Origin of the sequence: Butyrivibrio sp. AD3002 (assembly GCF_000420905.1) — a bacterium.
Taxonomy (GTDB): domain Bacteria; phylum Bacillota; class Clostridia; order Lachnospirales; family Lachnospiraceae; genus Butyrivibrio.
On sequence record NZ_ATVV01000001.1, the window covers coordinates 57,672 to 115,342 of the forward strand.

39 protein-coding genes (2 of these 39 cut by a window edge) are annotated in these 57,671 nt (G+C 41.3%); 35 read left to right on the top strand and 4 right to left on the bottom strand.

All coding sequences use genetic code 11. The features are described from left to right. Nucleotides 1-235: the start of a helix-turn-helix transcriptional regulator gene (locus G596_RS0100270; RefSeq protein ID WP_022759819.1), read on the bottom strand. 632 nt of this gene lie to the left of the window's left edge; 235 of the gene's 867 nt are visible here — the first part of the coding sequence; it begins with the start codon at nt 233-235; its stop codon lies beyond the left edge, outside the window. A gap of 331 nt (nt 236-566) precedes the next feature. Between G596_RS0100270 and G596_RS0100275 the strand changes: the two genes are divergently transcribed. Then, complete coding sequence (locus G596_RS0100275; RefSeq protein ID WP_022759820.1) at nt 567-2,984, top strand: glycoside hydrolase family 3 N-terminal domain-containing protein; 2,418 nt, start codon at nt 567-569, stop codon at nt 2,982-2,984. A 22-nt stretch (nt 2,985-3,006) separates the two neighbouring features. Continuing rightward, nucleotides 3,007-4,365 carry an MATE family efflux transporter gene (locus tag G596_RS0100280; protein WP_022759821.1) on the top strand — a complete coding sequence of 453 codons (1,359 nt, stop codon included), beginning with the start codon at nt 3,007-3,009 and terminating at the stop codon, nt 4,363-4,365. A 34-nt stretch (nt 4,366-4,399) separates the two neighbouring features. Here G596_RS0100280 and G596_RS0100285 read toward each other — a convergent pair whose 3' ends face one another. After that, on the bottom strand, nt 4,400-5,653 hold the full coding sequence (locus G596_RS0100285; protein ID WP_022759822.1) for an AraC family transcriptional regulator: 1,254 nt from the start codon (nt 5,651-5,653) through the stop codon (nt 4,400-4,402). Nucleotides 5,654-5,940: 287 nt separating this feature from the next. Here G596_RS0100285 and G596_RS0100290 point away from each other — a divergent pair, with 287 nt between their 5' ends. The 25 genes from G596_RS0100290 to G596_RS0100410 all read left to right on the top strand — a co-directional run bounded on the left by G596_RS0100290 (nt 5,941) and on the right by G596_RS0100410 (nt 44,611). After that, nucleotides 5,941-7,893, top strand: a complete 1,953-nt coding sequence (locus G596_RS0100290) for an ABC transporter substrate-binding protein (protein WP_022759823.1) — start codon at nt 5,941-5,943, stop codon at nt 7,891-7,893. 138 nt (nt 7,894-8,031) lie between these two features. After that, nucleotides 8,032-9,036 (top strand): ABC transporter permease, encoded by a 1,005-nt coding sequence (locus G596_RS0100295; protein ID WP_022759824.1) that lies wholly within the window; start codon nt 8,032-8,034, stop codon nt 9,034-9,036. A 14-nt stretch (nt 9,037-9,050) separates the two neighbouring features. After that, complete coding sequence (locus G596_RS0100300; RefSeq protein WP_022759825.1) at nt 9,051-10,292, top strand: ABC transporter permease; 1,242 nt, start codon at nt 9,051-9,053, stop codon at nt 10,290-10,292. A 61-nt stretch (nt 10,293-10,353) separates the two neighbouring features. After that, entirely contained in the window at nt 10,354-11,397 is a 1,044-nt protein-coding gene (locus G596_RS20335) for an ABC transporter ATP-binding protein (RefSeq protein WP_022759826.1), read from the top strand. Further along, nucleotides 11,354-12,220, top strand: coding sequence for an ABC transporter ATP-binding protein (locus G596_RS20340; protein ID WP_022759827.1), 867 nt, complete (start codon nt 11,354-11,356; stop codon nt 12,218-12,220). Before G596_RS20335 ends, G596_RS20340 begins: the two co-directional genes overlap by 44 nt. 276 nt (nt 12,221-12,496) lie before the next feature. Further along, nucleotides 12,497-13,993, top strand: a complete 1,497-nt coding sequence (locus G596_RS0100315) for an aminopeptidase (RefSeq protein ID WP_022759828.1) — start codon at nt 12,497-12,499, stop codon at nt 13,991-13,993. Between the two features lie 56 nt (nt 13,994-14,049). Further along, on the top strand, nt 14,050-15,126 hold the full coding sequence (gene queA, locus G596_RS0100320) for a tRNA preQ1(34) S-adenosylmethionine ribosyltransferase-isomerase QueA (protein ID WP_022759829.1): 1,077 nt from the start codon (nt 14,050-14,052) through the stop codon (nt 15,124-15,126). Between the two features lie 37 nt (nt 15,127-15,163). Next, nucleotides 15,164-15,508, top strand: a complete 345-nt coding sequence (locus G596_RS0100325; RefSeq protein ID WP_022759830.1) for a PilZ domain-containing protein — start codon at nt 15,164-15,166, stop codon at nt 15,506-15,508. A gap of 11 nt (nt 15,509-15,519) precedes the next feature. Next, nucleotides 15,520-16,770, top strand: coding sequence for a nucleotide sugar dehydrogenase (locus G596_RS0100330; RefSeq protein WP_022759831.1), 1,251 nt, complete (start codon nt 15,520-15,522; stop codon nt 16,768-16,770). A 210-nt stretch (nt 16,771-16,980) separates the two neighbouring features. Further along, the gene (locus tag G596_RS0100335) at nt 16,981-18,081 is read left to right on the top strand and encodes a prephenate dehydrogenase/arogenate dehydrogenase family protein (RefSeq protein ID WP_022759832.1); all 1,101 of its coding nucleotides are present in this window, start codon (nt 16,981-16,983) and stop codon (nt 18,079-18,081) included. A gap of 47 nt (nt 18,082-18,128) precedes the next feature. After that, nucleotides 18,129-19,460, top strand: a complete 1,332-nt coding sequence (aroA, locus tag G596_RS0100340) for a 3-phosphoshikimate 1-carboxyvinyltransferase (RefSeq protein ID WP_022759833.1) — start codon at nt 18,129-18,131, stop codon at nt 19,458-19,460. Nucleotides 19,461-19,837: 377 nt separating this feature from the next. Beyond that, nucleotides 19,838-21,928 carry an elongation factor G gene (locus G596_RS0100345; RefSeq protein ID WP_022759834.1) on the top strand — a complete coding sequence of 697 codons (2,091 nt, stop codon included), beginning with the start codon at nt 19,838-19,840 and terminating at the stop codon, nt 21,926-21,928. A gap of 191 nt (nt 21,929-22,119) precedes the next feature. Then, nucleotides 22,120-24,066, top strand: a complete 1,947-nt coding sequence (locus G596_RS0100350) for an EAL domain-containing protein (RefSeq protein WP_022759835.1) — start codon at nt 22,120-22,122, stop codon at nt 24,064-24,066. Between the two features lie 95 nt (nt 24,067-24,161). Next, the gene (gene leuS / locus G596_RS0100355) at nt 24,162-26,579 is read left to right on the top strand and encodes a leucine--tRNA ligase (RefSeq protein WP_022759836.1); all 2,418 of its coding nucleotides are present in this window, start codon (nt 24,162-24,164) and stop codon (nt 26,577-26,579) included. 18 nt (nt 26,580-26,597) lie between these two features. After that, on the top strand, nt 26,598-27,299 hold the full coding sequence (locus G596_RS0100360) for a fibronectin type III domain-containing protein (protein WP_022759837.1): 702 nt from the start codon (nt 26,598-26,600) through the stop codon (nt 27,297-27,299). A gap of 204 nt (nt 27,300-27,503) precedes the next feature. Continuing rightward, complete coding sequence (locus G596_RS20345; RefSeq protein WP_022759838.1) at nt 27,504-29,216, top strand: methyl-accepting chemotaxis protein; 1,713 nt, start codon at nt 27,504-27,506, stop codon at nt 29,214-29,216. Between the two features lie 166 nt (nt 29,217-29,382). Next, complete coding sequence (locus tag G596_RS0100370) at nt 29,383-30,804, top strand: 2-isopropylmalate synthase (RefSeq protein WP_022759839.1); 1,422 nt, start codon at nt 29,383-29,385, stop codon at nt 30,802-30,804. Nucleotides 30,805-30,860: 56 nt separating this feature from the next. Further along, the gene (locus G596_RS0100375) at nt 30,861-31,541 is read left to right on the top strand and encodes a GntR family transcriptional regulator (RefSeq protein ID WP_026497581.1); all 681 of its coding nucleotides are present in this window, start codon (nt 30,861-30,863) and stop codon (nt 31,539-31,541) included. A gap of 14 nt (nt 31,542-31,555) precedes the next feature. Continuing rightward, nucleotides 31,556-32,761, top strand: a complete 1,206-nt coding sequence (locus G596_RS0100380; RefSeq protein WP_022759841.1) for an NADP-dependent isocitrate dehydrogenase — start codon at nt 31,556-31,558, stop codon at nt 32,759-32,761. 86 nt (nt 32,762-32,847) lie between these two features. Then, the gene (locus G596_RS20350) at nt 32,848-35,067 is read left to right on the top strand and encodes a glycoside hydrolase family 3 N-terminal domain-containing protein (RefSeq protein WP_022759842.1); all 2,220 of its coding nucleotides are present in this window, start codon (nt 32,848-32,850) and stop codon (nt 35,065-35,067) included. 147 nt (nt 35,068-35,214) lie between these two features. Further along, nucleotides 35,215-38,139, top strand: coding sequence for a response regulator (locus tag G596_RS20355; RefSeq protein WP_022759843.1), 2,925 nt, complete (start codon nt 35,215-35,217; stop codon nt 38,137-38,139). A gap of 18 nt (nt 38,140-38,157) precedes the next feature. Next, complete coding sequence (locus tag G596_RS0100395; RefSeq protein ID WP_022759844.1) at nt 38,158-38,925, top strand: response regulator; 768 nt, start codon at nt 38,158-38,160, stop codon at nt 38,923-38,925. Between the two features lie 7 nt (nt 38,926-38,932). Then, nucleotides 38,933-39,628 (top strand): metallophosphoesterase, encoded by a 696-nt coding sequence (locus G596_RS0100400; RefSeq protein ID WP_022759845.1) that lies wholly within the window; start codon nt 38,933-38,935, stop codon nt 39,626-39,628. A 211-nt stretch (nt 39,629-39,839) separates the two neighbouring features. Beyond that, nucleotides 39,840-42,614 (top strand): FAD-dependent oxidoreductase, encoded by a 2,775-nt coding sequence (locus tag G596_RS0100405; RefSeq protein ID WP_044927637.1) that lies wholly within the window; start codon nt 39,840-39,842, stop codon nt 42,612-42,614. Nucleotides 42,615-42,616: 2 nt separating this feature from the next. Next, complete coding sequence (locus tag G596_RS0100410) at nt 42,617-44,611, top strand: ABC-F family ATP-binding cassette domain-containing protein (RefSeq protein WP_022759847.1); 1,995 nt, start codon at nt 42,617-42,619, stop codon at nt 44,609-44,611. Nucleotides 44,612-44,680: 69 nt separating this feature from the next. Here G596_RS0100410 and G596_RS0100415 read toward each other — a convergent pair whose 3' ends face one another. Then, nucleotides 44,681-45,016 carry a hypothetical protein gene (locus G596_RS0100415; RefSeq protein ID WP_022759848.1) on the bottom strand — a complete coding sequence of 112 codons (336 nt, stop codon included), beginning with the start codon at nt 45,014-45,016 and terminating at the stop codon, nt 44,681-44,683. Nucleotides 45,017-45,318: 302 nt separating this feature from the next. Here G596_RS0100415 and G596_RS20360 point away from each other — a divergent pair, with 302 nt between their 5' ends. The 4 genes from G596_RS20360 to alr are packed head-to-tail and all read left to right on the top strand — an operon-like array spanning nt 45,319 to nt 49,560. Further along, entirely contained in the window at nt 45,319-45,969 is a 651-nt protein-coding gene (locus G596_RS20360) for a redox-sensing transcriptional repressor Rex (RefSeq protein WP_022759849.1), read from the top strand. A 32-nt stretch (nt 45,970-46,001) separates the two neighbouring features. Continuing rightward, nucleotides 46,002-46,685, top strand: coding sequence for a hypothetical protein (locus tag G596_RS20365; protein ID WP_022759850.1), 684 nt, complete (start codon nt 46,002-46,004; stop codon nt 46,683-46,685). Continuing rightward, nucleotides 46,663-48,306, top strand: coding sequence for a bifunctional ADP-dependent NAD(P)H-hydrate dehydratase/NAD(P)H-hydrate epimerase (locus G596_RS0100430; RefSeq protein ID WP_022759851.1), 1,644 nt, complete (start codon nt 46,663-46,665; stop codon nt 48,304-48,306). Before G596_RS20365 ends, G596_RS0100430 begins: the two co-directional genes overlap by 23 nt. 48 nt (nt 48,307-48,354) lie before the next feature. Then, nucleotides 48,355-49,560 carry an alanine racemase gene (alr, locus tag G596_RS0100435; protein WP_022759852.1) on the top strand — a complete coding sequence of 402 codons (1,206 nt, stop codon included), beginning with the start codon at nt 48,355-48,357 and terminating at the stop codon, nt 49,558-49,560. A 158-nt stretch (nt 49,561-49,718) separates the two neighbouring features. On the opposite strand, the gene G596_RS23320 is transcribed toward alr, so the two are convergent. Beyond that, complete coding sequence (locus G596_RS23320) at nt 49,719-50,522, bottom strand: hypothetical protein (protein WP_196805168.1); 804 nt, start codon at nt 50,520-50,522, stop codon at nt 49,719-49,721. A gap of 300 nt (nt 50,523-50,822) precedes the next feature. Between G596_RS23320 and G596_RS0100445 the strand changes: the two genes are divergently transcribed. From G596_RS0100445 to G596_RS0100460, 4 genes are all read left to right on the top strand, one after another. Beyond that, nucleotides 50,823-52,229 (top strand): hemolysin family protein, encoded by a 1,407-nt coding sequence (locus G596_RS0100445; protein ID WP_022759854.1) that lies wholly within the window; start codon nt 50,823-50,825, stop codon nt 52,227-52,229. 19 nt (nt 52,230-52,248) lie between these two features. Beyond that, entirely contained in the window at nt 52,249-52,989 is a 741-nt protein-coding gene (locus tag G596_RS0100450) for a YebC/PmpR family DNA-binding transcriptional regulator (protein WP_022759855.1), read from the top strand. A gap of 118 nt (nt 52,990-53,107) precedes the next feature. Next, nucleotides 53,108-54,754 carry a hypothetical protein gene (locus G596_RS0100455; protein WP_022759856.1) on the top strand — a complete coding sequence of 549 codons (1,647 nt, stop codon included), beginning with the start codon at nt 53,108-53,110 and terminating at the stop codon, nt 54,752-54,754. 16 nt (nt 54,755-54,770) lie between these two features. Beyond that, nucleotides 54,771-57,671, top strand: partial view of an insulinase family protein gene (locus G596_RS0100460; RefSeq protein ID WP_022759857.1) — the 5' portion only. Its footprint extends 48 nt past the window's final position; the window shows 2,901 of its 2,949 coding nt (coding positions 1-2,901); its start codon is at nt 54,771-54,773; its stop codon lies beyond the right edge, outside the window.

The window sequence follows — 57,671 nt, forward strand, 5'->3', positions numbered from 1 at the left end:
TGGTGAGATTACCTGTTGAAATATAGTACATGATTGTTTTTTCCGTTGCTCTCTTGTAGGAGATAGGATCTCCCTCGCCTTCCGTCTCGAAAAATACCTGCTCCTTGAAGCCCTTGAGGATGGTGTTTCTTATTTTTGAAACAGACTTGTCCGGTGTGAAGCTCTTTACTTCCGGTGCGAGTTCATCATCGAGAAGGAGACGATATAGATCTTGGGAGGTGGTAGCCTTTTTCATAGTGTATACTCCTGTGTCCCCTCATCCGGCACTTCGTGCCACCTTCCCCCAGAGGGGGAAGGCAGAATAATATAAAGCCTTCCCCTAGGGGGCGCTCGACGTCCGGGGGACGTCGGTCCAGCGCGGACCGAAGCGGAGCGTAGACAGGAGCCCGAAGGGCGGATGAGGGGAATTAATAATATATATCATATAAAATAAATCGATTTCATATACATCCATTCTACAAAAATGCTATTCTGAATTCAATGAGATAAAAACTTAAAGATTCTTTTTTAGGGTAAGGAAGCTTTAAGGGTAAGCAAAAACTACATCATTTATAGGAGAGATTACAATGGAAAAATACGAACAGGAACACTTGGAACTCGTAAGAAATACAGCCGCTGAGGGCACACTTTTTCTTAAAAAGGATGAGTCCTTCCCGCTTGCAGGTCCTTGCAAAATAGCGGCATTCGGAAACGGAATCCGTCACACGATTAAGGGCGGTACAGGTTCCGGTGAAGTTAACAGCAGATTTTCTGTTAACGTTGAAGAAGGTCTTAAGGATGCGGGTTTCACTATTACATCAGGTGAGTGGCTTGATGCTTTTGACGGCGTTCTTGCACAGACACATGAGAAATTCCTTGCAAAGATCAGAAAGGATGCAGAAGCTGTAGGAGCAAATCCTGTTATGTTTGCATTCGGTATGGTTCAGCCTGAACCCGAGCATGACCTTGAACTTACAGGTGACGGTGATGCTGCAATTTACGTTCTTTCAAGAAATTCAGGAGAAGGAAATGACAGAAAGCCTGAAAAGGGTGACGTTCTTCTTACGGATACAGAGGTAAGAGATATCCTCGCGCTCAACAAAAAGTTTGATAAATTCATGCTTGTTCTTAATGTAGGCGGCCCTGTTGATTTATCACCCGTTATGGAAGTTAGAAACATTCTTCTTCTTTCACAGCTTGGTGTTGTTACCGGTAACGTGCTTGCAGATATCCTTCTTGGCAAGGCTAATCCTTCAGGAAAACTTGCTACAACCTGGGCTAAGTGGGAGGATTACAGCACTCTCGGAGATTTCGGTGACAATGATGATGTTCACTACAATGAGGGAATTTATGTAGGTTACAGATATTTTGATACACAGAATGTAACTCCGCTGTTCCCGTTTGGATTTGGTAAGTCATACACTGAATTCACTGTTGAACCTGAAGCTGTTTCTAACAGTAAAGAGGAAATCACTGTTTCAGCTAAGGTTACAAACACCGGTAAGGTAGCAGGAAAAGAGGTTGTTCAGGTTTATGTATCATGTCCTTTCGGAAAACTGGATAAGCCTGTAAAGGACCTCGTAGCATTTGTAAAGACTTCCGAACTTGGAGCAGGACAAAGCGAGACAGTAAAAGCTACTTTCAAGCTTTCTGATAGCGCATCCTACGATGAGGAGGGACAGGCTTACATCCTTGATAAGGGTAATTATGTGATCTATGTAGGTAACTGCTCAAAAGACGTTAAGAAGGCAGGAGCTGTTGTTCTGGCTGATACAGTTACAACCATGAAGACAAGAAACTGCCTCGGAACTCCCGGATTTAAGGATTTTGTTCCCACATCCGCAAAGGAAGAGTCAGTAGAGGACCTTACCACAATAGAGCTTTCAGCTTCCGATTTTGATACACAGACAGTAACCTACGACGTTGATTATCCTGTGGATGATATTATTGCAGGTCTTTCTGATGAAGAACTTGCTTATATCAACACCGGTGCTTTTGATCCCAAGAACTCAGGTCTTCAGGTTATCGGTAATGCATCTTTTGCTGTTGCAGGTGCCGCAGGTGAGACCACAACAAGATATAAGGATAAAGGCATTAAGAGTATGGTTATGGCTGACGGCCCTGCGGGCCTTCGCCTTACCAAGGAATATTTTGAGGACGAGACCGGTGTTCACGGTATCGGTTCAGCACTTGGCAGCATGATGGAGCTTATGAGCGATGAGGAGAAGGCAGCAATCGCAGAGCTTGCCAAGGCTAATGCGCCTAAGCCCGGAACAGAGATTAAAGAGCAGTATGCTACAGCAATTCCGATTGGAACTGCTATTGCACAGACCTTCAACTATGATCTTGCTTATTCTTACGGCGATATCGTAGGAAAAGAGATGGAGAGATTCCATGTACAGCTTTGGCTTGCACCTGCTCTTAATATTCACAGAAGTATTCTCTGCGGAAGAAACTTTGAGTATTATTCAGAAGATCCGTTAGTAGCAGGACTTTTCGCAGCTGCTATAACAAACGGTGTTCAGAAGCATAAGGGCTGTGGTACTACAATCAAGCACTATGCAGCAAATAATGCTGAGACAAACAGATACAATAACAACAGCCATGTTTCCGAGAGAGCAATGAGAGAGATTTATCTCCGCGGTTTTGGAATCTGTGTAAGAAAGTCACAGCCTAAGGCAGTTATGACATCTTACAACCTTCTTAATGGCCAGCACACTTCAGAGCACAGAGGACTTATCGAAGATATCCTTCGCTGTGAGTATGGCTTTAAGGGTATCGTAATGACTGACTGGGTTGTTGAGATGCTCACAGTATCAAGCAAAAATAAGCACAGAGGTGCTCTTGCAAATGAAGTTGTAAAGGCTGGCGGAGATCTGTTCATGCCAGGAACTCAGGGTGATTTCGATAGAATCCTTGCAGACATTAAGTCCGGTGCAATCTCAAGAAAACAGATTGAGCAGAATGCTACAAGAGTATACAGAATGGCAAATGAACTTTCATGAATTTGATTCATAAAAGGTGATTATGAAAAATCTATTTGCAGATAAAGAATTTTATAACAAACTGGTGAGGCTCACTCTTCCAATTGCATTTCAGAGTCTGATGCTTGCTGCTGTTGCAGCAGCGGATGCCGTAATGCTTGGAAGAATAGAGCAGAACCAGATGGCGGCGGTTTCACTTGCTACGCAAGTGCAGTTTATTCAGAACATGGTTCTGAGTGCTGCGACAGCTGCGGGATCGATTCTTGGAGCCCAGTACTATGGTAAACAGGATACCGATACCATAAATAAAATTTTTGCGATGATGATGCGCTGTGTCGGCATTGTTTCCATAGTATTTGCAGGAGCATGTCTTCTTGTTCCGGAACTTCTTATGATGATATTTGCTCATGATCCGGAACTTATAAGAATTGGCGCGTCTTACCTTAGAATTGCAGGCTGGTCATATCTTCTTACAGGAATATCCGAATGTTATCTTACGATTATGAAGATAACGGATCATGTAAAGAGAGGAGCCCTGATCAGTTCCGGTACGGTTGTTATAAACATTATTCTGAATAGTATTTTTATCTTTGGCTTATTCGGAATCACTGCTATGGGAGCAAACGGAGCAGCACTTGCAACGCTGCTTTCCAGAATCATCGAAGTTATATGGGCAGTTAGCTCAAGTTACCAGAAAGGATTTCTTCGTCCGCGGTTCGGTTATCTTTTGAAAAGCTTTCCGGGACTTAGAACCGATTTTATTAAAGTGTCGCTTCCATTACTCGGCGGTGGCCTTTTCTGGGGAGTAGGATTTACATCCTACACCGCGATTATGGGCCACCTTGGAAGCGATGCGGCAGCTGCCAATTCTGTTGCAGCGGTGGTGCGTGATCTGTTCTGCTGTATGTGTAACGGTATCAGCAGTGCCGGTGGCATCATGGTTGGTAACGAACTTGGTGCAGGAAAACTTCAAAAAGGAAAGCAGTATGGAATACGCCTTGCAAAGATTTCTTACGTTATCGGATTTCTTTGCACAGCACTGGTACTTGCCGTAACAGTACCGGTGGTGAATTTTATGAAGCTTACGGATATTGCACGAAGCCATCTGATGGGGATGATGGTTGTCATGGCGATTTATATGATAGGGAGATGCGTAAACACGATTATCATCAACGGCATATTCGGAGCAGGGGGAGATACACTTTTCGATGTCTACAGCCTGGCTGTTTGCATGTGGTGTCTCGCAATACCGACTGCACTCCTAGGGGCCTTCGTATTTCACTGGCCGGTGGTGGCAGTATATGCCTGCACCTGTCTGGATGAAGTCGGGAAGATACCGTGGGTGATGTACCATTTTCAGAAGTATAAGTGGGTGAAGGACCTTACGAGGGAAGTTGTATAAAAAAGAACCGCGTGATGCGGTTCTTTTTTATGCCTTATTGTGAACTCATAACGAGCTCATCACGTTTTTCTCTGTATTCTTTAGGCGTCATGCCTTCCTTTTTCTTGAACAGGTTATTGAAGTAACTCTGGGAGCAGAAGTTCAGCATATTACTGATCTCCGAATAACTAAGATCCGTATTTCGAAGAAGGCGCTTAGCTTCATTGATTCTGATATTCTGCATAAAGTCAGATATTGAAGTTCCGGTCTCTTTATTGAAGAGAGCAGATAAGTATTTTGCTGAAATATGCAGTTCAGATGCAAGATCATCAAGAGTAATCTTATCAGGAAGCTTCTCAATGATGCGTTTAATGCACTTGTTGGTCATAGGAGAGTAGTTCTCACTTGTATGTGCATTAACCTCATGTGAACTCTTGGCAAACTCAAGTGTTCCGTTTCTAAGTACCGATACGATCTTTTCATAGCTCTTGCAGACCTTAAGCTCCTGTACAAACTTCTCAAACCTTGCCTGGCAGACCTTCTTGTCGGTCCCGCTCTCTATGGAGGCGATTTTTGCAATAGTTAACAGCTCAATTGAACGTATGCCGCAGTCTCTGTATGAAGTCTTGTCAGGGAACAGAACATCCATGATTTTTTCATCATCAAAAAGAGAGAAGAGCTTGTAAACACTTCCGTTTACAACGAATACATTGAATAATTCCTCGATTCTGCTGATCTCGTCATAGGCACGGGCATCCTCTGCAGATAACTCCGCGTCGAATGCTGCGATATCAGAAGACTGGGATTTCTTTTTTGCTGTATTAAGAAAATTTTCGGAATGAGCACTGAAATCCGGAGGCGTTTCTTCAAGAACTTCATTAAAGAAGTTTGTTATATGTAAAAGGAACTCTTCTTTGTTAATAACCGGAAGAGCATTGGAAAGAATTCTCTTTTGCTCAACGAACAGATTCTCGCCGAAAGTAAGATTAGGCCAGACGTTTCCGCTTGGCTTAACAGTCATGACGGGACCTATGACAACTGTATAGAACTGATGCTTTCCGCCGTCGGAGTTAAAGGAATAGTACATCTCATAAGGATTATCCAGATCGAGGTAGGATCCTTCAATAGAATGAGATATACGGAAATTCCTTGCCTTCTGCAACATTTCCTCCATGATATTAAGGATAGCGGAAGTGGTGAAGTTGGTAAAAACAAGGCTGTTATTCTGTTCGAAAACCCATACAGGAATTCGCGTTTTCTTGTAATACTCTTCAAATCGCCATGCAATGACTTTAAGATTAGTTTGCATATCATTTTCCTTACAATTATCAAATATTGCCTACACGAAAATTTTACATTAAATTCATAGAAAGTTCAAACTTATTATGCAAATAGACAACTGAAAACATGCGGATTTGGCAATAAAAGACAATCAAAATAGAAAAAAGAGAGTAAAAGTGTACAAATTGTATAAATGCGGAAATTTTTATATACATGTGGATATTTTTATATATAAAGCAATTTTTGATAAGTAAAATATTAACATGTTGTGGGTTATAAAACCCGAAAAAACACTTTTAGAAAGGGAGGTAAGTTATGAAGAAGAACTTACAGAAGGTTATGTCACTTCTGTGCGTATCAGCTATGTCACTTTCGATGATAGCTGGATGCGGCGGCGGTAACAACGGTGGCACAACTACAACTGAGACTCCTGCAGCTACAGAGGAAACTTCTGTTGAAGAGACCACAGCAGCTGAGGAGACCACAGAGGAAACCGCAGAAGAGACAACCGAAGAGACAGCTGAGGAAGAGACTACTGAGGAAGCTACTGAAGATACAGCAGCAGCTGACGGCGAGTCAACACCCAGAAACGAGACTCTGTATGAGGCTGGTCAGCAGTGGGGAACAATCAATGACTGGAACCCTATGTCAGCTAACTCAAACAATGGTCTTGCACTTTCAGCTAATGAGTCAGCACGTGAACTTGTTTATGAGACATTGTTCATGTTCAACGCTCTTGATGGCAAGCTCTATCCTCTTCTTGGATCAGAGTACAGCTGGAACGATGATCAGACAGAGCTTACTGTAACTCTTAACGGCGATGCTAAGTGGAGCGATGGCTCAGCTTTCACAGCTGAAGACGTAGCTTATACTTACGACACACATGTTAAGTATCAGTCTTCACAGGGTGCTGATTTCTCAACTTATGTTGATTCTGTAGAAGCTGTTGATGATTCAACAGTTCTCATCAAGGCTAAGGTTGAAAACGGCGTTGCTGTTAACCCTCTTAAGGTTACTTCAATCCTCAACACAATGTACATGATGCAGAAGGCTTATCTGCAGACTGTAGAGGAGAGAAACGGTGAGGATGCTGATAAGGTTAAACAGGATACTATGGAAGATCTTGTTCACACAGGCCCTTATGCTCCTTACATTTCTAACGACCAGAAGGCAGTTCTTCAGAGAGATGACAACTATTGGGGACAGGCAAGCTCCATGTGGGGTAAGCTTCCCGTTCCGAAGTACATCGCTCACACAATCTATAAGGACAATGCAGCAGGTCAGGTTGCGCTTTCTCAGGGCGAAGTTGATGTCTGCCAGCAGTTCATTACAGATGTACAGAACCTGTGGCTCGAAGATGATCTTCCGATTTCCACATGGCTCGATGATGCACCTTATGGCGCATGCGAAGTTATGCCTTCAATGTTCTTCAACGTAGAGAGAGAAGGACTTGATCAGAAGGAAGTTCGTCGTGCAATCGCTATGGCAGTTGACTATGAGCAGATCATTGCATCCGCTATGTCAGGCCAGTCACCTACATTTGCTGAGTATCCGAGATCAGTTGTTGGACCTACAGACGGCGAGAGAAAGTATGTAGACTTCGACGCTATCGCAGATCTTCAGTGGGATAACGCAGACGTTGATGGCGCTAACAAGCTCCTTGACGATGCAGGAATCGTTGACAGCGACGGCGATGGAATCCGTGAGTACAATGGCAAGAACCTTTCCTTCAAGGCTGAGTGTCCTACAGGATGGTCAGACTGGAATGCATCAATGGAAATCGTTGCTGCAGCAGGCGAGAAGATTGGTATTGATATCCAGACATATTTCCCTGAAGCATCTTCATTCTATGATGACATGACAACCTGTAACTTCGATATCTGCATGTGGTCAACACCCGGCGCAGGCGTTATGAACCCTTACTCAAAGGGAATGTTCTACTTCTCAGAAGAGTATGCAAAGCTTGCATCTAACTGGAGTGGTAACTTTGGTCACTACATGAACGATGATGCTGAGAAGATCCTCGAGGCTCTTCCTTCAGAGACAGACGAAGCTAAGCTCAAAGAGTACTACACAGAGCTTTCAAGAATCCTTCTTGATGAGTGCCCTGCAGTTGCTCTTATGTATCGTCCTACATTGTTCTACGCAGTAAACGAGTCTGTATGGACAAACTATCCTGCAGCTGATGACGGAAGAAATATTCCTCCGACAGACTGCACAGACGGTTATGGTATTGCAGCACTTTACGAGCTTGAGCTTGTTGAGTAATTTGTAACAAAATAACTTTTAGGTAAATTTGGGGGCTGCCGTGGGGCATGATCGCCAACGCGGCGACAAAACCACGCGGCAGTCCCTTAAATTACGCAAAAATTCGGCGTTCGTTAGAAGAAGGGAGGTATTCTTAAATTGAAAGGCTATAAAAAATACTATGGTCAGAAATTGTTCTGGTATTTTCTGACACTCATTTTCGCCGTAATCCTCAACTTTATTCTGCCGCGCCTGATGCCCGGAAATCCTGTTTCCGCTATAGCATCAAAGGCAGTAAGCGGTATGACGGATTCAACGGCTATCCAGAAAGTTTTAAATGATTACGCTACAAAGTTCGGTATCAACGAACCTATGTACAAACAGTTCTTTATGTGGCTCGGAAATGCATTAAAGGGTGACTTTGGTGTTTCCTTCAGCCAGTATCCGAGACCTGTTTCCGACATTATTGCCAATGCGGTATGGTGGACAGTATGTCTGCAGCTCCCCGCAATTTTAGTTGGATGGATTCTCGGTAATATCTTAGGTGCGATTGCCGCTTATATCAAAGGCGCTTTTGATAAGGTAATCCTTCCTATCTTCCTTTTCATAGGAAACATCCCGGCATTTGGTATGGCAACAGTTCTTCTTTATCTGTTCGCAATAAGACTTAAAATCGCTCCTTCTTCAGGAGGATACGGTTATGATCTTATACCTAATATGAGCTGGACATTCATGAAGTCGATTATCGCGCATTACCAGCTTCCTTTCTGGTCAATCGTTCTTATCACGATCGGCGGTCAGGCAATCGGTATGCGATCAATGTCAATATATGAGTTGAATGCAGATTATGTAAAATACTCAAGATTCCTTGGAATCAAGGATAGCAAGATCGTAGGCTATGTGTTCAGAAACGCTATGCTTCCTCAGATCACAGGTCTTGCACTTTCACTTGGAACTATGATGGGTGGTGCTCTCGTTGCAGAGATGGTATTCTCTTATCCCGGACTTGGCATGACACTTCTTTCAGCTGTAAACGGTCAGGATTATCCGCTTCTTTCAGCTTGTACACTCATCATCACAATCATGGTACTTATCGCCAACCTTGCGGTCGAACTCCTTTATGGTGTTATTGATCCTCGAGTTAAGGCTAATCAGCAGGATTAAGGAGGGAATGAAAAATGAAAAATACAATAAAACAAGTTTTCCATTCCGGAAAATTCCTGTTCGGATTTGTAATCTTTATGTTTATACTGCTTACAGTTATTATCTATCCTTTATTTGTAACGGCTGATCCGCTGCAGATGATAGGACAGGGTAACTTCTTCAAACCCGGTACATACGTATCCGTTGAGGAATCAACGCTGGAAAAATCTTACACCTTACAGATTCCCAAGCAGTTCTCAAAGCTCGAGATGGTTCTTGATGTAGATACAAGAGCAAAGATTCAGGAATTCCTTATTAAGCAGGGAGTTGCTGAAGCAGATATCGATGTAACTGATGCAGAAGGTCTTGTGGCACTCTGGAAAGCAAATTATGATCCCAATACAAAGTATAAGGGATATACAACTGCCAAGAGAAAAGCGCTAAAGAGACTTGATAATCAGATTACAGCAGCTATGAAGGATTCAGGAGTTATCGTTGCTGAAAAGGACGAAGAGGGTAATCTTCAGCAGAGCAAGGTGATTAAGGATACAGATTATGTAAATATTAAGGATGTATCTAAGAAAACCTTCCTCCTTGGAACCGATAACTTTGGACGTGATGTCCTTACGGAGCTTGTTGCAGCAACAAAATCTTCACTGAAGATCGGTCTTCTTGCAGGACTTATTGCAACAGCTATCGGACTTTTGCTTGGTCTTCTTGCAGGTTATATGGGCGGACTTGCTGATAACATCATCATTTTCATCACAAACCTGTTTACAGTTATTCCCTCCTTCGTAATCCTTATCCTCATTTCTTATTCAGTAGGAGATAAGGCAAGAGGTATTGCAATGGTTGGTATCATCATCGGTCTGACATCATGGCCCTGGACGACACGTTCCGTTCGTTCACAGGTTATATCACTCAGAAACCGTGATCACGTTAATTTGTCAAAACTGTCAGGACACAGCATGTTCAGGATCATCTTCACAGATATCCTTCCTTACATCGCATCCTACGTTGTTATGGCTATGATCCTGCAGATTTCATCAGGAATCCTTGCAGAAGCACAGCTGTCAATGATCGGACTTGGTCCTGCAACAACAAAGACAGCAACTCTGGGACTTATGATGCAGTGGGCAATGCAGTATTCTGCACACCTCAATGGTTCTTGGTGGGCATATTTCCCGGTAGTAATACTCATCGCACTTATTTCGTTCTCACTGAACCTTATGAATACAGGAATGGATCAGGTATTCAACCCGCAGCTGCGTGACTGATCGTAATCCGGAACAAAAGGTAACTGTGAATCTCACTTAAAAGAAAAGGAAAAGGTTAATAATGGGAAAAGTAATGCTTGAGGTTAAAGACCTCAAAACTAAATATATAACCAGATTCCATGAGGACGTATATGCGGTTGACGGTGTTTCCCTTAAAGTAGAAGAGGGAAAGTCACTCGGTATTGCCGGTGAGTCCGGATGTGGTAAATCCACACTTGCATTGTCACTTATGGGTTATTATTTCGCACCGCTTCATTATATAAGTGGTGACATAATCGTAGACGGTCAGACAATTTCTAACATGAAGCCCGACGATGTTCGTCGTAAAATTCTCGGTAACGAGATCGCGTACATCCCTCAGGCAGCTATGAATGCTCTGAACCCTACTCAGAAAATCATTCGTTTTATCGAGGATGTTATTCATGCACATGGAATCAAGATGTCCAAGAAGGATATCTATGACATGGCAAGAGAGCGTTTTGCTGAACTCGGACTTCCCGAAGAGGTTCTTGAGAAGCATGCGGTAGAGCTTTCAGGTGGTATGAAACAGCGTACAGTTATAGCTATTTCAACAATCCTTTCACCTAAGGTACTTATCGCCGATGAGCCTTCATCAGCGCTTGACGTTACATCTCAGAAGATGGTTATCCGTATGATGAGACAGCTCATGGAAAAGGGCTTCATCAAATCCATGATTTTCATCACACACGAGCTGCCGCTTCTTTATAACGTTACTGATGATATAGCAGTTATGTATGCCGGCCAGTTTGTTGAGCTTGGAACAGCAAAGCAGATGGTATTTGATCCTATTCATCCGTACGCTAAGGGTCTTATGGGATCTATCATCGTTCCTGAGGAGGGTATGAAAGCTCACAACCTTACAGCTCTTCCCGGAACTCCTCCGAACTTGAAAAATCCGCCTAAGGGCTGCAGATTTGCACCCAGATGTAAATATGCGGTTCCTACCTGTACCGCTATGGCACCGGATGAGAAAGAATTTGAGAATGGCAGATGTTATCGCTGCCTGATGTCAGTAAGAAAACTAAGGGAGGTATATTCAAATGGAAGCGACAGCAAACCAGAACCAGAAACAGACTTCGACTGATACCAATAAGCCCGCTCCGAAGCCTTGCCTCTCAGGTAGAGGACTTACTAAGATATTCGGTGTCGGTAAGGTACAGACCGTAGCAGTTGACCATGTAGACTTTGATTTCAACGAGGGTGAGATCATCTCAATCGTTGGAGAGTCAGGAAGCGGAAAGACAACACTTTCCAAGATGCTTCTCGGTCTTATCAGTACTACAGAGGGTACCATTGAATATCAGGGAAAACCTCGTGATATCAGTACAAATGCTAAAAAGAAGGAATACTGGAAGAATATTCAGCCGATTTTCCAGGATCCGTTTTCATCCTACAACATCTTCTACAAGATCGATGCGGTTCTTGATGACTGCCTTAATATGAGAGGCTTCAAGAATCTTCCTGAGGAGCAGAAGATACAGATGAAGACAGAGGCCTGCAGCTTCGTTAACCTGAAGTATGCAGAGCTCACAAATAAGTATCCTTTCGAGCTTTCAGGCGGACAGATGCAGAGACTTATGATCGCACGTATCTTCCTTCTCAAGCCGAAGATCCTTATGGCAGATGAGCCCACATCCATGATCGATGCCTGCTCAAGAGCTACAATCCTTGATATGCTCTTAAAGCTTCGTGATGAGATCAACATGACTATTATCTTTATCACACACGATATCGGTCTTGCATATTACATCTCCGATAAGGTTTACATCATGGAGCATGGTAAGTTTGTTGAGTCCGGTACAGCAGAGGATGTAATTATCAATCCTCAGGCTGATTACACAAAGAGACTTATCAGCGATGTACCTAAGATCTATGAAAAGTGGGATCTTGATACTGTTGTAAACTAAATAAGTATAAGAACCATTTCTTATAGTAAATATTCCTCCCTTCAGGTAGAAACAAGTTTCTTCTTCTACCTGGCAGGGAGGATAATTTTTACCCTGAAGGAGCTTTGAATTGCAAACAGTATTTTTAATAAAAAAATAAGATTTAAAGACGTTTAAATATCCCGTGAACTGTTGAAAGTACTATTGATTTCATTTATCATATATAAGCACGATTTTTATGTAAATCATACTGTTTTCTATAATAATAAACACGAAAACAGAGAAAGGAATAAATAAATGAAAAGAGCAAATGTATGGACAAAGTACACTGCAAAACAGCTTAAGGAAGTAGAGGCTTTTGCTGATGATTATAAGAACTTCCTTGATAATGCAAAGACAGAGCGCGAAGCAATCGACTGCATTGTTAATGAAATAGAGGAGGCGGGCTACCGCGAGCTTAACACGCTTATTGGATCTAAGACAAAGCTTAAGAAGGGTGATAAGGTTTACAGTGTTTGGATGAACAAATCCATCGCAATGTTCCAGATTGGTTCAGAGCCTTTGGAGAATGGTATGAATATTCTCGGTGCGCATATCGACTCTCCCAGAATGGATGTTAAGCAGAATCCGCTTTATGAGGATGGCGGCTTTGCCTATCTTGATACACATTACTACGGCGGAATCAAGAAGTATCTTTATGTAGCAATTCCGCTTTCACTTCACGGCGTTGTTGTTAAGAAGGACGGTACCACTGTTCAGCTTAATGTCGGTGAGGATGAGGATGATCCGGTATTTTTTGTAAGCGATCTACTTATCCACCTCTCAGGTGATCTTATGAGCAAGAAGGCTGCTCAGGTTGTAGAGGGAGAGGCTCTTGATCTTGTAATCGGTAACAGACCTTTTGTTGTTGAGAGTGATGAAAAGAAGAAGGCAGAGAAGAGAAACTCTAAGCTTACAGAGGGTCAGCAGTATGCTGTAGATTATGAGAAGGCAGAGAAGGAAGAGAGTGGCAAGGTTTCAGGTGCAGTTAAGCGCGGAATCCTTGGAATCTTAAATGACCTTTACGGAATAGAGGAGGAGGATTTCCTCTCAGCAGAACTTGAAATCGTTCCTGCAGGTAAGGCAAGAGATGCAGGCTTTGACCGCTCAATGATCCTTGGCTATGGTCAGGATGACAGAGTGTGTGCTTTCCCTTCAATGAGAGCACTCCTTGGAGTAAAGAACTTAAAGAGAACAGGCTGCTGCATTCTGGTTGATAAAGAAGAGATCGGCAGCGTTGGTGCTACAGGTATGCAGTCACGCTTCTTTGAGAATGCTGTTGCAGAGCTCATGAACCTCTGCGGTGATTACAACGATCTTAAGCTCAGAAGATGTCTTGCAAATTCCTGCATGCTTTCATCTGATGTTAATGCAGGCTTTGATCCTATGTACGCAGGCCAGTTTGAGAAGAAGAATGCATCCTTCCTCAGCCTTGGCCCGGTACTTAGTAAGTTCACCGGAAGCCGTGGAAAGTCCGGATCAAATGATGCAAACGCAGAGTTTTTAGCACATATCAGAAGCATTTTTGAAGAGGATGATATTACTTTCCAGACTGCCGAGCTTGGTAAGGTAGATGTAGGCGGTGGCGGAACTATCGCTTATATCCTTGCTCTTTACGGAATGAACGTAATTGATGCCGGTGTTGCTGTACTCAATATGCATGCACCTTGGGAGGCAACCTCCAAGGCTGATATATATGAAGCGCTTCGCGCCTACAAGACATTCCTTAATAAAGCAAGTCTGATGAATCAATAATTTATGCCCTCATCCGTCAGCGAAGCTGACGGATGAGGGGATTTTAGGAGAATACTTTGAACATAGAAACATCTACAAATGACCCTAACCTGGGTCTTCGCACCAGCGATTATTATTTTGATCTTCCTGAGGAACTGATAGCACAGGATCCGCTTCCCGCACGTGATGATGCTAAGCTCCTTGTGATGAATAAAAAGACAGGCAATATCGAACATAAGATATTCCATGATATTATCGATTATCTTAAGCCCGGTGACTGCCTTGTTCTCAATGATACAAAGGTTATACCGGCAAGACTTCTTGGAACAAAGAAGGATACCGGTGCTGCAGTCGAGATTCTTCTTTTAAAGAGAAGAGAGAACGATATCTGGGAGACTCTTGTTAAACCCGGTAAAAAGCTTCGCCCCGGTGCGGAGGTTACTTTTGGAGAAGGACTTTTAAACGCAAAGATCCTTGATATTGTTGAAGAAGGTAACAGACTCGTTCAGTTTTCATACGAAGGAATTTTTGAAGAGGTCCTTGATAAGCTTGGAGAGATGCCGCTTCCTCCTTATATTACGCATAAGCTTCAGGATAAAAATATGTACCAGACGGTTTATGCAAAATATGAGGGATCAGCAGCTGCGCCTACAGCGGGACTTCATTTTACCAATGATCTTCTTGAGAAAATTCAGGACAAGGGAATTGATCTTGCTTACGTAACGCTCCATGTTGGACTCGGAACCTTCAGACCGGTTAAGGTTACAAATGTTCTTGAGCACCATATGCATACCGAATGGTATCAGGTGAATGCAGAGGCAGCTGAGAAAATCAATAAGGCAAAAGAGAGCGGACATCGTGTTATCTGCGTTGGTACAACCAGCTGCAGAACCATTGAAAGCGCAGCAGATGAGAACGGACATATTGAGCCCTGTGCGGACAATACTTCTATTTTTATTTATCCCGGTTACAACTTTAAGGTGACAGATTGCCTTATTACTAATTTCCATCTTCCGGAATCAACTCTGGTCATGCTTGTTTCGGCACTTGCAGGCAGAGAGAATGTTTTGAATGCATATGAGGAAGCTATAAGTAAACGGTACAGATTCTTTAGTTTTGGTGATGCTTGTTTCTTTACGGATGACGAGATTTAGGCTATAGTAATACTATATCTTATTCGAGGGGGATATTATGGAAGAAAGACGTAAATACAAAAGACTTGATCTGGACGGAGAGCTTTTAATGAGCCCTATCGGTAGTACTCAGGAACCGGAGGCTGTGGCTATTTCAGTTATGAACTGTTCACGTGCAGGAATGGGTTTTCAGTCAGATCTCCAGCTAACAATGGGAGACAATTACGAGTGTAATCTTACCATCTGGACCAAAGAGGTTCTTCATGTTTTTATTAAAATTGTACGAGGAACAGCTCTTGAGGACAGCTATGAGTATGGGGCTATTTTCATCGGAATGCCCGAGTATGACAGACAGAGGATCTCGGTGTACGAGACTGTTCAGGATACGCTCGATGAAATGTAGGGGTTAGAATCATGCGTGATTTTAAGAATTTGCAGATCGCGGTTGCAGGTGCCGGTTATGTGGGACTTTCAATCGCGACTTTGTTGTCACAAAAACATAAAGTGACTGTTGTGGATGTCATTCAGGAAAAGGTGGATATGCTCGAAAAGAGGATTTCACCGATTCAGGACGAATACATCGAAAAATATTTTAAAGAAAAAGATTTGGATCTGCATGCGACAAAAGACGGTGAGGCTGCTTATCGTGATGCAGATTTTGTAGTCATTGCAGCACCGACTAACTACGACAGCAAGAAGAATTATTTTGATACAAGTGCGGTAGAGGCTGTTATCAATCTTGTTCAGAAGGTTAATCCTGATGCGTATATGGTTATAAAAAGTACCATCCCTGTTGGATATACTGAGAAGATCAGAAATAAGACCGGCTCTGACAAGATTCTTTTCAGTCCGGAGTTTCTCAGAGAATCCAAGGCGCTCTATGACAATTTATATCCAAGCCGAATTATTGTAGGAACGGATATGGATGATGAAGATCTGACAAATGCCGCTCATATATTTGCAGAGCTTTTGAATGAGGGAGCACTCAAGGAAAATGTTGATGTTCTCTTTATGGGCTTTACTGAGGCAGAAGCTGTAAAGCTTTTTGCAAATACCTATCTTGCGCTGCGTGTTTCGTATTTCAACGAACTTGATACTTATGCGGAGATGAAGGGACTTGATACAGACAAGATCATCAAGGGAGTTTGTCTTGATCCCAGAATTGGTGATTTCTATAATAACCCCTCCTTTGGCTATGGTGGATACTGCCTGCCAAAGGATACAAAACAGCTTCTTGCAAACTATTCGGATGTTCCGGAAAACCTCATTGAGGCTATTGTTGAATCAAACAGAACACGAAAGGACTTCATCGCTGACAGAGTGCTTGATATCGCCGGCGCCTATGGCAATAGCGAAGCCTATGATGCAGCACGTGAACACGAAGTTATCATAGGCGTTTACAGACTTACTATGAAGAGCAATTCCGATAATTTCCGTCAGAGCAGTATCCAGGGAGTTATGAAGCGAATCAAAGCAAAAGGCGCTACCGTTATTATTTATGAGCCTTCCCTTGAAAATGGGACAACCTTCTTTGGAAGCCTTGTGGTTAATGACCTTGATGAATTCAAAAAGAAAAGCGGCGCCATTATCGCCAACCGCTATGATTCTTGCCTTGACGATGTAAGCGATAAAGTATATACAAGAGATATCTTCAAAAGGGATTAAAAAAACAAAGCCCCCGAAAAATATATTCATAACCATACGATTATGCGCGCAGCGCAACAAGGATGCGAATGAATATATTTTCCGGGGGCGTATTATTTATTTTGGGGCGTATTATTCTATTTGATTTTCGCACTTTAACGTGGTATAGTGTTTACTGTTCGTAGTATTTATTGCAATTTAATTTCGTACTTCCAGGAGAGTAATTTAATAATGATTAATGATAATCTGACCTGCGGTTTTATAGGTCTTGGTCTTATAGGTGGCTCAATGGCCAGAGCCCTTAAGGCTAAAATGCCTGAAATACGCATTATTTCATATACACCACATCCGGAGACCTCATTAAAAGCGAAAGAGGATGGTATTGTGGATGTGGCCTGTGACAAGGTTGATGAGAGATTTTCCGAATGTGACTACATCTTTTTATGCGCACCGATTGAAAGAAATAATGATAATCTTGCATTGATAAAGCCATACCTCAATCCCAAAACGACTCTTACCGACATCGGTTCGGTTAAAACAAGTATACATGAGCATGTAAAAGAGCTTGGATTGGAAGAGCAGTTTATCGGCGGTCATCCGATGGCCGGTACTGAGAGGATTGGTTACATAAACTCAAAGGCTTCCATTTTGGAAAATGCTTTTTATATACTTACAAAGACAGAAAAAACTTCTGATGAGAGACTTGAAAATTACAGAGAGCTTGTGGAGCTTATGGGAGCAACGCCGCTTATTATCCCTTATGAGCAGCATGATTTCATTACAGCTGCTGTAAGCCATGTACCTCATGTTATAAGCGGATGTCTTGTTAATCTTGTCCATGACAGTGATTCGGAAGACGGACTTATGAAAATGATTGCGGCCGGCGGCTTTAAGGATATCACCAGAATTTCATCCTCATCCCCGGTGATGCTGCAGCAGATATGTCTTACAAATCACAAGAACATATCCACACTTTTGGATACATATATAGATTATCTGAACAGAATGAAGCAGGTGATTGATAAGGTTGATGGCGATGGCCTCATGGACTTTTTCTCATCAGCCAGAGAGTACAGGGATTCCTTCAATGATCTCAGAAGAGGACCCATTCAGAAGACCTATGTTATCAGAGTTGATATTGCGGATGAACCCGGTAATATTGCCTCTGTTGCAACGCTTCTTTCTGTTAACGGAATCAATATCAAAAATATTGGAATCGTTCATAACCGTGAGTTCGAGCATGGTACTCTTAGCATAGAATTCCACGATGATAAGGCTATGGAAAAGGCGCTAACACTTTTGGAAGCTCATGGATATCCGTCAGTTGACTGATACATTTTTGACACTATATTAAGGCTTGAAAAAAGAGGGAATTAACAATGATCAGTATTGAAAAAAGTTCAAAACCATTAACGGGTAATGTTTTTGTTCCCGGGGACAAATCAATTTCACACAGAAGTATTATGTTTGGGGCTTTATCAGAGGGAACCACTGAAATAACAGGCTTCCTCAAAAGCGGAGATTGTCTTTCTACAATAGAATGTTTTAAAAAGTTGGGCATTCTGATTGAACATTCTCAAAGACCGATGAACGGTGTTCCTACAATAACAGTTCACGGAAAAGGACTTCATGGCCTGAAGAAACCTGATTCTACACTCTATACAGGTAATAGTGGTACAACTACCAGACTATTATCCGGTATTCTTGCAGCGCAGCCTTTTGATTCTATGATCACAGGCGACAGTTCAATCGAAAAGAGACCCATGAACAGAATTATCAAACCACTTTCGCAGATGGGAGCGGATATCAGTTCTGCGATGGGGAATGACTGCGCACCGCTTATAATAAAAGGTGATAAGAAACTTCATGGTATTTCCTATCATAGTCCTGTAGCATCAGCCCAGGTAAAATCAGCAATTGTGCTTGCCGGTCTTTATTCCGACAGTGACACAGTGGTTTATGAACCTGCACTTAGCAGAAATCATACAGAGCTTATGCTTCGTGCTTTTGGTGCGGACATACACAACGAAGTCGACGTCAGGGGAAGCTCTGCTACAATCCTTCATCCCGGCATGCCGCTTCGCGGAACCAAGATAAATGTTCCGGGCGACATATCCTCCGCGGCATACTTTATCGCTGCAGCGCTTCTTGTACCCGGCTCTGACGTAGTCATTCATAATGTTGGAATCAATAAAACAAGATCAGGAATACTCAGCATCCTTACTCAGATGGGCGCTGATATTCAGCTTGAGAATGTGAATGAATCCATAGAACCAAGAGCAGATCTTCATGTTCGTTATTCGGAACTTCATGGCAATGAAAATGGAAGATTCGAAGTTGGTGGAAAACTTATTCCCACTATGATAGACGAACTTCCGATATTTGCTGTTATAGCAGCAACAGCTAACTGCACAACCATCATTAAGGATGCAGCAGAACTAAAGGTAAAGGAATCTAACCGTATTGATTCTGTTTGCAACAACCTCAAGGCTATGGGCGCTGACGTTGAGCCCACCGACGATGGCATGATAATCCATGGCGGAAAACCGCTTCACGGTACAGATATTGATTCCGATGCCGATCATCGCATAGCCATGAGTTTCGCCGTTGCAGCCCTTGCTGCCGAAGGCACCACCCGAATCCTTGATGACAAATGTGTAGGAATATCCTATCCGGAATTCTTTAAGGACCTTAGATCTTTAATTAATTGAAAATATCATTTTGAAAGTTTTGATAATCTGCCTCACACCCCTTTTTTATAAGGCTGGGCATGGTGCTCAAGTTCGCAACTGTTTTATGGCCCGAGACGTGGGTGGGAGAACAAAAATGGTTTATTGAAAGCCAGAGATGTGGATGCAAATCACGACGTAGACGAAAACGTAAATTTATCACATCTACATATCAGGCTTATATATAACATAGAGTCTACCACCCACATCTCGGGCTCTATCATAAGTTGTGCAAATTTGATGGAATTACTTGTATTGTTTGTACAATTTTAGTAAAATGTTCCTATAGGGTTTGGGGGAAATCTAAATATTCTTCATTAAATTTTCCCAACATAATTTAAGACTTGGAGGAGCAAGAGATGAAAGTTTACACAAGTGACAAAATACGCAATGTCGTACTCTTAGGCCACGGGGGAGCCGGAAAGACTTCACTCGCTGAAGCTATGGCTTACCTCGCAGGAATTACTTCCCGTATGGGCAAAGTTGCTGATGGAAATACAGTCAGTGATTTTGATAAAGAGGAACAAAAGCGTCAGTTTTCAATTAGCACATCTACAATTGCATTGGAGTGGGATGATCATAAGATCAATCTCCTTGATGCGCCCGGATTCTTTGACTTCGTCGGAGAAGTACAGGAAGCTATGAGTGTTGCCGATGCAGCTATTATCGTAGTTTCCGGTAAGGCAGGAGTTGAAGTAGGAACAGAGAGAGCATGGGATCTTTGCGAGAAGTATGGTATTCCGCGTATGTTCTTTGTTTCTGATATGGATATCGATGATGCTTCCTACAGACAGGTTGTTCAGGATCTTACAGATAAGTATGGTAAGAAGATAGCTCCGTTCAACATGCCTTCTCGTGAAAATGAGAAGTTTGTCGGCTATGTAAATATAATTCAGGAAAAGGGCTTCCGTTGGGAAGGTAAGGATGCGGTAGAGTGTGAAGTTCCCGAGTATAACAAGGAATACATGCAGCAGTATCGTGACACTCTTATGGAAGCAGTTGCTGAGACCAGTGAAGAATTCATGGACAGATACTTCAGCGGCGATACTTTCTCAGAGCAGGAGATCAGATCAGCACTCAGAACCAACGTATGTGACGGATCCATTGTTCCTATCGAGATGGGATCAAGTATCCTTGCACAGGGTGTTTACACACTTCTTGACGATATTGTTAAGTATATGCCGGCTCCCGAGAACCGTAAGATGGCCGGAATTAACATGAAGACCAATGAGATTTTCGAAGCTAACTTCGATTTCTCCAAGCCGAAGACAGCTTTCGTATTTAAGACCATGATGGATCCTTTTATTGGAAAATACTCCATGATCAAGGTTCGTTCAGGCGTTATCAAGACTGATGACATAATGTACGATTCCAATAAGGATACAGAAGTTAAGATTGGTAAGATATATGTAATGCAGGGTAATAAGACTATCGAGGTTCCCGAGCTTCATGCAGGTGATTTCGGTGCTCTTCAGAAACTTGATGTATCCACAGGTGACACACTTTCAACCAAGGCTAATCCTGTACAGTATGCACCTATGGATATTTCACAGCCCTATACATACATGAGATATAAGGCTCAGAATAAGGCTGATATTGATAAGATTGCTCAGTCTCTGGCTAAGCTTTCTGCTGAGGATGCTACTCTTAAGGTTGTAAACGATGCAGAGAATCATCAGTCACTTATCTACGGTATGGGTGATATGCACCTTGAAATCGCAGTAAGTAAGCTTCTCAACGAGTATAAGGTAGCTGTTGATCTCGATAAGCCGAAGGTAGCTTTCAGAGAGACTATCCGCAAGAATTCTGATGTGGAATACAAATATAAGAAGCAGACCGGTGGACACGGCCAGTACGGACACGTTAAGATGCGCTTCGAGCCTTCAGGTGACGACAGCAAGGCTTATATATTTGATCAGGTTGTAGTAGGCGGAGCTGTTCCGAAGAACTACTTCCCGGCAGTTGAAAAGGGTATTGCTGAGGCTTCCCAGAGAGGACCTCTTGCAGCTTATCCCGTTGTTGGTGTTAAGGCTACTCTTTATGATGGATCCTATCACCCGGTAGATTCATCTGAAATGGCTTTCAAGGTTGCAGCAAGCAATGCCTTCAAGAAGGGCTTCATGGATGCAACTCCCGTACTTCTTGAGCCTATTGCTTCACTCAAGGTGACTGTTCCGGATTCATTCACCGGAGATGTAATGGGTGATCTCAATAAGAGAAGAGGACGCGTGCTCGGCATGAATCCTACAGGTGATGGCAAGCAGGTTATTGAGGCTGATGTTCCCATGATGGAACTCTTTGGATATTGCACAACGCTTCGTTCCATGACCGGCGGTGCAGGTGACTATGAGTATAGCTTCGCTCGCTACGAACAGGCTCCTCAGGATATTCAGGCTAAGGAAGTAGCAGCTAGAGCTGAGAAGGTTAAGGAGAATGGCATCGAAGATTAATCTCTTACAGAGAATCTTTAAGGATTTGCTATTTTGAATTTTATTAGCTGACATTCTATATACGGAATGTCAGCTATTTTATTGTTATTTTATAGTTTCTTTAAATCGTACTTATATCTTTATGTTACGATAAATTTGAAGATGTATAACTATGAGTTTTTATAAATCATTTTCTTATGAGGGGTTAAAATATGCCGCATTTTGGTATGCACATAGGCTTAAGATATGACATTATTGGAGAGTATGCCAGCCTTCTTCTTGCTATTCTTTTGCTGGTTTTCATGTCACTGACTAGGCCTAAAAAATCAAAAAGCTATAAATTCCTTGTTCTTGGAGCCTTGACAGCCATAGTGGCAACGGCTACGCAGATAATGATTGTTGAAGTGGCAAGTAACGTTTCTGTCTACTACAACAGGTCAACTTTTACTGCACTTCTTACCTTTTTCCTGGTGCTTTACGCGGCTATTCTTGTCTTGATTTTTAATTACATAAATCTCATGAGCGAAAAGAGATTAAAGAAACGTTCTGTAATTATTATGCTCTATGTTTCCATTGCGCTTTTTTATTTTTCAGGCGTAGTCTATCAGGTTGCAATGAAAAGCCTTTATTTTGTCAGGACAGATGGTATTGATATTACACATTTCACAACTTTTTATTGCATGATGGGCATGTTGTGTGCAGTCATATGTTTTATTGTAGTCATGATCAGAAGACGCACCATAGCTCGAATTGTAATAAGAGGAGTTCTGATTGTCGTGCCTCTCGATATTATAGTTCTCATTTTGCAGATTATCGACAAAAGAGCTATTTTCAGTGCGTCGACCTACGTCATCCCTTTGGTTGCTTTCTATCTGCTATTCCATTCAAATCCTTATGATGAGGATACCGGATGTCAGAATGTGAGTGCAATGGAAAGCAGGTTTATTACTGATATAAGAAGAAACAGAATTTTTTATTTGGCTTATATAGATTTCCCGCAGCTTACAGATACATCCTTTAGTCCGGATTATGAGATGCTCTCTATAGAAATGGCAAGAGTATGTAGGGAGATAGAAAGAATTTCAAGAAAAATACAGCTGTATAGAATTAGTTTTGGAACCTTTATGGCTCTTATCGAGACAAAAGAACGTTCAGATGCTCAGAATTATTCCGAACAAATGCGGGATATTCTTGATGCATTTCACGACAGAACAGAGGACCATTTCCACTATTTTCTTGGGGTATGCGGAGACAGTAGGAGATTTTCTTCTGTCGGTAACAAATGGACGCAGCTGTTCATGATGTATATCAAACAAACAAAGCTTATTGATGGTGAGAATGTTTATTATTTTGCAAACGGTTCGGATTTCAGAGATTTTGATGAGATTTATAAGATTGAACAGACTCTTCTTGATGTCAGAATGAAGATGGATGCAGAAGATGAGCGTATTATCTGCTATGCGCAGCCTATTTATAGTGTAGACAAAGATGAGTTCAGATCTGCAGAGGCACTTATGAGATTGAACATAGATGGAAAGATGATTCCTCCGGATATGTTTATTCCAATTGCGGAGAGGAATAATTGTATTCATGCGCTCACTGTAATAATGATACATAAAGTATGCAAGGCAGTTGAAAAATTGTCTTTGGAATATGATTTTGATGCAATAACCATAAATTGCTCTACTGCAGATTTTACCGATAAGACTTTTTATAAGGAAATTCTAGACATAATTCATGGCTATAACATTGACCAGAAGATGATCAGACTTGAATTAACCGAGTCTATGATGGCAGAAAACTATGAGGCAGTTAAGCATAATATGGATATGCTTAACCGCGAAGGAATTCATCTTTATATGGATGACTTCGGAACCGGCTATTCCAATCTTGAGAGAGTTGTTGACGTGCCTGTTCAGACAATCAAGTTTGATAAATCCCTGTTATACAAGTCAATTAAGGATGACAGGGTTGATGATATCATTTCCTATATGATCGAGTTTTTCAAGAAAAACGGCTTTGTCACACTTATTGAAGGTGTAGAGGATGAGTCACAAAAGAAGTACAGTATTGATCGTGGTTTTGATTATATTCAGGGCTATCACTATGCTAAGCCCGGCCCGATCGAAAGTCTGAGTAAATATTTTAAACATAAGTAATCTGCGATAATCTGCAGAATCCTTGAATTATGATACTTCGGTATGGTAAAATCTTGACTATGTTTATAATTTCAATAAAAGCCGAGGTATCATAAATGTCAGAGTTATACAATCACAAAGAAGTTGAACAGAAATGGCAAAAGGTTTGGGATGATGAGAATGCATTTGCTGCAAGTAATGATTATTCCAAGCCTAAGTATTATGCGCTTGTTGAGTTTCCGTATCCTTCAGGACAGGGACTCCATGTAGGTCATCCCAGACCGTATACAGCGCTTGATATTGTTGCGCGTAAGCGCAGAATGCAGGGATATAATGTTCTTTATCCCATGGGATGGGACGCTTTCGGTCTTCCTACAGAGAACTATGCGATCAAGAATCATATTCACCCTAAGATCGTTACAGCCAATAATGTAAAGAAGTTCAAGAATCAGCTTCATTCTTTGGGTTATTCCTTTGACTGGAACAGAGAAATAAATACAACAGATCCCGATTACTACAAGTGGACACAGTGGATTTTCCTTAAGCTTTTCAAGGAGGGTCTTGCTTATAAAAAGGAGATGCCCATCAACTGGTGTACATCCTGTAAAGTTGGCCTTGCCAACGAGGAAGTTGTAAACGGCGTATGTGAGCGCTGTGGATCTGAGGTTGTCCGCAAGGTTAAGAGTGAGTGGATGCTTAAGATTACAGAGTATGCTGACAAGCTTATCGATGGCCTTGATGGTGTTGATTATATCGAGCGAGTAAAGGTCTCCCAGAAAAACTGGATTGGACGTTCAACCGGTGCTGAGGTTGATTTCGAGATTGCCGGTACTGAGGATAAGCTTACTGTTTACACTACAAGATGTGATACCCTTTTCGGAGCAACATACATGGTAGTTTCTCCCGAACATCCTTATCTTGATAAGTACAAGGACAAGATAAATAATTTTGATGCTATTCTTGCATACAGAGAAGAAGCTGCAAAGAAATCCGACTTTGAGCGTGCCGAGCTTGCAAAGGATAAGACCGGTGTTGAAATTGATGGTCTTAAGGCAATAAATCCCGTAAACGGAAAAGAGATTCCGATCTGGGTTTCCGATTATGTACTTATGAGCTATGGTACAGGTGCTATTATGGCGGTTCCTGCTCATGATGACAGAGACTGGGAGTTTGCAAAGAAATTCGGTCTTCCTATTATTCAGGTTGTGGCTAAGGATGGGGAAGAGGTTGATGTTAATGAAGCAGCATTTACAGATGTTGCCACAGGCGTTCTTATCAACTCAGACTTCATCAACGGCCTTTCCGTAAATGATGCCAAGGAAAAGATGATTTCATTCCTTGAGGAAAAGAAAATCGGTCATGCGCAGGTTAATTATAAGCTTCGTGACTGGGTATTCTCCCGTCAGAGATACTGGGGCGAGCCTATTCCGATTGTTGAATGTGAGAAGTGTGGATTTGTTCCGATTGATGAATCAGAGCTTCCTCTTCTTCTTCCCGAAGTAGACAGCTATGAGCCTACGGATAACGGTGAATCACCGCTTGCAGCTATGACAGACTGGGTTAATACCACATGCCCTTGCTGCGGAGGCCCTGCTAAGAGAGAGACCGATACCATGCCTCAGTGGGCAGGTTCATCCTGGTACTTCCTCAGATACACAGATCCTACAAACAAGGAAGCACTTGCAAGTAAGGAAGCACTTAAGTACTGGCTTCCCGTTGACTGGTATAACGGAGGAATGGAGCATACAACTCTTCATCTTCTGTATTCCAGATTCTGGCATAAGTTCCTCTATGATCAAGGCGTAGTACCTACATCAGAGCCTTATCAGAAGAGAACCAGCCACGGTATGATCCTTGGTGAGAATGGCGAGAAGATGAGTAAATCCCGCGGTAATGTCGTTAATCCCGATGATATCGTTGAGGATTACGGCGCTGATACACTCAGAACCTATGAGATGTTCATCGGTGCATTCGATCTTGCTGCATCATGGTCAGAGGATGGTGTTAAGGGCTGTCGCAGATTCCTTGAAAGAGTTTGGAAGCTCCAGGATATTATGGTAGACGGCGATGAGTACTCAGAAGAACTTAAGGGTGAGATGCACAGAACAATCAAGAAGGTTTCAAGTGACTTCGAGAACCTTAAGTACAACACAGCAATTGCAGCAATGATGTCACTTATAAATGATTTTTATAAGAAAAATGCTGTTACTAAGGCTGAGTATAAGACTCTCATTACAATGCTTAATCCTGTTGCACCCCATATCACTGAGGAGATATGGCAGAGGATCGGCGGAGAGGGCAGACTCTATCAGCAGACATGGCCTGAGTTTGATGAGGCGCTTACAGTTGAAAACACTGTAGAAATTGCTGTACAGGTTAACGGTAAGGTAAGAGCTACAATTTCAATCGGTAAGGACGATCCTAAGGATGAGGTTCTTGCCAAGGCAAGAGAGGCTATATCCGGAAAATTTGATGGCAATATTATCAAAGAGATCTATGTACCCGGAAAGATTTGCAACATTGTTATGAAGTGACTATAAGGAGGGATATATATGCATTTGGGTAAACATTTTAGACAGTTAGTAGTAGGAATAGTATTTGCACTCTTCATTTTCATCTTTGCTAAGGGCTTCGGTATGGAAGATGTAGAATATGCCGGATCTGTATTAGCTGTAACTGCAGGAGATGCATATTCTGAACTTTCGCTTACGGTGAATGAGATACAACTTGATCCCGGAGAAGTAGAGACCGTCGAAGGGATAGCTACACCGGTTGTTGTTAAGGATAAGACAATTTACTGGGAGAGCGATGATATCACTGTGGCAACCGTAGATCGAGATGAGGGTGCCTACAATAAAGCTTATATTACTGCTGTGGAAGTTGGTAAGACTCAAATTAAAGCCAAAAACGCTGTTGGAAATGTTATAGCAGTTTGCAAAGTTACTGTCGGAAATCCGAGCGGCCTTGAAAAGATGAAGCAGGTTAAGGCTTCAAAAGTAACTGTTTCTTCTCTTAGGGCTACAAAGGGAACTCTTAAGATAAAATATAAAGCGGTTTCTTATGCGACAGGATATCAGATTCGTTACAAAAAGAGCGGCGGCTCATGGAAAGACATTGATACAAAAAACAAGACATATACGTTAAGTAAACTTGCCAAAGGAAAGTACTACATAAAAGTAAGAGCTTACAAAAAGTATGATGGCAAGAAGTATTACAGTAAATTTACAAAAACCTATAAAGTCAAAGTAAAATAACATTATATAACCTGCAACAGATTATTCTGTTGCAGGTTATTTTATTTAATCATAAACGAAATATTAAATTTTAGAAAAATCGTATACAAATCAATGCATATTTCGATTAGTCTGTTAAAATGTATGTGTAACAGTTTTTTTGTTTTGAGGGGCGGGAAATATCAATTATTTCGAGTATGCGCCGGAATATGAACGGAGACAATTATGGGTATAAAAAATCTTGTGAAAGTCAACGAAAAAAAGATGCATGACATGAGCGTGCAGGAGAAGTTCAATTCCACGTTCAAGCAGATCATTATCATGTTCTGTGTTGCTATAGCAATTCTTGTATTAACTCTGGCATTTGCTGTAGTCTCCATAAGAACTATTTATCGTAAGTATTACAATATGAATACTATTCAGGCAGATATCAGAATTGATATGCAGGCGCTGTCAAAGGCTTTTCTTTGGGCGCTGTCATCACCTGATGATGCTATAAGAGAGGAACAGCTTGGTAAAGCTATGGAAAAGTTTGGCGAGTTCAGCGACAACCTAACTAAGCTTGCTGCTATTTCCGATGACGACGATGCCATAAATACTGTTTCTAATGATTTAAAAACAGTAGAAAACAATGGAAAAACACTAGGGAATATGTTTGCGGATGGATCCTCTTCAGATGATTTGTTCTACTATTTTAATGATACCCTTTATCCCTCAATAGATGTTGCTGTAAAAGACTTTAAGACAGTTTCGAGTTCAACTACTGAAGCTGCAGCTGCTGCTTACAGAAATTCGCTTATTATCGGAGCTATAATGTCCATAATCACATTTATCATAGTCGCGATGGTACTTATCTATATTGTGGATGTTAAGAAGAAACTGTCCTATTCAATTCTGGCACCTGTTGAGGAGATTTCCAAGGCTGCTGATCAGATGTCAAGAGGTAATCTTGATATCAATATTGATTACACATCAGAGGATGAGCTTGGTAAACTGGCAAGTGATCTGAATTCTTCAACAGCTGTAACAGCTCAGATTGTTTCCGATATCAGGGAAACTTTGAAAATGGTTGCCGACGGTGACTTTACTCAGGGAACGCTTCATCCTGAACTTTATAAAGAAGACTTTGCACCCATAAATGAAGCTCTTAACAATATTACAGATTCACTGTCAGATACTCTTTCACATGTACAGGAATCATCTAATCATGTATCCGAAGGCGCAAACGGCATGAGCAGGGGAGCAACTGACCTTGCTGAAGGTGCAACGGATCAGGCGGCAGCGGTTGAAGAACTAACGGCATCTGTTGCTACGGTTACAGCTCAGACTAAGACTATGGCAGAAACAGCTGAGAGATCAAGGCAGATGGCGGACAGAGTTCGCGATGATGCTGATGCAAGTGCACGAAAGATGCATCTTGTAACGGATGCGATGATTAGGATTACTGAGGCATCCAATGAAATCGAACAGGTAACCAATACTATTGAATCAATTGCAAAGCAGACGCAGCTGCTTGCTCTTAATGCTTCAATTGAGGCAGCAAGAGCCGGCGAATCTGGTAAGGGATTTGCGGTTGTTGCAGAAGAGATCAGTACTCTTGCCAGTCAGAGTAGTGAGGCTGCAAAGAATACACATCAGCTAATTCAGGATACTATGGAAGAAATCCGAAACGGAAATGACGTAGTAGGAGAAACCACCGATGCTCTTCAGCAGATGCAGTCCTCAGTTGAAGAAATTACAGGTATGATAGTAGAGACGGGAGAGATGGCACAGCAACAGGCAGCCAGCATGGAGGAAATCAATGACGGTATTGATCAGATTTCAACGGTTGTCCAAAGCAACTCCGAAACAGCCCAGGAATCCAGCAATGTTTCCCAAGAGCTTACCCGGCAATCGGAAGACCTTACTAGACTGATAAATCAATTCAAACTCAGATAAACAGAAAGCCCACGGAAAATATTCCGTGGGTATTTTTTATAAGTTGCACTTTATTGCATTAACGCGTTGACATATATGGTATTATTGTATACAATAATGCAAAACAATTATTTAAAATCATTTTAATGAATTCTATTAAGTTAGGTGTTTTTAGGAGGAACCAGAAATGCAGGATCAGACTTTCCAGAACAGACCGGTGACAATGAATGAGCACAACAATCTTTTACAGATTGAAGAGCATATGTATATTTTGGACGATGTTGAAAAGCCCAATGTTTTCAGAAACATGTTCCCTTATGATGAGGTTCCGAAGATTCCGTTTAATGATAGAATTGTTCCGCATAATATGCCAAAGGATATCTGGATTACAGATACTACTTTCCGCGATGGTCAGCAGTCAAGAGCTCCGTATTCTACAGAGCAGATTGTAAAGATATATGATATGCTTCATGAGCTCGGTGGTCCTAACGGCATGATCAGGGCAAGTGAGTTTTTCCTTTACAGCAAGAAGGACAGAGATGCAGTTTATAAATGTATGGAGAGGGGATATAAGTTCCCTGAAGTAACAAGCTGGATCAGAGCCAGCAAAGAGGATTTCAAGCTTGTAAAAGAGATTGGAATGAAGGAAACCGGAATTCTTGTAAGTTGCTCTGATTATCATATTTTCCTGAAGCTTAAAATGACAAGAAGACAGGCACTTGATCACTACCTTAGTGTAATCAGAGATTGTCTTGAAGAAGGTATTGCCTGCAGATGCCACCTTGAGGATATTACAAGAGCTGATATTTACGGATTTGTTGTTCCTTTCTGTGTTGAGCTTATGAAGCTTCGCGAGGAGTATGGTATTCCGATTAAAGTTCGTGCCTGCGATACGATGGGCTATGGCGTTAATTTCTCGGGTGCTGTTATTCCCAGAAGCGTACAAGGTATTATATATGCTCTTAACACAAATGCAGGTGTTCCCAGTGAGCTCATTGAGTGGCACGGACACAATGATTTTTATAAAGCAGTGTCCAATTCGACTACTGCATGGCTCTATGGTTGTTCAGGAGTCAATGCTTCTCTGTTCGGTATAGGAGAGAGAACGGGAAATACACCTCTCGAAGCTATGATCTTCGAGTATGCGCAGTTAAAGGGTACACTAAACGGCATGAATACACAGGTTATAACAGAGCTTGCCCAATATTACGAGAAGGAACTTGGTTACAAGATTCCGCCTCAGACACCTTTTGTAGGTAAAAACTTTAACGTGACAAGAGCCGGTATCCATGCTGACGGACTTCTAAAGAACGAGGAGATTTATAATATCTTTGATACGGATAAGTTCCTTGGAAGACCTCCGGTAAGCGCGGTTTCCAACACTTCGGGTCTTGCCGGAATTGCACATTGGATAAACGTTCACTATCACCTTAAGGACGATGCAGCACTTGGTAAGGATTCCAAGCTTGTTCAGATATTGAAGGAATGGGTTGACGGTGAGTATGAGAACGGCCGTGTAACAGTTATGTATGACGAAGAACTCACAGCCAAAATAGATGAAGTATCAAAACTAATTGGTATCGAAGTTCGGGATGGCTCAATCAAATAATGCCTTCCCCTGGGGGGAAGGTGCCCGAAGGGCGGATGAGGGGCAAAGGTAAAATCATGGAAAAGAAAGATTTAAAACAGGAAGTTACCGATAAATATTCTCTTCGGGGTCGTGTTTTTCACAGGATAAGAGAGGATATTTTAAATGGTAAATATGAAGATCATGAGGAATTAAAGGAAGTAGCAATCGGCGAAGAGCTTGGAGTAAGCAGGACGCCGGTGAGAGAAGCTCTGCGCCAACTAGAGCTTGAAGGCCTGGTTCAGATAATACCGAACAAAGGAGCGTATGTAGTAGGTATAAGTGCTTCTGATGTCAGAGACATTTATATGATTCGTTCAAGACTTGAGGGACTTTGTGCAAGATGGGCCTGCGAGAATATAACAAAGGAACAGCTTGAAGAGCTTGAAGAGATAGTTTATCTGGCTGATTTTCATGAGAAAAAGGGCCATTTTGATCAGCTTGCAGAGCTTGATAACAGATTCCATACAATTCTTTATGAATCATGCAATTCGAAGATGCTTGAGCATCTTTTAAAGGATTATCATCAATATGTATGGCTCATAAGACAGAAGACTTTAACCGGTAGCCGAGGTAAGGATTCCAATAATGAGCATCGCAGTATAATGGAGGCCATAAGAGATAAAGATCCCGACAGGGCCGAAGAAATTGCCAATAGGCACATGCACAGTGCTTATGATAATATGGTTAAGAATGGTTTACTTGAAATGTTTAACTAAGGAGAGGAGCTTATATGTCCAGAATTAAAATGACTACACCCATTGTTGAGATGGACGGGGATGAGATGACCAGAATTCTCTGGAAGATGATCAAGGAAGAACTTATTGAACCCTATATCGAGCTTAAGAGTGATTATTATGATCTTGGTCTTAAGTATCGTGACGAGACAGATGATAAGGTTACTATAGACAGTGCCAATGCCACAAAAAAGTATGGTGTTGCAGTAAAATGTGCAACCATTACGCCAAACGCAGCACGTGTTGAGGAGTATGATCTCAAGCAGATGTGGAAGAGTCCAAACGGTACAATCAGAGCGATGCTTGATGGAACAGTTTTCCGCGCACCGATCCTTGTTAAGGGTATCGAGCCAAATGTAAAAACCTGGGAAAAACCCATAACTCTCGCTAGACATGCTTATGGCGATGTATATAAAAATGTTGAAATTGCTGTTCCCGGAGCAGGCAAGGCAGAGCTTGTATTTACAGGGGAAGACGGCAAAGAGATAAGACAGACAATACAGGAGTTTGACGGCCCCGGTATAATTCAGGGAATTCACAATAAGGATGCCTCAATAAAGAGCTTTGCAAAGGCTTGTTTTGAATATGCTCTTTCAACCAAGCAGGATCTTTGGTTTGCAACAAAGGATACTATCAGTAAGACCTATGATGCAAGATTTAGAGAAATTTTTGATACCACTTTTGAGAAGGACTATAAGCACAGATTCGATGCAGCAGGTATTGAATATTTCTACACACTTATTGATGATGCTGTTGCACGTGTAATGAAGTCAAAGGGTGGATTCATCTGGGCATGCAAGAATTATGACGGAGATGTAATGAGTGATATGGTTTCTTCTGCATGTGGATCTCTTGCAATGATGACTTCAGTTCTTGTTTCTCCGGAAGGAATATATGAGTACGAGGCAGCACACGGAACCGTTCAGCGCCACTATTACAAATACCTGAAGGGTGAGGAGACTTCTACCAATCCTGTAGCAACTATCTTTGCATGGACAGGCGCGATGAGAAAGCGCGGAGAACTTGATGGAATACAGGGACTTATTGATTGGGCTGATAAGATGGAAAAAGCAACACTTAAGACTATTGAGGATGGAAAGATGACAGGAGATCTTCTTCTCATTACTACCAATCCCAATGCTAAAAAGCTTAATTCCGAGGATTTCATAAGAGAAATCAGAAATACTTTTGATGCAATTTAATTGAAAATATATTAGAATTAATTACGCTGATGTATGTAATAAGAAGTACATCAGCGTAAATTTTTTGTATAAAAAGGGGATTACACATGAAAAACGAAGATTTAAAGAAGCTCCTTGATGATATGTCACTTAAAGAAAAGGTGTTGCAGCTGGTTCAGCTTCCGGGACAGGCCTTTGAGGAAAATGCTGCAGTAACAGGCCTTAGTGATGAAGGTGCAAGCGAGGAAGAAAAGAGTCTTGTTGGAAGTACTCTTGGTATTTGGGGCGCGGAGAAGATCATAGAAATTCAGAAAAAGTACATGGATAAGCATCCGCACCACATTCCGCTTTTGTTTATGTTGGATGTTATTCATGGTCACAAAACTGTATTTCCCTGCCCGCTCGGACAAGGTGCTACGTTTGATCCTGAGATTGCCAAAACGGGAGCTGAGGTTCAGGCAAGAGAAGCTGCCGCAGAAGGCGTACATGTGACATTTTCTCCCATGGGGGATCTTGTAAGGGATGCAAGATGGGGAAGAGTTCTTGAGTCAACCGGTGAGGATCCTTATCTCAATGGTAAGATGGTCTCTGCAATGGTAGAAGGCTACCAGGGAAAAGACTTAAAAGATATAAATCATATTGCAGCCTGCGTGAAGCACTTTGCTGCCTATGGTGCTGCTACATCGGGAAGAGATTATAACAGTGTTGAGCTGTCTGAATCCATGCTCAGAGATCAGTATTTGCCTGCATACGCTGAAGGAATAAAAAAAGGTGCAAGACTTGTGATGACCAGCTTTAATACGCTTAATGGTATCCCTTCCTCAGGAAATACATGGCTTATGAGAGATATACTCAGAAATGAGATGGAGTTTGACGGAGTTCTTATTTCTGACTGGGCAGCTGTTGCTGAGATGGAAACCTGGGGCTTTGCAAAGGATCTAAAGGAAGCAGCTGAGCTTGCCATGAAGGCGGGTGTCGATATTGATATGTGCACGGAAAGCTACGGAAGAAATCTTGAAGAGCTGTTGGATGAAGGAAAAATTTCCAAGGATCTTCTGGATGAAGCTGTTATGAGGGTTCTTACTTTGAAAAATGATCTGGGTCTTTTTGAGGACCCGTTCAGAGGCGCTTCTGCAACAAGAGAACAAGAAGAATGTCTTTCTGATAAAAATCGTGAGATAGCAAGAGATGCTGTCAGAAAGTCGCTTGTTCTTTTAAAGAACGACTATAATGCACTTCCTCTGGTTGAAAAGAAAATAGCATTTATAGGCCCTTATTCAGATGAGAAAAATCTTCACAGCTCCTGGGCTATATCCTGTGATTCTAAGGATGCTGTATCTGTAAAAAAGGCGGCAAAAGAGCTGTACGATGATACAGATACCAGAATTAAAGTCGCAAAAGGATGTCTTATAGCATCAAACGGCGATGAGTTCATGAACGGAACTTTTTCGGATGAAAAAGAAAAAGAGAAAAACAAAAAGCTGTTTAAGAAAGCCATGGAAGTAGCAGAGTGGGCTGACGAGATAGTGTTCTGTCTCGGAGAACATATTGGTCAGTCAGGAGAGTCCACAAGTAAAACGGATCTAAGAATTCCCAGAGTTCAAAAGAAACTGTTTGATAAAATCTGCAAGAAGTTTAGAAATGAAAAACATATCATTACTCTTATCTTTTGCGGAAGACCACTTGAGCTTGAAAATATTCCGGAGAAATCTGATGCTCTTATGATATGCTTCAGACCAGGAACCGAAGGTGGCCATGGAATTATGGATGTACTTGGCGGTAACTATTCACCATCCGGCAAACTTTCCATGAGCTTCCCTTATAGTGCGGCGCAGGCGCCTTTAAATTACAATGCTTTTTCAACAGGAAGACCTAAGCCTTCCGAAGGACCTACAATTTTCACTACAAGATACCTTGATTGTCCAAATGAGGCCAGGTATCCATTTGGATTCGGACTTACCTATTCGCAGTTTAAAATATCCGATGTCATTCTGAATAAGAATACATTGAATAAAGCGGATGAGGATGACTTTATAAGAGCAGCGGTGACTGTAAGGAATACAGGCTTCCATGAGGCAACAGAGACAGTTCAGCTCTATATACGTGATATGGTAGGGAGCAGAGTTCGACCGATTAAGGAACTTAAAGGCTTTAAGAAGGTTTCATTATTACCCGGAGAATCCAAAGAAATCAGTTTTGATATATCTGAAGATATGCTGAGCTTTTGGACAATCGAGAATAAAAATGACAGTGAGCCCGGAGACTTCAAGGTGTTTGTTGGATTTGACTCAACTACTGATAATTCTGAAGACTTTGAATTGATTTAAAAGTTTCTTTTTAATTTGATTTCAACCTTAAAGAACGATAATTTATTTACGCTTTTTTAATAATTCGCAGTGTGGACTTCATTGTTTGCACTGCGTTATTATTATTTATAGAAACGTTAACAGGCTTAGGAAATAAGAGAGGTTTCTATGGATAATAAAGTAAAAAAAATAAGCGCTGTATATAAATGCGTTTCTGTTCTTATATGGATAATCCTTACGTCATTATGTGTTTATACTTCCCTGTATGGCGATAAGTTTATGTATGTACATGACGATAAGATCTTGTTTACATTTTATCTGTTGCCGTTTCTTCTTGTCGGTGGTCTGTTTGGTTATTTCTTTGGCATGATTTCGTTTATGATAGCTTTCGTTGTCTCTATCGCTTCAGCGCTTACAACAGCTTACAATATGTCGATTTTTCTTGTTGCAACGCTATGCATTTCCATTTTTGCACAATATATGTTTTTTAAAAATATTAAAAAGACTGCTATTGCCTGCATTGCGACACTTCTTATTACTACACTTATCGAATATGCCTGTCTGTCAGTGGTACAGGTCGGAAGATATGATCTTTCCAATATCTCTCATTTTACCGACTATATTTGCAGGGATGTGTATTCTGTAATATTCTCAGTACTTGTTATATATATCATTCTGTCAAAAGCACCCGATTTTATAAAAATATTTTTCCCAATTGGGATTGCTTATACTAAGGCGTATGAAGAAAACAAGGAGCTACAGAAGAACGTCAGAAAGACCAAATTAAGTGTTAAAATTACTGCTATTATCATCGCACTTGAACTAATTCTTGGTATAGCTGTTGCTGTTTATATGATGATCCTTTTCCCGGACCTGAAAAATATGTTTGTGGGAGGTATTGAGAGACGTGAACCGGTCCATATAGAAAATACCGAAGATATGGTTCAGGAAATTAAAGACCTTGATTTCAAATTTGATGATGCAGCTCTTAGCTTTGATATTAAGATGATACTACTCATGATGTGCGTGGGTGTGCCGCTTGCTTCAATAGCAAATTTTTACACGAAGATGGTCATAGGCGGCCCTATCGGACGTATGTCTGATTTTATGTATGACTACGCCAATGCTGATGACGATACAAAGCTTGAGGTAGGAAAAAAGGTTGACAATCTTACAATAAAAACAGGTGATGAGATACAGGTTCTTCATGAATCCATGCAAACCACGGTTCATTCCATAGAGGACTATATAGGACGATTAAAAGCGAAACAGGAGCTTGAAAAGGAGCTCGAGGTTGCGCAAAAGGCCAGTGAAGCAAAGTCGTCCTTTTTATCTAATATGTCTCATGAAATAAGGACTCCCATAAATGCAGTCCTCGGAATGAATGAGATGATACTCAGGGAGTCGGATAACGACAGAATTCTTGAGTATGCAAATAATGTAAAAAGCGCCGGAAATTCTCTTCTTGGAATAATAAACGACATACTGGACTTCTCAAAGATTGAAGCAGGTAAAATGGATATTCTTCCGGTGCAGTATCATTTGGGATCAACAATAAACGACCTCATAAATATGGTGGCTGTAAAAGCCGAAGAAAAGGGGCTTAAACTCGAACTTGATATAGATGAGACGCTGCCTACTGTTCTTATCGGAGATGAAATCAGAATAAAGCAGTGCGTAACCAATGTACTTTCAAATGCTGTAAAGTACACCGAGGAAGGAAGTGTTGCACTCAACATCAGCTACAGAAAAGTAGATGATAAGAACATTATGCTTAGATTTCAGGTGGTTGATACCGGTATAGGAATAAAAGAAGAGGATATAAATAAGCTATATTCACCCTTCGAAAGAATTGAGGAAATCCGGAACCGTTCAATAGAGGGTACCGGCCTTGGAATGAGCATAGTTAAGAAGCTGCTTGCACTCATGGATACGAGACTTGAAGTAAAGAGCGTATACGGAGAGGGTTCTGATTTTTCATTTGAAGTGCGACAGCAGGTTGTATCCTGGGAAGAACTGGGAGACTTCAAGGAAAAGTACAAGGAATATCTAAAAACACTGGAAAAATATCATGAGAAATTCAAAGCTCCTGAGGCAGAAATTCTCGTGGTTGATGATACTCCGATGAATCTTACGGTTGTTAAGGGGCTTCTAAAGACGACGCTGATACAGGTTGATACTGCTGAAAGTGGAATGGAGACTCTTGAAAAGGTAAAGAAAAAGAAATATGATGCGATTTTCATAGACCATAGAATGCCTGAAATGGATGGCCTTGAAACCCTCGCTGCAATGAAGAAGATGGAGGAAAATCTATCTGTTGATGCTCCGTGCATCGCACTTACGGCAAATGCAGGTGCAGGTGCCAGGGAGGAATATATGGCAGCCGGTTTTGATGATTATCTCTCAAAACCGATTGACGGCGGACTTCTGGAGGATATGCTTAAGACATATCTGCCTCCTGAAAAGCTGATACTTGAGGAAGAATCAGAAGACGTCTATGATAAAGATGAGAACGATGAGAGACAAAAGCTTTATAAAACCATAGAAGGTATAGACTACGAGGAGGCATTAAAAAACTGCGGAAGCCTTGATATTCTTCAAAATGTTATAGAGGAATTCCATGTGTCCATAGATTCGAAGGCTGATAATATTGAACGATTTGCAGCAGATAATGATTACAGAAATTATACGGTTGCTGTTCATGCACTGAAAAGTTCAGCCAGGCTGCTTGGTGCGATGAAGCTTTCTGAAGATGCCGCATATCTTGAAAAATGCGGTAATGATGAGAGTACTGAAGAGATAAAGGAAAAGACTCCTGAGCTTCTAGCTCTTTACAGAAGCTATAAGGATAAACTTCAGCCCGCAATTGAAAAGAGCGAAGAAACTGACCTTCCTGAAATACCGGTAGATGAACTTGAAGGCGCTTTTTCAGATATGAAAGAATTATTGGAAGCCTACGATTTTGACACGGCTGATGGAATAATGAAGATGCTGTCCGATTACAGTATTCCGGATGACTATAAAGATAAATATAATAAAATTGTGGAATTGATGGCTGCTGTTGATAGAGATGCACTTCTGGAACTTCTTTAAAATATGAGAGGGGTTTTTATGGATAAACGAGTACTGCTTGTGGGTGGTAAGAAGAGCTTTATGGTAACTTCGATTGAAAAGGAGCTTAAGGCGGAAGACTTTGAGGTAATTCGCGCGGATGCAGATGTAACTCAGATTGAAAGAATGGAAGATAAACCGTCTGTATATCTTATTTATGTTGATGACATTGATGAGATGCTGGAGCTTTTTGTGTATCTGAAGGATAAATCAGTTGAAGATGATATCTCCATAAGTGTGATAGGATCCAGTGATGAACTTGAAAAGATATATTCAAAAATCTCACAGGACAGAATCGCTGCGGTTTTTGAGAGACCGGTCAATGTAAAAGAGCTCGGAAGTAAAATGACTGCTGTTGTCCAGAATGAGGAAGTGCGCCTGCAGAAAAAGAAGATTCTTGTTGTTGATGATGACGGCACAATGCTGAGGACAATTAAGAGCTGGCTGTCGGAAAAGTATCAGGTCTTCATGGTGAATTCCGGAATGAATGCCATCACTTTCCTTGCTAAGAACAAGGTTGACCTGATTTTGCTTGATTATGAGATGCCCGTTATTACAGGGCCCAAGGTTCTTGAGATGCTTCGTAGCGAGTCAGGAACAAGTGATATACCTGTTATGTTTCTTACCGTTAAAAATGATAAGGAGAGCGTAGCTCAGGTCATTTCACTTAAACCTGAGAAATATCTGCTTAAAACCATGCCTCCTGCTGATCTTATCGCCAATATCGATGAGTTTTTCGAAAAGCAGAAAATAAAGAATTATAAGTGAGGTTTTTATGTCGCTTTATGCACTTGGTGATCTGCACCTTTCCTTTCAGTCCGACAAGAATATGGATATTTTCGGGAAGGTGTGGAAGAACCATGAAAAGAAGATAGAAAAAAATTGCAATAAGATGATCACTGACGATGATACGCTTGTGCTGGTCGGGGATCATACCTGGGGCAAGGGACTTGAGAACTGTGAAAAGGACTTTGAGTTTATAGAAAAACTCCCGGGAAGAAAAATACTTATTCGCGGAAATCATGATAATTTCTGGAACGCTAAGAAAACCCAGCGCCTTAATGATATGTTTAATGGAAGGCTTTTGTTTTTACAAAATAACTACTATCCCTATGGGGACTACGCACTGGTAGGGACCAAGGGATATTGTTATGAAGGATTCGATACAAGGCAGCACGCCGATATGCTGATTGAACGTGAGGCAAAAAGATTAAAGATATCATTTGAAGCGGCCAGGGCAGACGGTTTTGAGAAGTTTATAATGTTCCTGCACTATCCGCCAACTTCAATTGATGAAAGAACAAGCAGATTTACTTTTATGGCGAAGGCCTACGGAGCAGAGCAGGTGATTTATGCTCATTGTCATGGAAAAGAGAGATTTCATGACAGTCTTTGGGGAAAAATTGACGGTATAAAATATAGTCTCGTTTCCGGGGACTATCTAGATTTCAAGCCTTTGAAAATTCTTTAACAAAGAGTTTCCAAAGGCTCATTTTATGGGGGAAAATGGGTATCTTAAATCGTGGATATATGATATTATGTTACATGTAGTAGGAGTTTGCGCATTGATGAGACAGGAGAGAAATGTGATGCCGCATCGTGCGCTATAATTATGCAATTTTTTAGAAAGTAGGTTATTTCTTATGGGTAACAGTATTAAAGACTGGAAAATCGGTGACCCGATGATCAATGAGAATGATTATTGGCAGGATCCAAATTATGTGGCAGAGGATCCCGAGAAGGAGCAGCTTGTTTTAAAGCTTGCATCCATGATTACCGATCGCTATGCGAAGAAGCTTTTTGGAAAGCTTAACAACAGAGACCCCGAGTATTGGATGCTTGACCTTATTCTTAATAAAGAGCAGGTTAAGTTCCTTATCAACTTTAAGAAGACTCGTGTGCCTTACAGTATTGAGGAACTTGCCTCAATGAACAATATGAGCGTCGAAGATGCTCAGAAGATGATAGATCGTCTCGTATGGATCGGTATTGTTGAGATGAATCGCGCAAAAACTGCAGATAAGCACAAGCAGTATGAGCTTCCGATTTTCGTACCCGGTTCTGCCGAGTTCATGATGATGCAGGATAAGCTTACGGATGAATTCCCGCAGCTTGCAACATTCTTTAATCTTATGACACAGCTTCCGCTTGGCGGCATTACTCAGATGGTTCCTCCCGGAGGAGCAGGTGTAGGTATGCACGTTATTCCTGTTGAGAAAGCTATCAGCATTGAGAATACATCAGTCCCTGTTGAGCATCTTTCAAGATGGATTGATATGTATGATAAATACGGTATCTCCGAGTGTTCCTGCAGAAAACAGCAGACAATGCGCGGAGAGGGAAGCGGTGAAATTCGCGGCGACTACTGTATCGGAATGGGCGATATGGCTGAGTATATGGAAAGCCGTGGAATTGGCCATTATGTAAGCAAGGAAGAAGTTTACGAGATTCTTGAGCGTGCAGAACGCCACGGATATGTTCACCAGATTACAAATATCGATGGAGAAGGAAAAATAGTTGCTATCTGTAACTGTGCTCCCGGTGTATGTAATGCACTTCGTACCTCACAGCTTTATAACACACCCAACCTTTCTGCATCTGCATACCGTGCACATGTCGAGAAGGATAAGTGCGTTGCTTGCGGAAAATGTGTTGAGGTATGTCCTGCAGGTGCAGCTAAGCTTGGTCAGAAGCTTTGCAAAAAGGATGGCTCACAGGTTACTTATCCTAAACAGGAACTTCCTAATTCCAAGAAGTGGGGACCTGAAAAGTGGAATTACAATTATCGTGATGATAATAAAGTTAACTGCTATGAAACAGGTACAGCTCCCTGTAAGACAGCATGCCCCGTACATCTTTCCGTTCAGGGATATATCAAGATGGCTGCAGAAGGAAGATATGAGGATGCCCTTAAGCTTATAAAGCAGGATAATCCGCTTCCGATGATCTGTGGTGCTGTATGTAACAGACGCTGTGAGGATGCTTGTACAAGAGGTACTATCGATCAGCCTCTGGCAATCGATGAAATCAAGAAGTTCATAGCTTCTCTTGATCTTAGGAAGGAATCAAGATATGTTCCGCTTTGCGAAAAGCACGACGGCGGAATGTGGTCAGACGACTACAAGATGGCTATTATCGGTGGAGGCCCCGCAGGACTTTCCGCAGCATATTTCCTCAGAAGAGACGGTTATCCGGTAACAGTATTCGAGAAGGAAAAGAGACCAGGTGGAATGCTTATGAACGGTATTCCCAGCTATCGTCTTGAAAAAGATATCATCGAGGCCGAGATTGACGTTATGAAGCAGATGGGCGTAGAGTTCAAGTGCGGCGTTGAAGTAGGTAAGGATGTTACTATCGAGGAACTCAGGAAACAGGGGTATAAGGCATTTTTCCTTGCAATCGGATGCCAGGGCGGAAGACTTGCAGGTGTTCCCGGTGAGGACGCTGAAGGAGTTCAGACAGGTGTTGATTTCCTCAGAAAGGTTAACCTTGATCACAGTGTAAGATTAAATGGCGACACTGTTGTTGTCGGCGGTGGTAACGTAGCAATCGACGTTGCAAGAACTGCAGTAAGAGCAGGTGCTACAAAGGTGACAATGCTTTGCCTTGAGAGTGAAAAAGAAATGCCTGCCGCAAAGGATGAAGTTGAGGAAGCTAAAGAAGAAGGCATTGAAGTATTAAACGGATGGGGACCTAAGGAAATTCTTACAGAAAACGGTAAGGTTACAGGCATAGTATTCAAAAAATGTACTTCTGTAAAGGATCCTGACGGAAGATTCAATCCTAAGTACGATGAGAACGAGACCATCACTATTAAATGTGAGAACGTTCTTCAGTCCATTGGACAGTCAATTGTATGGGGTGACCTTCTTAAGGGAACCAAGGTTGAACTTCGTCCTAACGGTGGAGTTATTGCTGATTCACTTACACTTCAGACTGCAGAGCCTGATATTTTTGCAGGCGGAGATGTATTTACAGGTCCCAGATTTGCAATTGATGCTATCGCAGGTGGTAGAGAAGCATGCGTTTCAATGAACCGTTTTGTACATCCCGGAAACAGACTTGACCTTGCAAGAGACAGAAGAGAGTTTATAGAACTTGATAAGGATGATATACTTGTTGAGAGCTTTGACAATGCTCCGCGTCAAATTCCTGGCAAAAAAGCCGGAATTGCAAAGGATACCTTTGACGATCTTCGCCTTACCCTCACAGAGGAGCAGGTAAAGAAAGAGGCAAACAGATGCCTTGGATGCGGTGCAACTACTGTTGATGAAAACAAATGTATCGGTTGCGGTCTGTGCACAACAAAATGCGAATTTGATGCAATTCATCTTAGCAGGGATATACCTGAAGCAAGTACTATGGTAAGATCAGAGGATAAGCTCAAATTGGTCGGACCGTATGCTGCGAAGCGTGCGGCCAAAATAGTAATTAACAAGGTGAAAGGTAACAAATAATTTTGGTACTAAACTGTCATGATCTTTCAAAATCCTTTGATGGTAAGGATGTTTTGAAGGGAGTATCTTTTCATATTGAGGATAACGAGAAGGCTGCGATAGTAGGAATAAACGGTGCAGGGAAGACAACGCTCATCAGAATGATTATTGGTGAGCTTACTCCCGATACCGGATCGGTTACGTTTTCAAGAGACACGACTTTTGGATATCTTGCTCAGAATCAGAACATAGACAGTGCGCACAGCATCTATGAAGAGCTTCGCGAGATGAAAAGGGATGTTATTGATCTGGAGACTGAGATACGAGCTGCGGAAGCTCAGATGGATATTCTTCGCGGCGAAGAACTCGATCGGCTCATGGAACGCTATGCTCAGATGAACCACGAATTCCAGCTTAAAAACGGTTATGCCTGGGAGAGTGAGGTCATTGGTGTAGCAAAAGGTCTTGGATTTTCTGAGGATGAATTCGATAAGAAAATATCGACACTTTCCGGAGGTCAGAAGACCAGAGTGGCTTTGGGTAAGCTTCTTTTGCAGAGCCCGGATCTTATAATTCTCGATGAGCCTACAAACCATCTCGATATGAACTCTATAAGGTGGCTTGAGGGTTATCTTATGAATTATAAGGGTGCAGTGCTTATTGTATCCCATGACAGATACTTTCTGGATCGTATCGCCCAAAAAGTGATCGAAATAGATCAGACAAATGCTGATGTTTATATTGGAAACTATACTGCATATGCCAAAAAACGCGAGCAGATCAGAGCTGCCAAGCTGAAGGCATATCTGAATCAGCAGGCAGAAATTAAGCATCAGGAAGAAGTTATAGATAAGCTTAAACAGTTTAACCGTGAAAAGAGTATCAAACGTGCCGAGAGCAGAGAGAAGATGCTCGATAAGATAGAACGTCTTGAGAAGCCCACGGAGGTAAGGGATGATATGCGTATAACCCTTACACCTAACTGCGTGAGCGGTAATGACGTAATGCATGTTGAGAGTATTGCCAAATCCTTTGGAAATGAGCAGCTTTTTAAGGACATTTCTTTTGATATTAAGAGGGGTGAGCGTGTTGCAATTATCGGCGATAACGGAACCGGTAAGACAACAATGCTTAAAATCATTAATGGCATGGAGACTCTTGATGAAGGAGAAATCATTCTCGGTGTAAAGGTTCATGTCGGTTATTACGATCAGGAACATCAGGTTCTTCACAATGAAAAGACTCTTTTTGAAGAATTATCCGATGCATATCCGTCAATGAATAATACTGAGATCAGGAACACTCTTGCAGCGTTTCTTTTTACCGGTGATGATGTGTTTAAACGCATCGGAGATCTTTCCGGCGGAGAGAAGGGAAGGGTTTCACTTGCAAAGCTTATGCTTTCAGAAGCTAATTTCCTGATTCTCGATGAGCCTACGAACCACCTGGATATTACCAGCAAGGAAATTCTTGAGGATGCTCTTTGCGGATATGAAGGAACTGTTTTATATGTCAGCCATGACAGATATTTTATAAACAAAACAGCGACCAGAATACTTGATCTTACTCACGGATCACTGGTTAATTATATTGGTAACTACGATTACTATATGGAGCATTGTGAGGAACAGACAGCTCGTGCTATTGCTGAAAAAGGAGATAATTCCTCTTTTGGCAGAGGAATCGAGATGGATTCTGCTGATGCTGTTTCAGGTTCGGGTTTTGGCAAGCTTGCTTCAAAAGGAAGTACTTCCGATGCTGATTCCGGTTCAGGTGCAGCAGACTGGAAAGCACAAAAAGAAGAAGCAGCAAGAAAGCGTAAACAGGAAGCTGCTCTGAAAAAATGTGAAGATGAGATAGCTAAGTTGGAAGAGAGGAATGAGAAAATAAATGAAGAACTCTCAGATCCTGATGTAGCGACCGATCTTGCTAAGGTTCGAAAGCTATCCGATGAACTTTCATCAAACGAAGAACGCCTTTCGGAACTCTATGATGAATGGGAAACCTTATCTGAGTAATCAAAAAAGAAGCTCTTTCAAGGACTAACTTGGAAGAGCTTCTTTTTTTCCTTTTCTCATTTAAAACCCTTATGCAAAAGCATCAAAGGAACTACCGGGTTGACTGTAGGAATAACCTGACATATCACGTCCGTAACCTACCGTTGTGTTACCGAATTTTGAAGCAATCTGATTATATTGCTGGCTTACTTTCAGAGCTTCATCCTTGCCATCGGTACTGGCAACTTCACCGACTTTTACTTCCTGAGCATTAGGATAAACGACAGGAGCAACAGTGGCGATATCACCAACAGCCTTATGCTTGTCATACACATCCGATACAGGAGCCTGATTGGATACTGTATAATTCATAGGCCTTGCCTGGTACATATTGTAAGCACCTAATCCATCAATTGACATTCCCATATTTTTATCTCCAACTTCTAAAAAACTACATAAGAAGATATGGTTATTATAATTTCCAATTCGAAACAATTCATAAACTGGGTATTAAAGAAAAGATAAAAATGCATATTTCTGAAAACTAATTTCATCAGATATTATCTACGTTGAAACATTTTTTCAAATTTGTATTAATGACAAATAAAATTATTGTAAAGTCAATTTATAAGATTGACGAAAATTTAACAGATAGTATAATTAAAATTAGCCGAATTTTACAGAGTAATAAATAACATAATTTTTTCGGTGTCAGTCATGGAGGATGTATGGCGAGAAAAGAAATATCTCAGGCTGTTATCAGCCGATTGCCCCGCTATTTCAGATACTTAGGTGAACTGAAAAGTCAGGGAATAGATAGAGTTTCATCTCAGGAACTCAGCGATATTATGAAGGTTACTGCTTCACAGATCAGGCAGGATTTTAATAATTTCGGAGGCTTCGGACAACAAGGCTACGGCTATAATGTTGAGTACTTATATGAGGAAATAGGTAAGATACTCGGCCTTGACAGGGAGCATACACTTATCATTATTGGGGCAGGTCATCTTGGACAGGCTCTTTCCGGTTATAACAATTTCTTCAACAGAGGATTTATATTTAAAGGAGCTTTTGATTTAAATCCTAAGCTTCATGGTAAGAAAATACGTGATATTGAGATCAGACCTGTCGAAGAGATTGAACAGTTTGTAAAAGAAAATAAGATAGAGATTGCGGTCCTTGCAATACCTAAGGATCAGGCTGTTCCTATGGCGGATAAACTTGTAAAATGCGGCATAAAGGCTATATGGAATTTCGCACATGTTGATCTTGATCTTCCTGAGAATGTTCAGGTCGAAAATGTTCATCTGTCAGATTCGCTTATGAAACTTTCATATAGCATTGATAGATATGAAAATAATCACAACTCCAGGAAATAACAAGTGATTTAAACCGCTTGGAGGATGCCGATATGGCTAATAACGACTATTCTGATGCTCTTGTCGGAAAGGATATTCCGATTCTTTCCAAGGATGAAAAATGGCAACAGCTTTTCCTTCTTAGTCCCAAAACTCCCAAAATAAAGGAGCTTGAGGCTGAGCTTAATAAGCTTGTGAACATACAGGAAAAGACAAGGGAAAAAATTAAGGACATAAAGAGGCTTAAGAAAAAGCTTCTCGGTGAGATTGTTGTCCTAAGAGATGATGCGGGAAAGAATCCAAAGAGGCGGAAGAAGATTGAGGCCGAAATTGATGATCATACACGCCTTATCAAGGAGTGCAATGATAAGATAGAGGAGTGCGAGGACGATATGCTCGGACTTCCCAGAGAGATTTATCAGATCGATTATCAGCTCATGATCGAGACGATGAATATCTTTTATAAAAGAATGCATGATAATACCCTCGAAATCGATGCTGTTGATGAGTGGATATCAAAAGTAAGGGTACAGCTGAAAAAGAATATTATCCGAATGCAGGAAAAAGAGCTCGAAAACTTTAATGTATATTCCTATATGCACAACATTTTCGGACCTGAAGTTATTGATCTCTTTGATCTAAAGTACGATCCTGAAAAACGACACCCTGTAATCAGACCCGGAATGACTGAACGCGATGGGATAATAGTAGAAGATGAAAAATTTACCGATAATTGATAAAAATTCAAATTATGTTGTAAGCGCTGCCGAGATGAAGCGATGTGATGCGGCTACAATCTCCGAGTTCGGAGTGCCGCAGGATGTTCTTATGGAAAGGGCGGCGCTTTCTATATGCAAATATGTAAAAAAAGCTCTTCCGGAGGGCGGTAAGGTTCTGATTCTTGCGGGAAGTGGGAATAACGGCGGTGATGGAATTGCAGCGGCCAGACTTCTTTTTCAGGATAAAATACCTGTCACGCTTGTTCTTGTTAATCACAGTCTAAGTGATAAGGCTTCAAATACAAAAAGGACTTCCGCATGTAGCTCACAGCTGAAAATAGCATTGTCCTATGGCCTTAATGTCGTGGATTTTGATCAGTCCAAACTTGGCTCTCAAATAAAAAAATGTGACGTAATAATTGATGCCATGCTGGGGATAGGCTGCTCAAGGGACCTTACGGGGGATTATTCAGCCGCGGTATGGGAAATCAATTATTCAAGAGAAGATTATGATGGGAAATTCCCACATGTTATAGCAGCTGACATACCAACAGGTATTAATTCGGATACGGGGCAGGTACATGGCTATGCAATAAGGGCAGATGAGACAGTGACCTTTGGCTTTTTGAAAATGGGGCTTGTTTTTTATCCTGGAGCTGCTCATGCAGGTGAGATACATATAGTGAATGTGGGTATCACTGAGGATGGCTTTTTGAAGGATTATCCCAAATTTAAGTATGTTGACATCCCTGATAAAAAGGAAATCCCGGTTAAGCTGCTGCCACCAAGAAATCCTGCGGGTAATAAAGGTTCGTTTGGGAAAGTTCTTGTGGTTGCCGGAAGTAAAAAAATAAGCGGTGCATGCATAATGGCTGCTGAGAGCTGCATTCGAAGCGGTGCCGGCATGATAAAGGTTTATACAGATGAGGCAAATCTCTCGGCTATTCAGACACTTCTGCCTGAAGCCATGACGGATACTTATACCGAAGAGGGATTCAATCTTTCTGATACTATCGAATATAGCAAAAGCAAAGAAGCTCTTATTTCAGCAATCGGATGGGCGGATGCTATAATATGCGGACCGGGAATAGGAATCAGTAATTCTGCAAAAGAAATCATGAAGATTATTCTTCAAAATGCTGTGCTCCCTCTTATTCTTGATGCGGATGCACTTAATATCATATCATCCGAAAAAGATATAAGAGATCTTGTTTGCGCATACAATGCAGATATTATTATGACGCCTCATCTGGCTGAGTTTTCAAGACTTAGCGGTAAGGATATACATGATTGCAGGACTTGTATCATGGATGAGACGGCAAGACTTGCAAAAGAATTTCATGCGAGTATTATATGTAAGGACGCACGAAGTGTTATTTCCGACGGAGAAAGAAATTTTATTAATATAAGCGGAAATGATGGAATGGCGACTGCAGGAAGTGGTGATGTTCTTGCAGGTCTTTTGGGTGCGCTCGTTCTTTCAGGATACAGTGATGTCTTTGAAGCTGCTGTGGCCGGTGCTTATCTGCATGGTGTAGCAGGAGATATGGCGGCAGTAAAGCACGGAAGGCAGGGTATGACGGCAAGAGATATCTCAAGAAGTCTTCGAGATATTTTTTCCGGAAATATGAGCTGTTAAGCTTTGAGTTAAAAAACAAATATTATGAAATCAGAGGCAATATGAGAAATGCTTGATGAATATTCAAGAGTATATGCAAAGGTAGACTTGGATGCGATATCCCACAATGTGGATTGTATGTATAATTCGCTTCCGAGAAATACAAAAATGCTGGCTGTAGTTAAGACAGACGGCTATGGATTTGGTGCGGTTCCGATCGCAAGGATGCTCCAAAATGATGTTTATATATGGGGATTCGCAACAGCAACTGCAGAGGAAGCCTTTGAATTAAGAGAAGCAGGCGTAAGTAAGCCTATTCTTGTTTTAGGCTACACTTTCCCTTATGCATACGAGAGAATGCTCAGAGAGAATATAAGGCCTGCGGTTTTCAGATATGACATGTTGAATCATTTGTCAGAGCGTGTAAAAAAGAGACGAGCTCAGGGCGGAAAAGAGGTTTTTCATGTGCATATTGCAGTGGACTGTGGAATGAGCAGGATTGGAATTCGCCCTGATGCTGATGGCGAGAACTTTGTAAAAACTGCTCTTGCTACAGACGGAATAGAGGTTGAGGGTATTTTTACCCATTTTGCAAGAGCTGATGAGGCTGATCTTACCGATGCCCACACAAGACTTAAGGAGTTCGGTGATTTTGTTTCAAAAGTTGAAGAATATAACGGATACAAGATACCGATAGTGCATTGCTCAAATAGTGCAAGCATAATCGATATGCCCGAAGCTCATATGGATATGGTCAGGTGTGGTGTAACCATGTACGGCATGTGGCCTTCGGAAGAGGTGAGCAGAAATAAGATAGACATTAAGCCCGTAATGTCGTTATACAGCCATATATCATACATAAAGGATATCCCGGAGAACACTCCCGTGAGCTATGGCGGAACATTTGTGTCCGATAGGAGAATGAGAATTGCGACCATTCCGGTAGGTTATGGTGATGGTTATCCCAGAAGCCTTTCAGGTGGCAAGGGATATGTTCTTATTCATGGTGAAAAAGCCAGAATTCTCGGAAGAGTATGCATGGATCAGTTTATGGTGGATATATCCGGTATTCCCAATGCAAAAGAGGGAGATGAGGTTATCCTTATAGGCACTGCCGAAAGCTCTTTCGGAGAAGGAGAACCCGCTAGAATAACTGTCGAGGAGCTTGGTGAGATCAGCGGAAGATTTAACTATGAATTTACCTGCGATTTAAATCACCGCGTTCCAAGACTTTATGTCAAAGATGGAAAAATATTAAAGGATTTTGAGATTTAATAAAAAAAGCCTTCCCCTTGGGGGCGCTCGACGTCCGGGGTTGCTACTCGTCCGGGGGACGAGTGCTTAGCAACGACCGGAGTGGAACGTAGACCGTCAGTTCAGCGCGGACCGAAGCGGAGCGAAGACAGGTGTCAGCGAAGCTGACGGATGAGGGGTTACCCCAGCCTTTTTTTTGCTTCGCTGTATTGATGGTTTATCTCTTGCAAAGCCGAAGTATCACCATCCATATTATCCGGGTGATAGAGCTTTACAAGAGATTTATATTTTTTATTTGCTGAATCAAGGGTTGTGCATCCGGCAAAGAAGTCAAAGTGCTCAGCAGCAGAGCTGTGCTTAAATGGTTTATAAAAGCGGCTTTTTATTGGTTCTTCATCATATTCTGTATCATCAAAGTCTTCCTCATAATAGAGGTCTGATCCATTTTCATATTCCTCAAAATCTTCTTCATATTCATTACTGTAATCATCCTCATATTCATCTTCGTAGTCCTCTTCATAAAAATCATCAAGAGCTTTCTGTCTTTTTGTCTGACCGAAAGTATCATTTTCAAACTCATCGTGGTGTCTTTGAAGCCATCTGTCATAGCTCTTTTCGTTAAGCTTTCGTCCTACTGAAGGGAAAAGTCTGCGATATCTGGCTTTGAATACATCAGAAGACGATTTTCCTATAATTACGCTTCCGACAAGATATCCGAATAGATCTATCAGTACTGGGATGAGCAAAATTCTTCCCGCATAGACAAAGGTCCCTGCACCGATAAATACAAGAAATATCGGAACCGCAAGTATGAGCAGAAACAAAAACAGTATAAAATACATAAGAGTTCCACTGTACTGGGACAGAAGTGTAAGATATCCCTGAAGCGTTTCAAGGATAAGATTTTTCGTGCTTGTGGAATCAAAATTGATGGGAAGTATAGAAGACAGGACGTTTTCACCTGCAAAAACTTCTATTATCAAGGCAATAAAAAAAAGACTGTAAACAATTCCTGTAACAGGCAGTATAAGTAAGAACAGTCGCAGTAGCCAGAATAATAAGCGCAGGAAAAAACCTATCATATCGAAAATATTTTTAATTATCCATATAAGTCCTTTTGTAAGGAACTCAAAAAATGCTGAAATCATATGCTTATTTTACTTTAACGAAAAAACGATGACAAGTGGGTAAGAAATTCTCGTTTTCTTGACTGTAAATACGCAAAATGCTATATTTTATTTTGACGCATTTTGCGATTTTGATAGCAAAGGAGATGAAAATAGATGGACGATGGTGGGCCTACTGCCACTGCTTTTTTACTGATATTTATTGTCATGATTCTCATGGATGTGCTCTGTTATGGTTTTGGGGCAGCAATTGAGAATCTGAAACCGGATGATCTAAATAAAAATGGTGATAAGGATGAGGATAATCCAAGTCCTTTACGTGAAAGAGAAAAGAAAACAGCTAAGAAGCTCGAACAAATACTTGAGTTTCCCGGGAGATATATAAACACGATACAGCTGCTTACTCTTCTTATAAACATGATATTCGGTGTAATTTATATCAGAGAATTAAGCAGTATCACATACGGTCTCTTAAGCCGTCATATTAGTAATATCACACTTTTGAATATTATTTCATACGGCATAGCCTTTGTATTGCTGATGTACATCATCTTAACGATAGGTGTTCTTATTCCGAGAAAACTTGGTGCCAGATATCCTGAGAAATGGGCGTATTTCGGCGTTGGTGCCATTTCAATGATAATTACCGTCTTTAGTCCGTTCACAGGTCTTGTAAGACTTACGGCGATGGGAATTCTTAGATTGTTCGGTTTTCATTGGGATGCTGATGATAATGATGTAACAGAGGAAGAAATAAAATCGATGGTATCCGAGGGGCAGGAGCAGGGAGTTCTTCAGGATTCCGAGGCTGATATGATCTCAAATATTTTTGAGTTTTCAGATAAGCAGGCTCAGGATATTATGACTAACAGGAAAGCGATGGTATGTATAGATGGAAATACCACGCTGAAGGAAGCTGTAAACTTTATGCTTGATATGAATAACAGCCGATTTCCTGTTTATCTTGATAATATAGATCATATCATTGGAATTCTTCACATTAGAGATGCGATGAAAAAGCTTTCGGAGCACACTGATGATGATACACCCTTAAGAAAAACAAGAGGACTTTTGAGGTCTCCCAGAAACGTGCCTGAGACCAGGAATATTGACAGCCTTTTCCATGACATGCAAAAGTCCAAGACGCAGATGGTCATTGTTATTGACGAGTATGGTCAGACCGCAGGGCTTGTGTCTATGGAGGATATTATCGAGGAAATAGTCGGTAATATAATGGACGAATATGACGAGGATGAAGACTATATTGAGGCTACATCCAATGAAGATGAATTTATAATTGAGGGCAAAACTCCTCTCGAGGATCTTGAGGATAGGTTTGGAATTGAATTTGAGGATGCCAATTTTGAAACCGTAAATGGGCTTCTTATCTCAAAACTGGATAGAATCCCTGAGGAGGGTGAGGACTTTACCGCGGAAATCGAAGGATATTCATTTAAAATTCTTTCGGTTAAGAATCACATGATCCAAAGCGTTTTGGTTAAGAGGATTAAAGAAGAAAAATCCGAGGAAGCCGAAGACGATCAGGAAAATAAAGAAAATTAATGACTTTTAGGAGGATACAATGTCAGGACATTCAAAATTCGCTAATATTAAGCATAAAAAGGAGAAGAACGACGCTGCAAAAGGTAAGATCTTTACAGTCATCGGACGTGAGATTGCCGTAGCAGTTAAGGAAGGCGGTCCAGATCCGTCAAACAATTTCAAGCTTGCACAGGTTATTGCTAAGGCAAAGGCAAACAACATGCCTAATGACACTATTGAGCGTGGAATTAAGAAGGCTGCAGGAGCTGACGGAAGTGTTAACTATCAGACACTTACATATGAAGGCTATGGCCCGGGCGGCACAGCAATCATCGTTGATACACTTACAGATAATATCAATCGTACAGCTGCAAATGTAAGAGCTGCATTTTCAAAGGGCAACGGTAATGTAGGTACACCCGGATGTGTATCTTACATGTTCGATAAAAAAGGTCAGATCCTTATCGATAAGGAAGAGTGCTCTATGGAGTCAGACGACCTTATGATGCTTGTCCTTGATGCAGGGGCTGATGATTTTAATGAGGAAGATGACAGCTACGAGATTCTTACAACACCCGAAGCTTTCCAGGGAGTTGTAGAGGCTCTTGATAAGGAAAAGATTGTGTCTGCTTCCGCAGAGATTACAATGATTCCTCAGAACTATGTTGAGGTTACTGACGAGAACAACATCAAGTGCATCCAGAGAATTCTTGATATTCTTGAAGAGGATGATGATGTTCAGGCAGTTTATCACAACTGGGACGACAGCGCAGCTGAATGATTTGAAATAACCCTACTTTAAATGACGAAGTGGGAAAAATTATCCCTGCCTTCTCCTAGGGGAGAAGGTGGCACGAAGTGCCGGATGAGGGGAAAATAAAACATGGGGAGGCCTTGAGATGAAGCTGGAAAAGACATGGATGGGGATTTGTGTCTGGGTAATTTATTTTGTGGGAATGTTGTTTGCCATAGGAGTTACCGGCTTTGTTTCGGGGCTTTTTCCATATTATGGCAGATATTATGTGGCAGGCGGCTTTATTATTGCGTGTTTGGCAGCGTCTGCTCTAATTGGATTTCTTGCAAATCTTGCAGTTTCGAAGGTAATTTCATCGACCGCTATAAGTGAATATAAAAAGCCTTTGTGGCTCGAAATATTTCTTCCATTGGCAATAATTATTGCCGGAATAATTATATTTGGATATACATCGGCATTGATAAATGATTATACGGGTAATATGAATCTGTATAACAGTGCTGTTGTAGCAGCGTCAGGGCAGGAGACATTATCTGGTGGAATGGCTGACAGAGCGTATGTTGGTTGTCTTAAGGTGTTTATGGGATTTTTGGGAAATTCTCTCAATTCCGCGTATATGCTCAATTTAGTCCTGAGAATCTTTATGGTTATATTTTTATATATAAGCTTGAGAAAGGCTCTTGGATTGATCCCGGCTTTCCTTGGAGCAGCTGCTGTTGTTGCTATTCCGACTTTTGGGTATTCTCTGAAAACCATTGATTCTATGCATCTTATAGGCATGACATTTTTCTTGCTTTTGATGCTCACTGTATTTTATGTGAAAGGCTTTACAAAGAACTCCTGCAATAGGTGGTACTATAAGATTTTTAGTATCCTGCTCGGAGCATTTTTTGGTCTCATGATCTATCTGGAGGCGTCCAGTGCTGCCATTCTAGTATTCCTTGTAGCGGCATGGGTGCTTTCTGATATGTACTGCGAGACTTTCAATATTTGTCTGAATGAAATTATTCTTTTGGTTTCCGGAGTGCTTTCTTTTGGAGGAATGCTTATTCTGGAGGGCGGATATGATAATATACCCGATACTTATTTTCACTGGACTTGGAGATTTTTCGGCTATAATGAAAATGCATGGCTTCTTATGGTAAAGAGCTCTGCATATAATACTTATCTTGCTTTTGGACTCCTTGCACTCGCTCTGATACCGGCTGTTTTATATCTTATAAAGCGAGATACAAAAATTTGTCCATTACTCATGCTTTCGGTACTGGGGATTGTTTGCTCGGTATTCCTTGGTGATACGATAGCAAACAGTGAGGTTATGATCGTTGCTTTCGTGGTTATCATGATATCATGCGGGATTTCTGCTATCATACATGTAAGGGAATTTGAGCCTGTCGAGAAGACGGAGAAGACGGAGAAGACGGAAGAGCCGGAGACCATAGAAAATATTGAAAAAATGAATGACAGCAAAGAGAAGACTCCCAGATATGTTCCTGAGGGGATGGTTTTACCGGTTGGAGAAGAGGATGAAGAAGATATCGCTCCGCACTTCAATATGAATCGCCCTGAAATGGCAGCTATCGGAATTCTTTCGGTTGGAACTGCGGTCGCCGCAGATAAGATGGCTTCAAAAACAGAAGAAAATGTTTCGCAGCCTCTGACTGAAATTGAAGAAGATTCTGTAGAAGAACCGGCAAATGAATCTGTAGAAGCATCTACTGAAGAGCCTTCTGCTGAAAGAAAAGATGATTTCGACCTTAACATCGCACCGGACGATGATTTTGATATTTAATTTGTGAGGATAATTTATGAAAGTTGAAGAACTTAGTACTTACGAAGTATTAGAGCATAGAAGAATAGAGGATCTAAATTCAGACAGCTTCATTCTTCGTCATAAAAAGACGGGGGCGAGGGTTGCACTGTTATCAAACGATGACGATAACAAGGTTTTCTATATCGGTTTCAGAACTCCGCCCAAGGATTCCACAGGTGTTGCTCATATAATTGAGCACACTGTTTTGTGCGGCTCCAAAGAATTCCCAATAAAGGATCCTTTTGTAGAACTGGTCAAGGGTTCGCTCAACACTTTTTTGAATGCTATGACATATCCGGATAAGACAGTTTATCCGATTGCAAGTTGTAACGATGCCGATTTCCAGAATCTTATGCATGTATATCTTGATGCCGTTTTTTATCCGAACATATATAAAACAAGCAAGATATTTATGCAGGAGGGTTGGCACTATGAGATGAACAGTGCCGATGATGAACTTGGAATTAACGGTGTTGTTTATAATGAGATGAAGGGTGCCTTCTCATCAGCAGATGAAGTGGTTGCCAGGGTTATAAGGAAATCACTTTTCCCTGACACCACCTATGGCATTGAATCAGGGGGAGATCCTGATGAAATCTATAATCTTACATATGAGGATTATCTTGATTTTCACAGAAAGTATTATCATCCTTCAAATAGTTATATCTATTTATACGGGAACATGGATATGGCTGAAAAACTTAAATATATTGACGAAAACTATTTGTCTGCATTTGACAGTCTTGAGGTTGATTCCGAGATTAAATTGCAGAAGCCTTTTGATGCGAGAAAGGACATAAGGGATTTTTATCCGATATTGAAGGAAGATTCTCTGGAAGATAATACATATCTTTCGCTTAATTTTTCTGTTGGAAGCAGTCTCGATCCAAAGTTCTATGTGGCTTTCGATGTACTTGATTATGCGCTGTGTTCTGCTCCCGGAGCTCCAGTTAAAAAAGCACTTATCGACAAAGGTATAGGAAGCGAAGTTTTCAGTGAATACGATAATGGTATAATTCAACCCGTATTCTCTATTGTTGCGAAAAATGCTAATCCTGAGCAGAAAGAAGAATTTGTTTCAACTATCGAACAGGTTATAAAAGAGCAGGTAAAAAACGGTATTGATAAAAAAGCTCTTCTTGCAGGCATCAATGCCGATGAGTTCAAATACAGAGAAGCTGATTTCGGAAGATTTCCAAAAGGACTTCTATATGGTCTGCAGGTACTTGACAGCTGGCTTTATGATGACTCAAAGCCCTGGATAAATATTGAAGCAAACAATACCTTTGCACTTTTGAAAAAAGAAGTGGATACAGGTTATTTTGAAAAACTTGCTGAAGAATACCTCTTAAACAATACGCACAGCACAGTTCTTACCATGGAACCTAAAAGAGGACTTACAGAAGAAAAAGAGGAAGCACTTAAAAATAAGCTTAAAGAGTATCGCGATAGTTTGAGCGCTGAAGAAATCAAAAAAATTGTAAAGGATACAGCAGAGCTTAAAGCTTACCAGGAAGAACCCGACAGTCCTGAAGATCTTGCTAAAATTCCGCTTCTTACCAGAGAGGATATACGTAAAGAAGCTGATAAATATTTTAACGAATTAAGAAAAGTTGGCGATCAGAAGATACTGTTCCATGATGTGTTTACAAATGGTATAGGATATCTGAATTTTGTTTTTGATATGGGAAAAGTTCCGAATGAGCTTCTTCCTTATGCACCAATGCTGAAGACATTACTCGGTCTTATGGATACAGAGAATTACAGTTACACGGATCTGTATAATGAGATTAATCTTCAGACAGGCGGAATAAATGCTTCCATAAGCACATATACTGATGCACAGAACGTTTCTGAGTTTAAGACTACTTTTGAAATAACAGCAAAAGCTCTTTACCCGCAGCTTGATAAAGCCTTTGCGCTGGTAAATGAGATTATATTAAAGACGAAGTTTGATAATAAAAAGAGAATTCTTGAAATTCTTGATGAAGCATGCAGCAGAGCGCGTTCAGACCTTTCAGGGGCGGGCCATCACAGCGCTGCGTTAAGAGCTCTTTCTTACGTGTCAAAACCGGCTATGATTTCCGACATGGTATCAGGAATCGGTGGATACAGATTCATGGAAGAAGTCAGAGAGAGCATACTGGAGGATGGTAAGGCGGCAGATAACTTCATTTCAAAAATGCTTGAGCTATGTAAGATTATCTTCCGACCGGAGAATCTTCTGGTTGATTATACGGCAAGTGAGAAAGAATATGCCGGACTTGAACAGAAGGTGGAAGATTTTGCAAAAGGACTACACTCCGAAGAGATTAGCACAAAAGGATTTGAGATTACGTGTGAAAAGAAGAACGAAGCATTTCAGACAGCAGGACAGGTTCAATACGTTTGTCTTGGCGGTAATTTCGCATCCAAGGGCCTGAAATATGACGGTTCGCTGCGCGTACTTAAGGTTATGCTCGGTTATGATTATCTTTGGAAAAATATCAGAGTTCTTGGCGGTGCATACGGCTGTATGAGCGGTTTTGCCAAGAACGGAGATTCTTATTTTGTAACCTACAGAGATCCGCATCTTTCAAGAAGTATAGATGTTTTCAAAAAGGCTTCCGATTATCTTAAAAATTTCGAAGCTGATGAGAGAACAATTACACAGTTTGTAATCGGAGCAATAAGTGATCTTGATACGCCCAAGACCCCTGCGACAAAGGGAGCCTATGGTCTTACTGCTTATATGTGTAATGCTGATTATGAAGATATTCAGAAGGACAGAGATGCGCTTCTTGCTACCGATCAGGAAAAAATAAGAAAACTTGCAGCATATATCGATGCCTTTGTGGCTGATGACTGCTTATGTGTAGTAGGTGACGGCAATAAGCTTATGCAGAATAAGGATTTA

Coding starts and splice junctions, on each gene's coding strand:
- G596_RS0100275 (WP_022759820.1), top strand. CDS start 567: ATGGAAAAATACGAACAGGAACACTTGGAACTCGTAAGAAATACAGCC.
- G596_RS0100280 (WP_022759821.1), top strand. CDS start 3,007: ATGAAAAATCTATTTGCAGATAAAGAATTTTATAACAAACTGGTGAGG.
- G596_RS0100285 (WP_022759822.1), bottom strand. CDS start 5,653: ATGCAAACTAATCTTAAAGTCATTGCATGGCGATTTGAAGAGTATTAC.
- G596_RS0100290 (WP_022759823.1), top strand. CDS start 5,941: ATGAAGAAGAACTTACAGAAGGTTATGTCACTTCTGTGCGTATCAGCT.
- G596_RS0100300 (WP_022759825.1), top strand. CDS start 9,051: ATGAAAAATACAATAAAACAAGTTTTCCATTCCGGAAAATTCCTGTTC.
- G596_RS20335 (WP_022759826.1), top strand. CDS start 10,354: ATGGGAAAAGTAATGCTTGAGGTTAAAGACCTCAAAACTAAATATATA.
- G596_RS20340 (WP_022759827.1), top strand. CDS start 11,354: ATGGAAGCGACAGCAAACCAGAACCAGAAACAGACTTCGACTGATACC.
- G596_RS0100315 (WP_022759828.1), top strand. CDS start 12,497: ATGAAAAGAGCAAATGTATGGACAAAGTACACTGCAAAACAGCTTAAG.
- G596_RS0100325 (WP_022759830.1), top strand. CDS start 15,164: ATGGAAGAAAGACGTAAATACAAAAGACTTGATCTGGACGGAGAGCTT.
- G596_RS0100330 (WP_022759831.1), top strand. CDS start 15,520: ATGCGTGATTTTAAGAATTTGCAGATCGCGGTTGCAGGTGCCGGTTAT.
- G596_RS0100335 (WP_022759832.1), top strand. CDS start 16,981: ATGATTAATGATAATCTGACCTGCGGTTTTATAGGTCTTGGTCTTATA.
- aroA (WP_022759833.1), top strand. CDS start 18,129: ATGATCAGTATTGAAAAAAGTTCAAAACCATTAACGGGTAATGTTTTT.
- G596_RS0100345 (WP_022759834.1), top strand. CDS start 19,838: ATGAAAGTTTACACAAGTGACAAAATACGCAATGTCGTACTCTTAGGC.
- G596_RS0100350 (WP_022759835.1), top strand. CDS start 22,120: ATGCCGCATTTTGGTATGCACATAGGCTTAAGATATGACATTATTGGA.
- leuS (WP_022759836.1), top strand. CDS start 24,162: ATGTCAGAGTTATACAATCACAAAGAAGTTGAACAGAAATGGCAAAAG.
- G596_RS0100360 (WP_022759837.1), top strand. CDS start 26,598: ATGCATTTGGGTAAACATTTTAGACAGTTAGTAGTAGGAATAGTATTT.
- G596_RS20345 (WP_022759838.1), top strand. CDS start 27,504: ATGGGTATAAAAAATCTTGTGAAAGTCAACGAAAAAAAGATGCATGAC.
- G596_RS0100370 (WP_022759839.1), top strand. CDS start 29,383: ATGCAGGATCAGACTTTCCAGAACAGACCGGTGACAATGAATGAGCAC.
- G596_RS0100375 (WP_026497581.1), top strand. CDS start 30,861: ATGGAAAAGAAAGATTTAAAACAGGAAGTTACCGATAAATATTCTCTT.
- G596_RS0100380 (WP_022759841.1), top strand. CDS start 31,556: ATGTCCAGAATTAAAATGACTACACCCATTGTTGAGATGGACGGGGAT.
- G596_RS20350 (WP_022759842.1), top strand. CDS start 32,848: ATGAAAAACGAAGATTTAAAGAAGCTCCTTGATGATATGTCACTTAAA.
- G596_RS20355 (WP_022759843.1), top strand. CDS start 35,215: ATGGATAATAAAGTAAAAAAAATAAGCGCTGTATATAAATGCGTTTCT.
- G596_RS0100395 (WP_022759844.1), top strand. CDS start 38,158: ATGGATAAACGAGTACTGCTTGTGGGTGGTAAGAAGAGCTTTATGGTA.
- G596_RS0100400 (WP_022759845.1), top strand. CDS start 38,933: ATGTCGCTTTATGCACTTGGTGATCTGCACCTTTCCTTTCAGTCCGAC.
- G596_RS0100405 (WP_044927637.1), top strand. CDS start 39,840: ATGATCAATGAGAATGATTATTGGCAGGATCCAAATTATGTGGCAGAG.
- G596_RS0100415 (WP_022759848.1), bottom strand. CDS start 45,016: ATGGGAATGTCAATTGATGGATTAGGTGCTTACAATATGTACCAGGCA.
- G596_RS20360 (WP_022759849.1), top strand. CDS start 45,319: ATGGCGAGAAAAGAAATATCTCAGGCTGTTATCAGCCGATTGCCCCGC.
- G596_RS20365 (WP_022759850.1), top strand. CDS start 46,002: ATGGCTAATAACGACTATTCTGATGCTCTTGTCGGAAAGGATATTCCG.
- G596_RS0100430 (WP_022759851.1), top strand. CDS start 46,663: ATGAAAAATTTACCGATAATTGATAAAAATTCAAATTATGTTGTAAGC.
- alr (WP_022759852.1), top strand. CDS start 48,355: ATGCTTGATGAATATTCAAGAGTATATGCAAAGGTAGACTTGGATGCG.
- G596_RS0100445 (WP_022759854.1), top strand. CDS start 50,823: ATGGACGATGGTGGGCCTACTGCCACTGCTTTTTTACTGATATTTATT.
- G596_RS0100450 (WP_022759855.1), top strand. CDS start 52,249: ATGTCAGGACATTCAAAATTCGCTAATATTAAGCATAAAAAGGAGAAG.
- G596_RS0100455 (WP_022759856.1), top strand. CDS start 53,108: ATGAAGCTGGAAAAGACATGGATGGGGATTTGTGTCTGGGTAATTTAT.